Source organism: Paenacidovorax caeni, from assembly GCF_001298675.1.
Taxonomy (GTDB): Bacteria; Pseudomonadota; Gammaproteobacteria; order Burkholderiales; family Burkholderiaceae_C; genus Paenacidovorax; species Paenacidovorax caeni.
On the sequence record NZ_CYIG01000004.1, the window covers coordinates 1 to 56154 of the forward strand.

A 56154-nucleotide genomic window follows, 5' to 3' on the forward strand; every position below is an offset into this window, starting at 1 on the left:
TTTCACGTATGTAGCCAACGGCCTGCGCAGCGGGGCATCGCGGCGCGGATTTGAGCGAGCAAGGCCACGATGTTGGCCGCAGCCATGGGTGTGATGGTTGGCATGCGCAATGCGGTCGCACTGACCCCCACCCCGGCTTGGGTTGCGGGCCGTTTTTGTGTCATCGCGCCGGCCAGGCGCTGCTGGTGTGTTCAGGGTGAGCGCAGTTGGCTCATGGCGTGCGCGAAGGTCTGCGCACTGGGCCAGTTGGAGGCCAGGTACAGGCAGATGCGCCGCGTGTTGCGCGTCACCACTGCCGCCACCTTGAGCAGCTTGATGCGCAGCGTGTCGATCTGCGCCGTGGCCAGCTCTGTGCCCTGCAACGCCAACGCGCGCAGCCTCTCTACCAGCACGTAGCCCAGCGCGGCCAACAGCATGCGCAGTTGGTTGGAGCGCAGCACATGGCAGCTCGTGCGCGTGGCGAACAGCCCTACCTGCGCTTCCTTGATCCGGTTCTCCGCCTCGCCGCGCTGGCAGTACACGCCGTCGTACAGCGCCTGGGGATCACCGGCAAGGTTTGTCACGATGAAGCGCGGGTTGCAGCCTTGCGCGCCCCATTCAAGCCGCGTGATCACGCGCCGCTCGTGCGGCCAGCTCTGTGCGGCGTAGTCGAATTCATCGACCATGCGCTGTTTGGCCCCGCTGCGCTCGTATTCGTCTTTCATTGAGAGTTCGGCAAACGCCACGCGCGCCTGCAGCCGTGCATTGCGCGCCAGACCCACGATGTAGTGCACGCCGGCGCGCTCGCACCAGTTCAGGATGCGTTGGCGGCAGAACCCGGAGTCGGCCCGAAACACGATGCGCACCTGCGGCCAACTCTGGCGCAGTCGGCGCACCAGCAGCTTGAGGATGGCCCCAGCGTGCTGCGCCGCATCGATGTTGCTGGGCCGCAAGTAGGCGCACAGCAGTTGCTGGCCACAGAACACGTACAGGGGCAGGTAGCAGTAGCTGTCGTAGTAACCATGGAAGAAGCGTGCCTCCTGCTGGCCGTGCAACGGGTTGTCGGTGGCATCAAAGTCCAGCACCAACTCTTCGGGCGCGCTCTCGAAGCTGGCGATGAACTGATTGACCAACACCTCGTGCAGCCGCCACGCCGTGGCACGGTCGGCCCATTTCTCCAGTCGGCAAAGCGTGGGCGCGCTGGCAATCTCGTGGTCCACGCCAACAGCCGTCTGCACAGCCACGTCACAGCGCAGAGCACCGTGGTCGTTGAGGTCTTCCCAGCCCAGCGCCAGGCCGTACACCCGCTGGCGCAACATGTCGCGCACGTCGTGCGTGATCAGTAGCGGATTGCGCGGATCGGCGATGCAGCGCGCCGCCGCATCCATCAAGCCCAGCTTGCGATCGACCTGGCCAAGCAACATCACGCCACCATCGCTGGTCATGCTGCCGCCGTCAAAACGCCCCTGCACCACGCGTCGGCCCAACCGGCCAAAGTCCATGCTCCCAACGTCAATTTCTTCGGTACAGTTTGGCTTCGGCATTGCCCGCTCGTTGATCAAGATTCGACACCTGGATTTTCGGGCACACAAGGGCAATGCCGTCCTCGTTTGTGGCTCTACTACGGTGAAATATCCGGGCTAACAGCTCTCAAAATAAGAGCAATCTTTATCGTTCGACACGCCTTTCACGTACTCACCCACACGCTTGGCTTTCGCATTCCGTACAGGCGACTGGATGGCGAGGTTTTTTGTGTCCAGCTGTGGCTTACCGCTACATTTAGCAAAATCGCCCCTCTGCACTCCATGCCACTGCACCCCAGCCACCAACCCGAAGCACGCCTTGCGCTGCCTGCGGTCATTGCCCTGGCGGCCCTCCTGCCGTTGGTCTTGCTGGCTCCTTTGTCCACGCCATTCAGCGGCACGGCCAGCTACCTGCCGCTACACATGGCACTGGAGACTTTGGCCATCGCCGTCACGGCGCTGATTTTTGGCGTGGTGTGGAGCTTGCGCCGTGAACGCATGCCTTACAACGCCCTGTTGTTGGCCTGCGCCTTCCTCGGGGTGGGGTTGCTGGATTTTTCGCACATGCTGTCCTACGCGGGCATGCCGGACTTCGTCACGCCCAGCTCCCCGGAAAAGGCCATCCAATTCTGGTTGAGCGCTCGGCTGCTGGGCGCCCTGGCACTGCTGGCAATCGCCTTGCCCCGGGACACGCGGAACGTGGCATGGCCTGCTTGGGCCGTACTCTCCACGGTGTTGGCCCTTGTGGCGGCGCTGCACGCGCTGTTTTTCATCTACCCGCAGGCGCTGCCGCGCACCTTCGTAACAGGCGAAGGGCTGACCGCATTCAAGATCGGCTTTGAGTACGCGCTGATTGCCCTGAACCTGATCGCCGCCGCGCTCCTCTTCCACCGCATGCGGCAGCCGCGCAGCTTCAACGCAAGTGGCCTGTTCGCCGCGGTCTGCACGATAGCCATGAGCGAGTTCTTCTTCACACGCTACGGCGGTGTCACCGATGCCTACAACCTCGCTGGCCATGTCTACAAGGTGTTGGCGTATGCCTTCCTGTACCGTGCAGTGTTCGTGGAGGCCGTACAGCGGCCCTACACCCTGCTACACGATTCGCGCCGGCAACTGGCTGCGACACTCGACGCGCTTCCCGATCTCCTGCTGGTGATGGATGCGCAGGGCCGCTACCTTGAAGTGCATGCAGCCCGGGCCGACGAGTTGGCCATGCCGACCGCGCAGTTGCGTGGGCGCACCGTGCACGAAACCCTTCCAGCCAAGGCTGCCGACACCGTGCTGGCGGCCATTGCGCAGGCGCACGAACATGGGAGCTCACATGGCAAGGTCATTGAGCTGGCACTCGAAGCAGAGCGAAAGGCATGGTTTGAGCTCTCCGTCGCGCGCAAGGCAGCCCAGCCGGGTGAGGACGAGCATTTCATCATCATCTCGCGCAACATCACGGACCGGCAGGAGACGGAGCAGGCTCTGCGCAAGCTGTCCCTGGTGGTGGAGCAAAGTCCCATCTCGCTGGTCATCACCGACCTACATGCGCGCATCGAGTACGTCAATGCAGCCTTTACCCGTACCAGCGGCTACAGCGCAAACGAAGCGGTGGGACAAAACCCGCGCATCCTGCAGTCGGGCAGGACTCCGGCATCGACCTACCAGGCCATGTGGGCCCAGCTGACCCAAGGCAAGCCCTGGCAGGGTGAGATGATCAACCGCAACAAGGCTGGCCAGGAATACTTCGAATCGGTGCTGATCTACCCGGTGCGCAACAGCGAGGGGCAGGTCACCCACTACCTAGCCCACAAGGAAGACATCACCGAAAAGAAACGCACAGCGGCACGCATCCAGCAGCTTTCGCGGCACGACCAGCTGACAGGGCTACCCAACCGCAGCCTGTTGCACGAACATTTCCGCCACGCCACGGCCAGCGGGCAGACCCTGGCTGCACTGTGGATTGACCTGGACAACTTTAAGGACGTGAACGACTCCCTGGGCCACAGCATAGGCGACATGCTGCTGCTGGAGATGACACGCCGCCTGCGCTCCAGCCTCCAGACCCAGGACATTCTGTCGCGCCACGCTGGCGATGACTTCATTGCCCTGCTGCCGGCCAGCAGCCAGCACGCGGCCGCCGCACTGGCCGAGGAGCTGCTCGCCACCCTGTCGCAGCCCGTACAACTGGCGGGACAGGAAGTCTCATGCACGGCCTCTATCGGCATCGCCCTCTACCCTACGGACGCTGAAGCCTTCGAAGCACTGCTGCACCAAGCCGAGACCGCGATGTACCGCGTCAAAGAAGACGGCCGCAACAGCTACTGCTTCTTCACCGCAGCCATGCAAGAGCGCTCAGCGCGCATCCTGGCCCTGGGCCACGCCCTCAAGCAAGCGCAGCAGCGCGGCGAATTGCATCTGGTGTACCAGCCGCAGATGTCCCTCACGAACGACTCCATCGTCGGCGCCGAGGCATTGCTACGCTGGAACTCACCGCAGTGGGGTGCGGTGTCTCCAGGCGAATTCATCCCCATTGCAGAGTCCAACGGACTCATCGTTGGCATTGGCGAGTGGGTTCTGCGCAGCGTGTTGGCGCAGTTGCGTGCCTGGCTGGACCAGGGCCTGCCGCCCATCACAGTGGCGGTCAACCTCTCCGCCGTGCAATTCAACCAGCCTGACCTGCCCGAGTTCGTCGGCCGTCTGCTCGAAGAAGCGGGCGTGCCACCCTCCTGCCTGGAGCTGGAGCTCACTGAGGCCATGGCCATGAAGAACCCCGAGGCTGCAGCCCAACAAATGCGCGAACTCAACCAACGCGGCATCCGGCTGTCGATTGACGATTTCGGTACAGGCTACTCATCGTTGAGCTATTTGAAGCGCTTTTGCATCCACAAGCTCAAGATCGACCAGTCGTTCGTGCGCGACATCGGCAGCGACGCCGACGACCAGGCCATTGCCACCGCCATCGTCCAGCTGGCACACAGCATGGGCCTGTCCACGATCGCCGAAGGTGTGGAAACGGCCGAGCAACTGGCCTGCCTGCGCTACCGGGGCTGCGACGAGATCCAAGGCTACTATTTCAGCCGACCGCTGCCCCCGGCGCAATTCGAGCAGTTCGTACGCGCAAGGATGGGGGCCCCGGTTCAGGCGTGACGGCGGCGGGGCTATCGGTCTCGACGTCTGCTGAAAAGGTAAAAAAGAAAGGCCTGGAAAATCCAGGCCTTTTTGGTTTGGTGGGTGATACATGGATCGAACATGTGACCCCTGCCGTGTGAAGGCAGTGCTCTACCGCTGAGCTAATCACCCCTGAAGCTGCTTCTTTATCGCAGCAGCTTCATGAAAACGATGGTGGGTGATACATGGATCGAACATGTGACCCCTGCCGTGTGAAGGCAGTGCTCTACCGCTGAGCTAATCACCCATTGTCTTAAACAATTACGTTTGCGACAGCCTCCAATTATGGCACAGCTTTTTCGTTGCTCTCATAAAAGCGCCAAATTGTTTTACCGCCGCTGGCCTTGTCGATCTGCGCCAGCACGTCCTCGTGCGCCGCCTGCTCCTGGGCATTGGCGCGCAGCACTGGTAGCTGGAAGCCGCGCAGATCGATGTGTGCGGCCTGCGGGCCCGGAGTGCTGCTCTCCTGCGCGTCATCCGTCATCAACAGGGCATCCTGCCCGCGCGTGAGGTTGATGTAGACGTCGGCGAGCAGCTCGGCATCGAGCAAGGCACCGTGCAAGGTGCGGCCAGAATTGTCCACGTCCAGGCGGTCGCACAGCGCATCAAGCGAGTTGCGTTTGCCCGGGAACATCTCCTTGGCCATCGCCAGGGTGTCGATGATGCCGCTCACGTAGGTGGTGAACGGTGGCCGCCCGAGTAATTCCAGCTCCTTGTTGATGAAGCCGACGTCGAACGCCGCGTTGTGGATGATGATCTCTGCGCCCTGCATGAAGTCCAGGATCTGGTCGGCTACTTCGGCAAATTTGGGCTTATCGCGCAGAAAGGCGGTGGTCAGCCCGTGCACACGCAGCGCGCCCTCGTCGCTATCGCGCTCCGGGTTGATGTACAGGTGCAGGTGGTTGCCGGTGAGTTTGCGGTTCACCAATTCGACGCAGCCGATTTCAACGATGCGGTCGCCGTTCTCAGCCGACAAGCCGGTAGTTTCCGTGTCGAAGACGATCTGGCGGCTCATAAGCGCCCCCAGGCTTGGCACTGCGCGCCCTCGCCGCCCCCAGCCATGGGGATAAACATTTGCTTGGGATAGCCCGGCGCTGCACGCATCAGTGGTTTTCCTTGGCGTGGTTGATCGAATACTTGGGGATCTCCACGGTCAGATCCTTTTGCGCCACGATAGCTTGGCACGACAGGCGCGACTGCGGCGTCAGGCCCCAGGCGCGGTCAAGCAGGTCTTCCTCCTCCTCCTCGGCCTCGTTGAGCGAGGCCAGCCCTTCACGCACGATGACGTGGCAGGTGGTGCAGGCGCAGCTCATGTCGCACGCATGCTCGATGGAGATGCCGTTGTCGAGCAATGCTTCGCAGATCGAGGTCCCAGCGGGCGCGGTGATCTGCGCGCCTTCGGGGCAATACTCGGCGTGGGGCAGGACTTTGATGGTCGGCATGTGGAGAATTCGGTTCGTTAGAAGGATTGCACGCTCTTGCCAGCCAGCGCGTCGCGGATGCCGCGGTTCATGCGCTGGGCGGCGAAAGGCTCGGTGCCCTTGGCCAGGGCTTCGGTAGCGGCTTCAATGGCGGCGGCGTCCTGCACCTCCAGCACAGCGCGCACGGCCTGCATCAGCGCGTCGATGGCCGCGCGCTCGCTCGGCTCCAGCAGGTCACCATCCGCGTCGAGCGCGCTTTGCGTCGCCAGCAGCATGCGCTGGGCGTCCACTCGGGCCTCCACCACGGCGCGCGCTTGCATGTCGTCCTGCGCGGTGGCAAAGCCCTCCTGCAGCATGCGCGCAATCTGCGCGTCCGACAGGCCGTACGACGGCTTGACGTTGATGTGCGCCTCGACGCCGCTCGTCAGCTCCTTGGCGCCGACCGACAGCAGTCCGTCCGCGTCGATGGTGAAGGTGACGCGGATGCGCGCCGCGCCCGCGGCCATGGGTGGAATACCGCGCAGCTCAAAGCGCGCAAGGCTGCGGCAGTCCTGCACCAGATCGCGTTCGCCCTGCACCACGTGGATGGCCAGCGCAGTCTGGCCGTCCTTGTAGGTGGTGAAGTCCTGCGCGCGTGCGGTGGGAATGGTCTCGTTGCGCGCCACGATACGCTCGACCAGCCCCCCCATGGTCTCGATACCGAGCGACAGAGGAATCACGTCGAGCAGCAGCAAGTCGCCTGCCGCGCTGTTGCCAGCGAGCTGGTTGGCCTGGATGGCAGCACCCAGGGCTACGACCTCATCAGGGTTCAGGTTGGTCAGCGGTGTGCGACCGAAGAACTCGCCCACGGCACGCTGGATCTGCGGCATGCGGGTGGAACCACCTACCATGACCACGCCTTGCACTTCATCCTTGCTCAATTGGGCATCGCGCAGGGCGCGGCGCACCGCCGCCAGCGAGCGCTGGGTGAGCGCCGCAGTCGCTGCCTCGAAATCTGCGCGAGACACGTCAAATTGCACGCTATCGCCCGCCAGGCAAGCGCTGAATGCTACGGTTTCTGCAGTTGTAAGCGCCTCTTTGCAGGTCCGTGCTGCCATGCGTGCGGCGGCCTTGTCGGCCGGCGTGTCGGCGCTGCGGCCCAGGCGCTGCAGCGCCCAGTCGGCCAGTGCAGCGTCGTAGTCGTCGCCCCCCAGGGCGGAGTCGCCGCCGGTGGCGATGACCTCGAACACGCCCTGCGTCAGGCGCAAGATGGAAATGTCGAAGGTGCCGCCACCCAGGTCGTACACCGCGTAGACGCCCTCGGAGGCGTTGTCCAGGCCATAGGCAATGGCGGCGGCCGTGGGTTCATTGATGAGGCGCAGAAGGTGGATACCGGCGAGCCGGGCCGCGTCTTTGGTGGCCTGGCGCTGCGCATCGTCGAAATAGGCTGGCACGGTGATGACCGCGCCGTACAGGTCTGCGTCGAAGCTGTCTTCAGCACGCTGGCGCAGCGTGGCCAGGATCTCGGCGCTCACCTCCACCGGCGACTTCACGCCGTCCGCCGTGGCGAGGCTGACCATGCCGCCCTGCCCGCTTTCCTGCACGAAGTCGTAGGGCAGCTTGTCAGCACCAGCGATGTCGGCCAGGGCACGCCCCATAAAACGCTTGGCGGAGGCCACGGTGTTGCGCGCGTCCTGCGCCTGGGCCAGCACAGCCTCGTAGCCGATCTGGCGACCACCGCCCTGCAGGTAGCGCACCACCGAAGGCAGCAGCAAGCGGCCCTGGGCATCGGGCAGGCATTCGGCTACGCCGCTCTTCACGGCGGCCACCAGGGAATGCGTGGTGCCCAGGTCAATGCCGACCGCGATGCGCCGCTGGTGCGGGTCGGGGGACTGGCCGGGCTCGGAAATCTGCAAAAGCGCCATGGAATCTAGGAAGGGGTGAAAAGATAGGGCAACTTGCTATTGTCCCAGTTGCTCTCGGCGGCGATCGACATCCTGCGCAAATCGCGCAAGGAACATGAGGGCTCTGACCTGCTGGGCGGCACCGGCCCAGTCCTGCTGCTCGTCCAGCAGCGCGCCCACACGCACCAGCGCCGCAGTGCGCGCCTGCTCAACCTCGTCTTCCAGCGCATCAATGGCCGCCGTACCGTCCGCATCCTCCAGCGCTTCGCGCCAGGCCATCTGCTGCATCAAGAAGGTCGCAGGCATGGCCGTGTTGTCCTCGGCGCGGATGGGCGCGCCGTGCAATTCGCACAGGTAGGCCGCGCGCTTGAGCGGGTCCTTGAGGCGCTGATAGGCCTCGTTGATGCGCACCGACCACTGCATGGCCACGCGCTGGGCCGCAGCGCCCTCGGCGGCAAAGCGGTCGGGGTGCGCCTGGCGCTGTAAATCCTTCCAGCGCGCGTCGAGCTGGGCGCGCTCCTGCGCGAAGCGGCGCGGCAGGCCGAAGAGTTCAAAGTCGTCGGATTGCAACTGCATGGTGAAGCTATGCTCTTAAAAAGTGAGCTGCTTGCGCTTTCCCAATAACGTTTTACACATCTTTCGATGCGTAAAACCTTACCAATCAAGCGCTAGCAGCTATCGTTTTTGATGTACCTGCCCACATCCCGACAGAAAAAAACCGCCGGCACGGCATGCGGGCGGTCTGGCGGTTGTGCAGGAGCGCGTCACACGCGAAAGCTCTCCCCGCAGCCGCAGCGGTCACGTTCGTTCGGGTTGTTGAACTTGAAGCCTTCGTTCAATCCCTCGCGCACGAAGTCGAGTTCGGTGCCGTCGATGTAGGCCAGGCTCTTGGGGTCAATCAACACCTTCACCCCATGGTTCTCGAACACGATGTCTTCGGGCGCCGCCTCATCCACGTACTCCAGCTTGTATGCCAGGCCAGAGCAGCCCGTGGTCTTGACGCCCAGGCGCACGCCCAGGCCCTTGCCGCGCCGGCTCAGGTAGCGGTTCACATGCCGGGCAGCAGCTTCCGTCAGCGTGATGGCCATGGCGCTCACGCGGCCTCGGCAGCGGCGGCGCCGTGCTTGGCCTTGTAGTCATTCACCGCAGCCTTGATGGCGTCTTCCGCCAGGATGGAGCAGTGAATCTTCACCGGCGGCAGTGCCAGCTCCTCGGCAATGGCGCTGTTCTTGATCTGGGCCGCCTCGTCCAGCGTCTTGCCCTTGACCCATTCGGTCACGAGCGAAGAGGAGGCAATGGCGGAGCCGCAGCCATAGGTCTTGAAGCGCGCGTCCTCAATGATGCCGGTATCGGGGTTGACCTTGATCTGCAGCTTCATCACGTCGCCGCAGGCCGGGGCGCCCACCATGCCGGTGCCCACGGTGTCGTCGCCTTTTTCAAAAGAGCCCACGTTGCGGGGGTTTTCGTAATGGTCAATCACTTTGTCGGAGTAAGCCATGTCGGTTCCTTTGGATTTTGGTCAGTGCGCTGCCCACTGAATGGTGCTGAGGTCCACACCATCCTGGTACATCTCCCACAGCGGGCTGAGCTCGCGCAGCTTGGCGACGTTTTCGCGGATGGTGGCGACGGCGTAGTCGATCTCTTCCTCGGTCGTGAAACGGCCGATGGTCATGCGCAGGCTGCTGTGCGCCAGCTCGTCGCTGCGGCCCAGGGCGCGTAGCACGTAGCTGGGCTCCAGGCTGGCTGAGGTGCACGCCGACCCGCTGGAGACGGCCAGCCCCTTGATGCCCATGATGAGCGACTCGCCCTCGACGAAGTTGAAGCTCATGTTCAGGTTCTGCGGCACACGGTGCTCCATGCTGCCGTTGATGAACACCTGCTCGATGTCCTTCAGGCCGTCCAGCAAGCGTTGCTGCAGGACGCGGGCCTTGGCGTTCACCTCGTTCATTTCGAGCTTGATGATGCGGAAGGCCTCGCCCATGCCGACGATCTGGTGCGTGGGCAGCGTGCCCGAGCGCATGCCGCGCTCATGGCCGCCGCCATGGATTTGTGCCTCCAGGCGCACACGCGGCTTGCGGCGCACGTACAACGCACCCACACCCTTGGGGCCATAGGTCTTGTGCGCGGTCATGCTCATCAGATCAATGGGCAAGGCCTTCATGTCGATCTCGACGCGGCCCGTTGCCTGTGCGGCATCGACGTGCAACAGAATGCCCTTATCGCGGCAGATGGCACCAATGGCGGGGATATCCTGGATTACGCCGATCTCGTTGTTCACGAACAGCACGCTGACCAGGATGGTATCGGGGCGGATTGCGGCCTTGAACGCGTCAAGGTCGAGCAGGCCGTCCTCCTTCACATCCATGTAGGTCACCTCGAAGCCCTGGCGTTCCAGCTCGCGCATGGTGTCCAGCACGGCCTTGTGCTCGGTCTTGAGCGTGATGAGGTGCTTGCCCTTGCCCTGGTAGAAATGGGCCGCTCCCTTGAGCGCAAGGTTGATCGACTCGGTGGCGCCACTGGTCCACACGATCTCGCGCGGATCGGCGCCGATCAGATCGGCCACCTGGCCGCGGGCCTGCTCAATGGCCTCTTCGGCCTCCCAGCCCCAGGCGTGGCTGCGCGAGGCGGCATTGCCGAAGTGCTCGCGCAACCAGGGGATCATGGCATCGACCACCCGGGGGTCAACCGGGGTGGTGGCGCCGTAGTCAAGGTAAATCGGAAAATGGGGTGTCATATCCATGGCTGGCTCTAGAACGGAATCTGGCTGGCGTACGAGCGCTAAACGGTCACCGCAAAGGCGCCGAGCGCACGAGCCCTGTCGCTCAGGACTTGGCGAACGCGTTGCCCAACGCAAACACGGAATTGGGCGCGTTCACACGGATGGGCTTGACCACTGGCGTGGTGGAAATGGCGCGGCGCACCACCGGCTTGTCCTCGATTTGCACGCCCTTGGCGAGCTGCTCGTCGACAAGCTTTTGCAGCGTGACCGAATCCAGGAACTCGACCATGCGCTGGTTCAGCGCAGACCACAGGTCATGCGTCATGCAGCGGCCGGAGTCGCCAAGGCAGTTTTCCTTACCACCGCACTGGGTGGCGTCGATGGGCTCGTCCACCGAGACGATGATGTCGGCGACGGTGATGTCACCCGCCTTACGGGCGAGCGTGTAGCCGCCCCCCGGGCCGCGCGTGGACTCCACGAGTTCATGGCGACGCAGCTTGCCAAAGAGCTGCTCCAGGTACGACAGCGAGATCTGCTGGCGCTGGCTGATGGCCGCCAGTGTGACGGGGCCGTTGTTCTGGCGCAGGGCCAGATCGATCATGGCGGTGACCGCAAAACGGCCTTTGGTAGTGAGACGCATCGTGGGGCTCCTTTGGTCAGGATGTATTCGTTGCAGGGATGGCCGCGACGTCCGGCAAGGACGCACCCGGCACGCCGGTAGCTCTTGCACCACCCCGGATCAGGAGCGACTCCCTCGCAATAAGCTGATTTGTTGACTGTTTTGTAGGAGTATACCACAAAGCCCTATTGATTTTGTCGGACAAGCACGACAAAGCCCCGACACCCCCTCACCACCTACGCCGGCACATCCCCGCCATGCGCGCCAAAGGCGCGGTCCTTGAGCAGCGCCAACTGGTCGCGCACCCGCGCTGCCTGCTCGAACTCCAGGTTGCGCGCGTGTTCCAGCATCTGTTTTTCCAGCCGCTTGATCTCCTTGGCCATATCCTTCTCCGACATGTCAGCCACCTTGGCGCGCTGCAGTGCGTCCTGCGCCAGACGTTCTGCCTCCTTGCCCGCTTTTTCGCTGTAAACGCCATCAATCAGGTCTTTCACCTGCTTGACAATCGCGCGCGGCTGAATTCCGTGCGCCGCGTTGTGCGCGATCTGCTTGGCACGGCGGCGTTCGGTCTCCCCCATGGCCTTCTTCATCGACTCGGTAATGCGGTCGGCGTACAGAATGGCCTTGCCGTGCAGGTTGCGCGCCGCACGGCCAATGGTCTGAATCAGGCTGCGCTCGGCGCGCAAAAAGCCCTCCTTGTCAGCGTCGAGGATGGCAACGAGCGACACCTCGGGAATGTCGAGCCCCTCGCGCAGCAGGTTGATCCCCACCAGCACATCGAACGCACCCAGGCGCAGGTCGCGGATGATTTCCACACGCTCCACCGTATCCACGTCCGAATGCAGGTAGCGCACCTTCACGCCGTTGTCGGTCAGGTAGTCCGTGAGTTGCTCGGCCATGCGCTTGGTCAGCGTGGTGATGAGTACGCGCTCATTGCGCTCCACGCGGATGCGGATTTCCTGCAGAACGTCATCCACCTGGTGAGTGGCCGGGCGCACTTCAATCTCCGGATCCACCAGGCCGGTCGGCCGCACCACCTGGTCAACGACCTGGCCAGAGTGCTGCTTTTCGTAGTCCGCTGGCGTGGCGGACACGAACACCACCTGGCGCATGCGCTGCTCGAACTCCTCGAACTTCAGCGGCCGGTTGTCCAGCGCCGACGGCAGGCGAAAGCCATACTCCACCAGCGTGGTCTTGCGTGCCCGGTCACCGTTGTACATGGCGTTGAGCTGGCCAATCATCTGGTGGCTCTCGTCCAGAAACATCAACGCGTCCTTGGGCAGGTAATCGATCAGCGTGCTTGGCGGTTCGCCCGGGGCGGCGCCCGAGAGGTGGCGCGTGTAGTTCTCGATGCCCTTGCAGTGCCCCACTTCGCTGAGCATTTCCAGATCAAAGCGCGTGCGCTGCTCCAGGCGCTGGGCTTCGACCAGCTTGCCCTCGGCCACGAAAAACTTCAGGCGCGCCTCCAGCTCCTGCTTGATGGTTTCAACGGCCGCCAGCACCACGTCACGCGGCGTCACATAGTGGCTGCTGGGGTACACAGTGAAGCGCGGGATCTTCTGCTGGATGCGCCCCGTGAGGGGGTCAAACAGTTGCAGGCTATCAACTTCGTCGTCGAACAACTCGATGCGCACCGCCAGCTCGGAATGTTCGGCCGGAAACACGTCAATGGTGTCGCCGCGCACGCGGAACTGGCCGCGGCTGAAATCCTGGTCGTTGCGTTGGTACTGCATGCGGATCAACTGGGCGATCACGTCGCGCTGGTTCAGGCGGTCGCCAGCGCGCAGCGTCATCACCATGCGGTGGTAGCTCTCGGGCTCGCCAATGCCATAGATGGCCGACACGGTGGCCACGATCACCACGTCGCGCCGCTCCAGCAGGCTCTTGGTGCATGACAAGCGCATCTGCTCGATGTGCTCGTTGATCGCGCTGTCCTTCTCGATGAACAGGTCGCGCTGCGGCACGTAGGCCTCGGGCTGGTAATAGTCGTAATAGCTGACGAAGTACTCCACTGCGTTCTTCGGAAAGAACTCGCGGAACTCGCTGTACAGCTGCGCGGCCAGTGTCTTGTTCGGAGCAAAGATGATGGCCGGCCGCCCCAGCCGGGCAATCACATTGGCCATGGTGAAAGTCTTGCCCGAACCCGTCACCCCCAGCAGCGTCTGGAAGGCCTCGCCGTCGCGCACCCCCTCCACCAGCTTGGCGATCGCCTCCGGCTGGTCGCCTGACGGCGGATACGGCTGGAACAGCGCAAAAGGCGAATCCGGAAAGTGCACGTACTGCCCCGCCACAGGCGTGCCATCCGTGGGCTGCGTGACAGGGGGCGTATTCATGGGCAACTCCGTGCAATGGGCAAACGATTGAGTTTACGGGGGCCAAAGGCAGCTTTTCAGGCAGGGGCTATGCACAGTGCCCTGGTGGAGCGCGGGCAAGGCATGCATAAACGACTGGCTGCCTTCATCCCAAAGACCAGGGCAAGGATCAGGCCCGCATGAAACAAGGGCAGCGCTAGAATCTGAGGCTTCGTCTCTAACCGATTGCACACGCATCATGTCCCTTTTCTCCGCCGTCGAAATGGCCCCCCGCGACCCCATCCTGGGGCTCAACGAGCAATTCAACGCTGACACCAACCCCAACAAGGTCAACCTGGGCGTGGGCGTGTATTTCGACGACAACGGCAAGCTGCCCCTGCTGCAATGCGTGCAGGCGGCAGAAAAGGCCATGATGGACAAGCCCGCCGCGCGCGGCTACCTGCCCATTGACGGCATCGTCGCCTATGACAACGCCGTCAAGGCGCTGGTCTTTGGCGCCGACTCCGAGCCCGTTACGTCGGGCCGCGTGGCCACCGTGCAGGCGATCGGCGGCACCGGCGGCCTGAAGATCGGCGCCGACTTCTTGAAAAAGGTCAGCCCCAACGCCAAGGTGCTGATCTCCGACCCGAGCTGGGAAAACCACCGTGCCCTGTTCACCAACGCCGGCTTCACGGTAGACACCTACGCCTACTACGACGCTGCCAAACGCGGTGTGAACTTCGACGGCATGCTGGCCAGCCTGAATGCCGCCGCCCCTGGCACTATCGTCGTGCTGCACGCCTGCTGCCACAACCCCACCGGCTACGACATCACCCCCGCGCAGTGGGACCAGGTCATCGCCACCGTCAAGGCCAAGGGCCTGACCGCCTTCCTCGACATGGCGTACCAGGGCTTCGGCCACGGCATCGCCGAGGACGGCGCCGTGATCCAGAAGTTCGTCGCCGCCGGCCTGAATTTCTTCGTCTCCACCTCGTTCTCCAAGAGCTTCAGCCTGTATGGTGAGCGCGTCGGCGGCCTGTCGGTGCTGTGCACCGACAAGGAAGAAGCCGGCCGCGTGCTGAGCCAGCTCAAGATCGTCATCCGCACCAACTACTCCAACCCGCCCACGCACGGCGGCGCCGTGGTGGCCGCAGTGCTGAGCAACCCCGAGCTGCGCGCACTGTGGGAAAAGGAACTGGGCGAGATGCGCGTGCGCATCAAGGCCATGCGCCAGAAGCTGGTCGACGGCCTCAAGGCTGCCGGCGTGCAGCAGGACATGAGCTTCATGACGCAGCAGATCGGCATGTTCAGCTACTCTGGCCTGAGCAAGGAACAAATGGTGCGCCTGCGCAGCGAGTTCGGCGTGTACGGCACGGACACCGGCCGCATCTGCGTGGCTGCGCTCAACAGCAAGAACATCGACTACGTCTGCCAAGCCATCGCCAAGGTTATCTAACGGCACACTTTGGCGGCGCAGCGCCGCCTAACCCAAACGCCCCGAAAGCCGATTGATCCGGCTCCTTCGGGGCGTTTGTCGTTTTCATCCCCCAAACTGCACGCCCAGCCTCAACCGCAAGGCACTGCCCAACGCCAGTGCAGTGGCAAAACCGCGGCCATCGCCACAGGCCAGGGCGGTTAGAAGGGTCATGGGGCCGCCCCTTCCCACAGCATCGAACGCATAGAAAGCGACGCTGCCTGGAACCCCGTATTGAAGAAGCGCGGCACATCGCCCGTCTGCACCGCGCCGGCCGCGTACAGCAGCGGCAAGAAATGGTCGTGCGTGGGATGCGCCAGTTGGGCCACCGTGCCCCACTGGGCAAAACCTGCGAGCGCGTCCAACTGCCCGCTCTTGACCAGATCGGCCACGCGCGCGTCAAACCCGCTGGCCCAGGTATAGGCGGCGTTGATGCCTGTTCCCATGCGCATCGCCGCCAGGTTGTGCACCACGTTGCCGCTGGCCACGATGAGCACGCCGCGCTTGCGCAGAGGCGCCAGCTGCCGCCCCAGCGTCAGGTGCTCAACGGGCGGGCGCGCGTAGTCCATGCTGAGCTGCACCACCGGAATGTCCGCCGCCGGGAACATGGGCTTGAGCACGCTCCAGGCGCCATGGTCAAGGCCCCACTCGTTCTCATCCCCGCCCTCGTCCACGCCCAGCGGCTTGCCCGTGGCGGGCGAGCGCAGTTGCGCCGCCAGCGCCCGCGCCACGGCGGGCGCGCCCGGCGCGGGGTACTGCTGCTCGAACAGGATGCGCGGAAAGCCGCTGAAATCGTGCAGCGTGCGCGGCCGCGCCATGCCCGTGAGCCACCAGCCGCCGCGCGTGAGCCAGTGCGCCGAGATGCATAGGATGAGCTGCGGCCGCACCGGCCGCGCCAGCAGCTCGCGCCCCAGGTCGCGCCAGGTGTGGTGCCAGGCGTTTTCCTCGATCGCGTTCATCGGGCTGCCATGGCCCACAAACAATACCGGCAGGCGCGGCGAGGGTTGCAGGGCCAGCAGCGGCGCGGCATCGGGCGGTGAATTCATCGAAACTCCGGCACAAGGGCAGCAAAAAGAGCGGCAGCAGCATACCGCCACAGGCCGCCATTTTGTTTGTATAACCGCCTGTCTCCTTTTTGACCTACCGCCATGTCACTCCAGCCCCTCCAGCCCCTTGCCCAGACCCGCATTCTCAGCCTGGCCCTCAACCTGCCAGGCCCGGCCGCCTTGCTGCGCTGCCGCGACATGGGCGCCGAGTGCACCAAGCTGGAGCCCCCCGCACCCGCCGGCCACGCCAGCGCCGACCCCATGGCGGTGTACTGCGCACCGGCCTACGTCCAGATGCACGAGGGCGTGCGCGTACTACAGGCCCACCTGAAGACCCCCGAAGGCCAGGCAGCCCTGCACACCGAGCTGGAGCGCAGCGACGTGCTCATCACCTCCTTCCGCCCCTCGGCCCTGGCCAAGCTCGGCCTGGGCTGGGATGCGCTGCAGGCGCGCTACCCGCGCCTGTCGCTGGTGCGCATCGTCGGCGCTGCGGGCGCGCGCGCCGAAGAGGCCGGGCATGACCTGACCTACCAGGCCGAGGCAGGGCTGGTAAGCAGCACCGCCATGCCGCCCTCGCTCTACGCCGACATGGGCGGCGCCCTGGTGGCCAGCGAAGCCGTGCTGCAAGCCCTGCTGGCGCGCGCCCGCAGTGGGCGCGGCGTGTGCATCGAGGTGCCGCTGGCCGATGCCGCGCAGTGGCTCGCCCTGCCCCGCCACTGGGGCCTGACCGCTCCCGGGGGCGACACCGGCGGCGCCCATGCAGGCTACCGCGTCTACCCCTGCGCCGATGGCCTGGTGGCCCTGGCCGCACTGGAGCCCCACTTTGCCGCGCGCCTGTGCGAGGCCGCCGGCCTGCCGCCCGATGCCGACCCGCGCGCCGCCGCCACGCACGAAGGCGTGGCGCGCTTCGTCCAGGGGCAAAGCCGCGCGGCGCTCGACGCACTGGCCCAGGCACGCGACATTCCGCTGTACACGCTGAACGGCGGCGCATGACGGCGCAAGGCACTGTGCGCAGCTGGAACACCGAAAAAGGGTTTGGCTTCATCCAGAGCGCCCACAGCAACAACGTGTTTTTTCATGTGCGCGACTTTCGCGGCGCCGGTGCACCTGCCGTGGGCATGGCCGTGGTGTACGAGGAAATTCAGGTCGGCGGCAAAGGCCCACGCGCCATGCAGGTGCGTTCCGCCACAGCGCCAGCACCCGCCGCGCCACGGCCCCGGCAGCCCGCCAGGCCCCAGCGCCGCGACATGCAGGCCCCCGCCGGCAGCAGTCTGGCCGTGACGCTGATGCTGCTGTGGCTCGGCCTGCTGGCCTGGGGCGCTGCCACCCGCGCGCTGCCGCCGTGGGTGCTGGGCGCCCTGGGCCTGCTCAACGCGGCCACGTGCCTGGCCTACGCACTGGACAAGGACGCCGCGCGGAAAGGCCGCTGGCGCACCAGCGAAAAGCACCTGCACCTGCTCGCCGTGCTGGGCGGCTGGCCTGCGGCGTGGTGGGCGCAACAATGGCTGCGCCACAAATCGTCGAAGGCGGAATTCCGCGCGGTGTACTGGGCCACGCTGCTGCTGAACTGCGCGGCGCTGGCGGTGCTAGTATGGCGGCCCGCCTGGGCACGGCCGTTTTTACTCTCTTTTCAATAGCTCGCACCGCTTCATTGGCAAGGAACAGGGCCTGAAAAGTACCTGAAACGCTGATGCACCAAGCGCTGCCAGCGCTCGTACCATCAAGACCTCTGCCCCGCCCTTTGCGGGGTAGCCCCCTGCCACGAGGTGTCCAACCCATGCGATTACAGAAACTCTCCCCTCTTTTCGTTCTGCTTCTGGCCGCCTGCGGCGGCGGTGGCGGCGGTGACAACGGCACGCCCGCCAGCGAAAGCCGTGTGCTGCTGGAGCGGGTGGCCGGTTCAATGGACGACAGGTCAGGCACCACGGCCACCGATCCAGTACGCGGCTGCGTTGACGGCCCGGCCACGGACATCCTCCTCGGCTGGGGCCGTGCCCTGGCTATCGCGGCGAACGGGCAGACGCTGTACCTCGATGAGCGCGGCATGTGCGATGGGCGCTATCGCATCCGCCAGCTCGACCTGGCCACCGGCAAAGTCACGACGCTGGCCACCAGCGCCGAGCGGCCCGCGCCGGACGCGCCCGTGCCGGTGCAGTTGACGGGCTTTCTCACCCCCTCCGCGCTGGCGCAGGCGCCGGACGGCACGCTGCTGATTGCCGACAGCGAAGTCTTCGACGGCAGCCTGACCCTTTCCTCGCGCACGCGGCCCGGGCTGGGCAATGGCGTGTGGGCGCTGGCGCCTGACGGGGCGCTGCGCCAGGTGGCCGGGTTCGCCCAGCCTACGGGCACGCCCATGGCCGATGGCACGGGGGCGGGCGCGGTCTTCGAGTCGATTACCGCCCTCTGCGCCGACGCCCAGGGCGGCTTCTACGTCGAAGACCTGGGCCGCGTGCGCAGGCTGACCGCCGATGGCACGGTGCAGACGCTGGCCGACACCCAGGGCCAGCGCTTCCATGGCCTGTATTGCGGCCCGGCAGGCCAGGCCCTGACGAGCACGCGCCAGGCAGACGGCACCTACCGGCTGGTGGCGCTGCCCTCGGGGCTGACGCTCGGCGCCTGGGACGCGGCGAGCGCCCCCTATGCCCCGGCGAGCGCGCAGACGGCATGGGCCTGGGCGCCCGGGGCGTTGTTCCTGGCCGATCTGGAAAGCGGCAAGGGCCTGCCGGGCACGCGCGTCCCGCTCAATGCCTCGGGCCAATTGCAGATCGCGGGCCAGGCATACACCCCCGACCGCGAGGCGCTACGGGCGGCCAGCGGCGAAGTGGCCTATCTGCGTACCACCTACGGCATCGTGCGCATGACGTACCGGTGAAGCCAGCGCTATCGAATCGGTAGCTTCTGGCGCTTGCTGGAGCTGTGTTTGCGGCGCATTTGATCGGGAAATCGAAGCACGGAAAGCGCCAGCAGCTACTGAAAGAATAGCGCCAGTTCATGAAGCTGCTCGCGGCATGCGTCCCCGGTCCAGCTACCGCCCCTTCTTCCGTGGCTTGGCCGCGCCCGTCGCACGCGGCGGCAGGCCGGTGTGCTGCGTGAGCACCTGCCCGGGCCGCGGGTCGGCGCGGCGAAAGCGCACGTCGCCCTGCGGCTCCTGCACCTCCCGCGCTTCCTGCGTGCGGCGGCGCAGCGCCACGGCCTTGCCGTCCTTGTTCACGGTGTAGCCGAGTCCGCCGCCTTTGCCCTTGGGCGCAGCACCGGCCTTGGCTGCTGCGCCAGACGTGCCGCAGCCAGTCATGGGCTGGAAGGTCGGGATCAGGTGGTGCTTGCCATTGCCAATGAGGTCAGCGCGGCCCATGGCCTTGAGCGCCTCGCGCAGCAGCGGCCAATTGGCCGGGTCGTGGTAGCGCAGGAAGGCCTTGTGCAGGCGGCGGCGCTTCTCGCCGCGCACGATGTCCACGCGCTCGCCGCGTTCGTCGCGGTGCACGCCCTTGAGCGGGTTGTAGCCCGAGTGGTACATGGCCGTGGCCGTGGCCATGGGGCTGGGGTAGAAGGTTTGCACCTGGTCAGCGCGAAAGCCGTTCTTCTTCAGCCAGACGGCGAGGTTCATCATGTCCTCGTCGCTGGTACCAGGGTGCGCAGCAATGAAGTACGGGATCAGGTACTGCTTCTTACCCGCCTCCTCGGTGAACTTCTCGAACAGCACCTTGAAGCGGTCGTAGTTGCCGATGCCCGGCTTCATCATCTTCGACAGCGGCCCGGCCTCGGTGTGCTCGGGGGCGATCTTCAGGTAGCCGCCCACGTGGTGCTGCACCAGCTCCTTGATGTAGGCGGGCGAGCGCAGCGCCAGGTCGTAGCGCAGGCCGGAGCCAATGAGGATTTTCTTGATGCCGCGCAGCGCCCGGCCGCGGCGGTAGATGCGGATCAGCGGGTCGTGGTTGGTCGTCAGGTTCTGGCAGATGCCGGGGAAGACGCAACTGGGCTTGCGGCAGGCGGCCTCGATCTCAGGGCTGCGGCAGCCCAGGCGGTACATGTTGGCCGTGGGGCCGCCGAGGTCGGAGATAGTGCCGGTGAAGCCCTGCACCTTGTCGCGCACATCCTCGATCTCGCGCAGGATGGAGTCTTCCGAGCGGCTCTGGATGATGCGTCCCTCGTGCTCGGTGATGGAGCAGAAGGTGCAGCCGCCAAAGCAGCCGCGCATGATGTTGATGGAGAAGCGGATCATCTCCCACGCCGGGATCTTGGTTGCGCCGTCGTGGCGGCCGTACTCGTCGGCATAGCGCGGGTGCGGGCTGCGTGCGTAGGGCAGATCGAAAACCAGGTCCATCTCGGCCGTGGTCAGCGGGATCGGCGGCGGGTTCAGCCACACGTCGCGTGCCGTGGCGCCCTCGCCATGGGCCTGTACCAGGGCGCGGGCGTTACCGGGGTTGGTCTCCAGATGCAGCACGCGGTTGGCGTGGGCGTAGAGCACCGGGTCGCTCTTGACCTGCTCGTAACTGGGCAGGCGCACCACGGTTTTGTCGCGCGGCGGCAGGTTGCGGCGCGCAGCCAGAGCCGGGTTGGGTACGAACTGCACTGGCTGGGCCACCGGTTTGGCATCTTTTTGGCCTCCAGCGCTTGCCTGACAAGCGCTGGCAGCTCCTGAATCAGGAGCATCCCCCTGGGCGCAGCTGCTGCCCTGGGCCGAGGCTTGCTCGCTGGTGGTCTGGTAGGGGTTGATGAGCGCGTCGATGCGGCCCGGCGTATCGACGGTACTGGAGTCAATCTCGAACCAGCCATGGCTGGTTTCGTCGCCCGGACGGCGCACGAAGGCGGTGCCACGCACGTCGGTGATGCGCTCCACGGGCTCGCGCGCGGCCAGGCGGTGCGCCACCTCAACCAGGGCGCGCTCGGCATTGCCGTAGAGCAGCAGGTCGCACTTGCTGTCCACCACGATGGAGCGGCGCACCTTGTCGCTCCAGTAGTCATAGTGGGCGATGCGGCGCAGCGAGCCCTCGATGCCACCGAGCACGATCGGTACATCCTTGTAGGCCTCGCGGCAGCGTTGGCTGTAAACGATGGCAGCCCGGTCGGGGCGTCGGTTGCCCTCGGCACCGGGGGTATAGGCATCGTCGCTGCGGATCTTGCGGTCGGCGGTGTACCGGTTGATCATGGAATCCATGTTGCCCGCCGTCACGCCCCAGAACAGGTTCGGCCGGCCCAGGGCCTTGAACGGCTCGCTGCTGTGCCAGTCGGGCTGGGCAATGATGCCCACGCGAAAGCCCTGCGCCTCCAGCACGCGGCCGATCACGGCCATGCCGAAGCTGGGATGGTCCACGTAGGCGTCGCCGGTCACCAGAACCACGTCGCAGCTGTCCCAGCCAAGCTGCTGCATCTCCTCGCGGCTCATGGGCAGGAATGGTGCCGTGCCAAAGCGCTTGGCCCAATAGGGGCGGTAGCTGCCCAGCGGCTTGGCGTCGCGCGGGAAAAAGGAAACGTCTACGGGGGCGTTCATGGCTGGCTTCAAGGGAGGCGTGGGCGGGCGCGCCAGTGTAGTGGGCCGGGCCTTGGCGGGGCTGGCCTGGGGTTTCTCCTTGATCCAGCGCGAAAAGGAGCCCCCATGGAAAACGGTAGACTTGCGGTCTTCGCTCAGGCGGGCCAAAAAACCAAGAGTTTTTGTGCCAGCGCCTTTTTGTTCATCCAGGTACCAGGAGACACCATGAATACCCCCTTTCGCATGAAGACCGTGGCAGCAGCCCTTGGAATGGCCGGCGCGCTGTTCGCCGCAGGCGCACATGCCCAGATCAAGATCGCCGTGGTCGGCCCCGGCACGGGCCCCGTCACCCAGTACGGCGACATGGTCAAGGAAGGTGTCAATACCGCAGTTGAAATGGCCAACGCCGCTGGCGGCATCAATGGCAAGAAGATCGAGATCGTGGCCGTGGACGATGCTTGCGAACCCAAGCAAGGTCCTGTGGCTGCCAACCGCGTCATCAACGACAAGATCCACTACGTGGTCGGCCCCGTGTGCTCGGGCGCCAGCATTGCCGCCGCCCCGATCTACAACAACGAGGGCGTGGTCGTCGTGACCCCCTCGGCCACCTCGCCCGCACTGACCGAGGGCAAGAACTACCACTTCATCTTCCGCACCATTGGCCGCGACGACCAGCAAGGCCCTGCCGCCGCCAAGTTCATTGCCGAACATGTCAAGCCCAAGAAGGTTGCCGTGCTGCACGACAAGCAGTCCTATGGCCAGGGCATCGCCTCCTCGGTGCGCGACGACCTGAAGAAGGCCGGCGTGGCCGTGGCGCTGTTTGAGGGCATCAACGCCGGCGACAGCGACTACTCTGCCGTCATCACCAAGCTCAAGAGCGCAGGCGTGGACTTCGTGTACTACGGTGGCTACCACCCCGAAATGGGCCTGCTGCTGCGCCAGGCCTCTGAGCAGGGCCTGAAAGTGCGCATGATGGGCCCCGAGGGCGTGGGCAACCCCGAGGTGAACGCCATCGCCGGCCCCGCCGTGGAAGGCATGCTGCTGACGCTGCCCGCAGACTTCGCGTCCAACCCCAAGAACGCCGCCATCGTGAAGGCCTTCAAGGACAAGAAGCGCGATGCCGCCGGTGCCTTCCAGCTGTCGTCGTACGCCGCAGCGCAGGTCATCATCGACAGCATCAAGGCGGTGGGCGACGATCCCGCCAAGGTGGCCGACCATATGCACAAGGCCACGTTCGAGACGCCCATTGGCCCCGTGAGCTGGAACAAGGGCGGCGACCTGAAGTCCTTCGACTTCCAGGTCTTCCAGTGGCACAAGGACGGCACCAAGTCGGTCGCCAAGTAAGCGCATAGAACGTGTTTGCGACCTTTTCATGGTGCCCGCAAGGCAGCAAAGCGCCACAACCTAGGCGCGCGCCGCTGGTCATGCTGGCGGCCTGGCCAAGGTGCGCAACGACGGGTGCGACGCTTTGCTGCCTTGCCCGGAGGGTTGCCCCGCAAAGGCGGCATTTGCGGCGTTGCAAATGCCGCCTTTGCGGGGCAACGGGCACTATGAAAAGGTCGTAAACACGTTCTTTTCCCCGCCCCGACACCCACCCCACAAGGGACAGCGGTGGTCGGGGCTTCGTATTTTCCGGGGTATCACCCCTTCTTCGTTTTCTTCTCTTTATCGAGAGGCCCAGGATGTCTGAACTCCTGCCGCAGCTGGTACAGCAGCTCTTCAACGGCCTGTCGCTCGGAGCGATCTATGCGCTGATTGCCATCGGCTACACCATGGTGTACGGCATCATCGGCATGATCAACTTCGCGCACGGCGAAATCTACATGATCGGTGCCTATGCGGGCTTGGTTACGCTCGCAGCCATCGGTACGCAAAGCGGCCTGCCGGTGGCCGTGGTGATTGGACTCATGCTGCTCATGGCCGTGCTCGTCACGGGCGTATATGGCTTCGTGGTCGAACAGGTGGCCTACAAGCCCGTGCGCAACGGTCCGCGCCTGGTGGCGCTGATCTCGGCCATTGGCATGTCGATCTTCCTGCAGAACTGGGTGGCCCTGGGCCAGGGCGCGCGCGACATGGCCGTGCCCTCGCTGCTGCCCGGCGCACTGCGCTTTGGCACAGAAGGCGGCTTTGAGATTTTCGTGCCCTACACCCGCGTGCTCATCATCGCCGTGACGGTGGTGCTGATGATTGCTTTGACGCTGTACATCAAGCACTCGCGCATGGGCCGTGCCTCGCGCGCCTGCTCGCAAGACATGCACATGGCCAGCCTGCTGGGCATCGACACCAACCGCGTGATCTCGTTCACGTTCATCCTGGGCGCCATGCTGGCCGCTGTGGGGGGCGTGCTGATTGCGCTGGCCGTGGGCAAGCTCAATCCGTTCATCGGCTTCATTGTCGGCGTCAAGGCGTTCACGGCAGCGGTGCTGGGCGGCATTGGTAGCATCCCCGGCGCCATGCTGGGCGGCGTGCTGCTGGGAGTCGCCGAAACGTTCGCCGCAGCCTACATCTCGTCGGAATACAAGGACATCGTGGCCTTTGGCCTGCTGGTGCTGATCCTGCTGTTCCGCCCCACTGGCCTGCTGGGCAAACCTGAGGTGGAGAAAGTCTGATGAGCGCCGCCATGCAATCCTCCGGACGCCCCACCTGGCGCCAGAACCTCGCCCACGCGCTTACCGCCACGGTGCTTACCGCCGTGGTGGTCACGCCCATCTTCGGCCTGCACCTGGAGCGTGCCGGCATGCGCACCGTGATCCAGCAGAACTGGAGCAGCGTGGCCTGGGCCTGCCTGCTGGTCTTCGTGGTGCAGATGCTGCGTCCCCTGCTGCCGCGCAGCAGCGTACGCCTGCCGCGCTTTCAGCTCCCTGCCCTTCCCGCGCGCCAGCGCGGCATCTGGATCGCCGCCGCGCTGCTGCTGGCCGTGGCCTGGCCTTTCTTTGCCGGGCGCAACGCCGTGGACATCGCCACGCTTGCCATGATCTACGTCATGCTCGGTTTGGGGCTGAACGTCGTTGTGGGCTTCGCCGGCCTGCTCGACCTGGGCTTCGTCGGGTTCTACGCCGTCGGTGCCTACACCTATGCGCTGCTGTTCCACTGGGCTGGCTGGAGCTTCTGGGAAGCCCTGCCCCTGGCTGGTGCTGCGGCTGCGCTATTCGGCTTCGTGCTCGGCTTTCCGGTGCTGCGCCTGCGCGGCGACTACCTGGCCATCGTGACACTTGGCTTCGGCGAAATTATCCGCCTGCTGCTTGTCAACCTCACCGACTGGACCGGCGGTCCGGACGGCATCTCCAGCATCCCCAAGCCCTCGGTCTTCGGTCTGGAGCTGGCACGCAGCCCCAGTGTGGAAGGCGGCACCACGTTCCACCAGTTCTTCGGGCTGGAGTTCAACTCGATGCACATGGTGATCTTCCTGTACCTGATGGCGCTCACGCTGGCCGTGGCAACGCTGTGGATTTCCAACCGGCTGATCCGCATGCCCATCGGCCGCGCCTGGGAGGCGCTGCGCGAAGACGAAATCGCCTGCCGTTCGCTCGGCCTGAACCCGATGAAGATCAAGCTCTCGGCCTTCACGCTGGGCGCGATGTTCGCAGGCTTCGGCGGTGCCTTCTTCGCTGCACGCCAGGGCATCGTCAACCCCGAGTCGTTCACCTTCATCGAGTCGGCGCTGATCCTGGCCATCGTGGTGCTAGGCGGCATGGGCTCGCAATTGGGCGTGATCCTGGCCGCCATCCTGCTCACCGTGCTGCCAGAGCTAGCACGTGAGTTCGCCGAGTACCGCATGCTGATCTTCGGCCTGGTGATGATCCTCATGATGGTGTGGCGCCCGCAGGGCCTGCTGCCCATGCAACGCCACCATGTGGAGGTGAAGTGATGGCCAGCAACAGCTTTTTGCAAGTCGACAGCCTGAGCATGCGCTTTGGTGGCCTGCTGGCCGTCGATGGCGTGGCGTTCGAGGTGAAAGACCGCGAGATCTTCGCCATCATTGGCCCCAACGGTGCAGGCAAGACCACGGTGTTCAACTGCATCAGTGGCTTCTACCGCCCCAGCACCGGACGCATCAGCCTGCAGGGCCAGAATCTGGCCGGTCTGGGCAGCCACACGGTGGCACAGCACGGGCTGGTGCGCACGTTCCAGAACGTGCGCCTGTTCAAGCACATGACGGCGCTGGAGAACCTGCTGGTAGCCCAGCACCGTCATTTGCGCACCGGCATGCTGCCCGGCCTGTTCAAGACCCGCAGCTACCGCGAAAGCGAGCAGAAGGCCCTGGACAACGCGCTGCACTGGCTCGATTACATGGGCCTGCGCGAGTTCGCCAACCGTGAAGCCGGCAACCTGGCTTACGGGCACCAGCGGCGCCTGGAAATTGCGCGCTGCATGGTCACGCAGCCGCGCGTACTCATGCTCGACGAGCCCGCCGCCGGCCTGAACCCCCAGGAGAAAAAAGACCTGCAGGGCCTGATCGAGCAACTGCGCCAGCAGTACGGCGTGGCCGTGCTACTGATCGAGCACGACATGAGCCTGGTGATGGGCGTGTCCGAGCGCATCCTGGTGATGGAGCATGGCCGCCCCATCGCACTGGGAACGCCCGACGCGATCCGTAACGACGAGCGCGTGATCAAGGCCTACCTGGGAGAAGAATGATGCAAGCCATGCTGGAGCTGAAAGGAATCAGCACCCACTACGGCGCAATCTGCGCCGTCAACAACGTGAGCCTGCACGTCGACCAGGGCGAGATCGTCTCGCTCATCGGCTCCAACGGCGCGGGGAAAACCTCGCTCCTGATGACCGTGTGCGGCAATCCACGCGCCAGCGGGGGCAACGTGCTGTTCGAGGGCCAGGACATCACCAACGAGCCCTCGCACCTCATCATGCGCAAAGGCATCGCCATCTCGCCCGAAGGGCGGCGCGTCTTTCCGGCACTCACGGTGGTCGAGAACCTGCAAATGGGTGGCTTCTTCCTCTCCAAGGAAGAAATCGCCGCGGGCATGGAGCACGTGTTCACGCTCTTTCCGCGCCTGCGCGACCGGGCAGACCAACGTGCCGGCACCATGTCGGGCGGGGAGCAGCAAATGCTGGCCATTGGCCGCGCATTGATGAGCAAGCCGCGCCTGCTGCTGCTGGACGAGCCGACGCTGGGCCTGGCGCCACTGATCATCGCGCAGATCTTTGAAATCATCCAAGCCATCCGCGCTGCGGGCGTGACGGTGTTCCTGGTGGAGCAGAACGCCAATCGCGCGCTGCAGATTGCCGACCGCGGTTACGTGCTGGAAAACGGCAGGCTCGTTCTCGAAGATACCGGAGCCAACCTGCTCAAGAACGACGACGTGCGCAAGGCTTACCTCGGTCATTGATGGCCCAGACCCTGGCCGCACCCGCGCACAGCGAGCTGATCATCAAGAAAAGCCGCTTCATCGGCTGTGTACAGCCGATGTCCGACCGTGCCAGCGCCCAGGCTGTGGTCGATGCGCTGTGGCAGCAGCACCCGGGGGCGGCGCATGTTTGCTGGGCACTGCTCGCGGGCGGGCAGTCCGCCGCCGTCGACGACGGTGAGCCCAGCGGCACCGCGGGCCGCCCCATGCTTGACGTGCTGCGCCACCAGGAGCTGGAGGGCGTGCTGGCCACCGTGGTGCGCTATTTCGGTGGTGTCAAACTCGGTGCAGGCGGCCTCGTGCGCGCCTACACCGACTGCGTGGCCCAGGCACTGCTTGCAGCCCCCAAGGTCACGCTGCAGCGCATGGCCACGCTGCGCTGCGAAGTGCCCTACGCCCTGGAAGGCCTGCTGCGCCGCGAGATCGCCGCGGCCAAGGCGGAACTGCTCAGCGTAGAACACGGCACGGCGCTGGTCGCGCTGCAGTGGCGCCTGCCCGAGCCGGACGCTCCCGCGCTGGTGCAGCGCATCAACGATGGCTGCCAGGGGCGTGTGGGCTGGAGCGATCCACGCTAACAACGCTCAAGAACCCAGCGTATCCGCCGATAATCAAGAAAGCCCCTTTAGGAGACCACCATGGACGTCAGCCTTTCCAATAGCATCATGCACACCGCCACAGCGATGAAGAACGCCGAAACCGCCAACGCGGTGCAAGTGAATGTGCTGAAAAAATCCATGGACATGCAGGAAAATGCAGCGGCCCAGTTGCTCCAAGCCCTGCCCCAACCGCAGCAACTCGCCGCATCGGGCACCCTGGGCACACAGGTCAACACTTACGCCTGACAGTGCCTGTGCCATAAAGCAAACAGCCCGCAGATGCGGGCTGTTTGCTTTAGTAGGTCGAGCAGACGCGATTACAGCTTGCGGCGCATCGCCAGATAGCGTGCCTCGTTGGTCACGTTGGACGCTGCGGCGAACTTGCTGCCCAGCAGGGGCTCCAGCCTGCTGGCGCGCTCGGCCGGAGCTGGGTGGGTGCTGAAGAGCATCTGGTAGGCGGCATCGCTGCCCGAGCCGCTGGCCGCATACATGCGCAGCACCTTTGGCAGGCCGTTGGCCTGGTACCCTGCGCGCGCTGCGTACAACAGCCCTTGCCTGTCGGCATCGAACTCATCGGACTGGTCCAGCCCCTTGGCGTACAGATTGCGCACCGCGTTGACCATCGCCGCCGTCATGGCGCCGCCGTTGCGCGTCTGCGTCTGCACAATCCCGCCAGCGATCTGCGCGAAGCCGCCCTTCTTCAGCGCGCTCAGGTAATGGCCGCGCACCACATGGGCCACCTCATGGGCCAGCACGCCGGCCAGCTCGGCCTCGTTGTTCAGCTTGCGCAGCAGCCCCACGGTGACGAACACGTAGCCACCCGGCGTGGCGTAGGCATTCACGGCATCCGAGTCAATCACACCGAAACGCCAGGCGAACTGAATGTCGCGCCCATCCTTGTCCTTGGGCGGCTCGGCCTGCAGCGCGACCCACCAGCCCACTTGGTTCACGTACCGCTGCACCGCATCGTTGCGCAGCAGAGGACGTGCGCCCAGCAGCACCGAGGAGAACTCCTGCCCTAGTGCGCGCTGCTCCTGCGGCGAATAGTCCTTGAACACAGCCGACGCACCGCTGACCACGTCCTGGATGCCATTGGCCATGCCGGCCGAATTGTTGCCGCCGCCCATGGCTCCCCCCAGGGCTGCCGCCAGGCCGCCGGCACCGCCGCCAACGTTGGGCACGGTCTCGCAGCCTGCGAGAAAGAAAGCCGCTGCCAGTGCGGCAGCGCCGAGTTTCCAGCGTCGCGTGTTCATTGCTCAGCTCCTGTGTAGGCGGGAATCGGCTGTGCCTTGAGCTTGCCGCTCTGGGCGAACTGCTGGGCCTGGGCCGCGTTGATGGCGAAGCCCTCCATACGGCTGACCTCGGCAGGCGCGGGCTGGGCATTGGCCAACTGCTCCTGCGTCAGGCCACGCGTGCCGGTCGTAGCCGTAGGGGTGTTGCTGCTGGCGCTGAAGACGCCCGAAATCCCCGTCAGCGGGTTGCCCCCCGCCGCAGGCGCGGCGGCGGCGGCCGAACGCACATGGGTGGAGCGCACCCAGCCCTCGCTGTCCATGAAGCGCACGCGCAGCCAGCCGCCCTGCCGCTGCAACTGCTCCACCTGCGCGCCGACCGGCAGCGCGGCCAGCGACTTGGCATTGAGCACCGGACTGGCGCGCAGCTCGGTGGCCGTGGACACCTGCAGCGACTGGGCCTGGGCCCAGCCTCCCAGGGCCAGAACGGTGGCGGCGGCAAGCCGCCGGACGGTGGAAATTTTCATAGGGACCTCTCTTTGCTGTGGTTTTCAATACAGCGGCTCATGCAGACTCTACGCTGCTGCGCCTGGGGCGCGGCTCAAACAGCCGCACCGCCTGCTCCCGGCCCTTGACCTCAAAGGCCCCCCGGTCGATGAATTCGAACGCTTCGCCGCATTGTGCCCGCGTCGCTTCGGAAACGAGCACCGTGGCAACCCCCTTGGTGCAGCCTTCGATGCGACTCGCCAGGTTCACGGTGTCACCGATGGCCGTGTAGTCCAGACGGCGCTGCGTACCCAGAAAACCGACCACCGCCGGGCCGGTGTGCACGCCGATGCCGATGGCGAAGCGCACCGCAGGATCCTCGCGTGCCAGGTCGCTGGCAAAGCGCTCCAACGCCTCGGCCATGGCCAGCGCAGCCTGCACAGCCAGCACGGCGTGCTGCGGCTGTGCCATGGGCGCCCCCCAGAAGGCCATGATGGCGTCACCGATGAATTTATCCAGCGTACCCTGGTGGCGGAAGATCACCTCGACCTGCATCTCGAAATAGCGGTTCAGCAGCGCCACGATTTCCTCGGGGCGGCGGTGCTCCGACAGGCTGGTGAAGCCCCGGATGTCAGAGAACAGCACCGTCACCTCGCGGCTCGCCGATACCTGGGCCTGGGCCACCTGGGCGGGCTCCGAGAGTGCCGACGCGATGCGCGGATCAACAAAGCGCGCGAACATATCCTGCACATGGCGGCGCTGCGCCATTTCCAGCCGCGCCGACAACAGGCCAAACGCCAGCAACGCCACGCCCCCCAGCACCAGGGCCGACACGGGAATCCAGTACACCTGCCCCCACAGCGCCGCCAGCGCTCCGGCCAGGGCTAGCAGCACCACCAACGCGAACCCGGCCATGGTGACCGCCTGTGGCAAGCGTGCGGCGAACGCCAGGCCCAGCGCCGCAATCAGGCCCAACGCCAGCGCCGGGCTGGCCCAGGCTGGCGCTGGCCGCAGCCAGTCACCCTGGGCCAGGTTGGCCACGCCTGTGGCCAGCACGAAGGGCCCGGGGGTGGTCGTGGCCACCGGCGTAGGCACGAAATCGTGCAGGCCGCTGGCAGTGGCGCCGATGATGATGACCTTGCCGCGCGCATCGAAGGGCAATTGCCCATCCCCCGTCTGCGTCGCCAGGTAGGCCTGGGCGTAGGGAATGCGTGTGAACTCGCGCCCATACCAGTGCAGGCGAAAGCGCGGCTGCGGTGGCTGCGGCAGGCCCAGGTCGTGCGCCACGCGGCCCAGCAGGTGGGGAATCCACCAGCCTTGCACGTCGCGGCCCAGCTCGGTACTGCGGCCGATGCCGTCGTCGTCTTTAATGAAGTTGATGTAGCCGGTGCGCCAAACCTCGGGCGGCAGCGCCGTGGGACCGTCGATGCCGTAGCGCGCATCGGGCTGCGCGCCCGGCCCAGGGCGGATGCCCATGGCCGGGGGGGCCAGCGCCAGCGGCGCCTGCTGGGCCGAATCCTCCAGCAGCACCATGGGCACGTAGGCGCGCTCGAACGCCAGGGCTTCGGCCAGCGCGGCATCATTCTCCGGACGGAAGCGGTCGGGCGGCGAGAGAATCAGGTCAAGCAGGATGGCGCGCGGCTGCTGGCGCGCCAGCGCGGTGATCAGCTCGGCATGGATCACGCGCGGCCAGGCCCAGGCGCCGGCCAGTTCGAACATCTGCGGGTCCTTGAGCGAGGGCTGGTCGATGTCGATGATGACCACGTCCTGCGGCGGCACCCTGCCCTGCGCATGCCAGCGCAGCAGCACGTCGCCGAAGCGGTTGTCCAGCGCCTCCAGCAGGTGCAGGCCCTGCAGTTCGGCCAGCGCCAGGGCGGCCAGCAGCAGCCCCAGCGCGGCATGGAGCGCGCGACGCCCCCAACGCTGGCGCAGTTGCTGTAAAGAAATGTGCACGGTGCGAGTATGGCGGCAGGCGCACACTGGCGTCAACGCGTTTTTGCTCTCCTATTCATAGCTGGTAGCGCTTGGCTGCAAAGGTCTGGCGCCTTTTTTGACTCTGAATTCCCAGCGATGCTGGCGTCAATGCGCCGCTGTCTTGGAGAACAGCTGGATCACCGCCACCCCGGCCACGATGAGGCCGATGCCCAGCAGCGCCGCCAGATCGAGCTTCTGGCCGTGCAGGAGCCAGCCCAGGGCCGAGATGAGGACGATGCCCAGCCCGGACCACACGGCGTACACCACGCCCGTGGGCAGGCTTTTCATGACCAGCGACAGCATGTAGAACGCCAGGCCGTAGCCCAGCACGCACACCGCACTGGGCAGCCAGCGTGTGAAGCCGTCCGAGGCCTTGAGCGCCGTGGTGGCGACGACCTCGGCCACGATGGCAATGCCCAGCAGGGCCGTGGGGTGCAATGTCATGGGTTTACTCCTGGGGGTCGGCAGGCGCCAGCAGCGCTGGCAGGCATTGCGCCGCCGTGCCGCGCAGCACGGCATGGGCGGCATCGTCGAGTTCGCTGGGCGCGGGGTTGAGCACGGCAACCTGCGCCCCGGCTTCCCGCGCCAAACGGGCCAGCCCTGCGGCGGGGTAAACAGCACCTGCCGTCCCCACCACCAGCATCAGGTCACAGGCGCGCGCGGCCTGCTGCGCCGCCTCCAGCACCGCCAGCGGCAAGGCTTCGCCGAACCAGACCACGCCGGGGCGCAGCAGGTTGCCACAGGTGCTGCAGTACGGCGGCTCGCCAGCCGCGGAATCTTCCAGGTGGCAGCAGGGGCGCGGCGGGTTGAGCCAGCGGTCGGCCAGGAGGTCGCCGTGCAGGCACAGCACATCTGGGCTGCCGGCCTGCTGGTGCAGGCCGTCCACGTTCTGGGTGATGAGCGTCAGCCGCCCGGGATGGCGCTGCGCGAAATGCGCCAGCGCCACGTGTCCGGCATTCGGCGCCACACCGCGCAGCAGCGCGCGGCGGTGCGCATACCAGCGCCAGACCAAGCCGGGCTGGGCGCGGTAGCCCGCCTCGGTGGCCATGTCCTCGGGACGGTACTGCGCCCAGTAGCCGGTTTGCGCATCGCGGAAGGTGGGCACGCCCGACTCGGCGCTCATGCCCGCGCCCGTGAGCACGGCAATGCGCCGGGCCGTCTGCAGCCAGGCGCGCACCCGCGCCACGCCCACGGTCTTAGCCCCCGCGCTGGCGCAGCGCTTCGTACAGGCACACGGCGCTGGCCACGGAGACGTTCAGGCTCTCCACCGCACCCTGCATGGGAATGCCGACCAGCTCGTCGCAGGTCTTGCGCGTGAGCTGGCGCATGCCCGGGCCCTCGGCGCCCAGCACCAGGGCCACGGGGCCTTTCAGGTCCACCTGGTACAGGGTCTTGTCCGCATCGCCGCTGGTGCCGATGACCCAGATGTTGCGCTCCTTCAGTTCGGTCAGCGTGCGCGCCAGGTTGGTCACCATGAAGTACGGCACCGTCTCGGCCGCGCCACTGGCGACCTTGGCCACCGTGGCGTTGATGCCAACGGCATGGTCCTTGGGCGCAATCACGGCGTGCGCGCCCGCGCCGTCGGCCACGCGCAGGCAGGCGCCGAGGTTGTGCGGGTCGGTCACGCCGTCGAGTACCAGCAACAACGGGTTGACCACGCCGTCGGCTTCGAGCTGGTCGAGCAGCTCGTCCAGCGAGCGCTGCTGCACCACCGCCTCCACGCGCGCCGCCACGCCCTGGTGGCCGTGGCTGCCGGCCAGCTTCGACAGGCGCAGGCCGTCGGCCTCGATCAGGCGTACCCCGGCCTCTTTGGCGCGCTCGATGAACTGGCGCATGCGCGCGTCGCGGCGCGTGGGCTCGTAATAGATTTCAATGACGGATTGGGGCGCCGTCTTCAGGCGCACGCCCACGGCGTGAAAGCCGAACAGGACTTTGGGGGTGGAGGCAGACATGGGCGCGATTATCCGGCGCCGCAGGCCAGGCAGGCTGGCCTGCCTCTCTCACCCCTGCGGAAAAACCCTGGCAGTGGCACAAAATCACCGCGCCCATGCCAAACGCCACCGGGCCACAGAAGGGCTGCGGCGGTGGCGAAAGGGCACAAGCCCAGCGTCTTCAAGCGCCGCGCAGCGCCCGCGCGTGGTGCGCCACATGCTCACCGATGAAGCTGGCGATGAAGTAGTAGCTGTGGTCGTAGCCCGGCCACAGGCGCAGCGTCAGCGGGTGGCCGGCCTGGCTGCAGGCGGCGCGCAGCAGCTCGGGCTGCAGTTGCGGCAGGAATTCATCGTCCTCGCCCTGGTCCACGAGCAGCGGCAGGCGCTCGCGCGCCGTGGCGACCAGCGCGACCGCATCGTGTGCGGCCCAGGCGGCGCGATCGTCGCCCAGGTACGCAGCAAACACTTTCTGCCCCCACGGCACCTGCGAGGGTGCCACGATGGGCGCAAAGGCCGACACGCTGGCGTAGCGCCCCGGGTGGCGCAGCGCCAGTGTCAGCGCGCCGTGCCCGCCCATGCTGTGGCCGAAGATGGCTCTTTTTTCCGTGGCGGGAAAGTGCTGCTCCACCAGCGCGGGCAGCTCGTTCACCACGTAGTCCTCCATGCGGAAGTGCGGCGCCCAGGGGGCCTGCGTGGCGTTGAGGTAGAAGCCCGCGCCCTGCCCCAGGTCGTAGCCCGGGTCGTCGGCCACCGCGGCGCCACGCGGGCTGGTGTCCGGCGCCACCAGGATCAGCCCGTGCTGCGCCGCGTGCTGCTGCGCGCCGGCCTTGGTGATGAAGTTCTGCTCGGTGCAGGTCAGGCCCGAGAGCCAGTACAGCACCGGGCAGCGCTCGCCCGCCAGGGCTGCGGGCGGCAGGTACACGCCCAGCCGCATTTCGCAGCCCAGCGCGCTGCTGGTGTGTTTCCACACTTCCTGGCGGCCGCCGAAGCTGGCATGGTGTTCGATGCGTTCCATCGCTGATTTGCTCCTGATTGAATAGCTGCCAGCGCCTTCTAGATAAGCGCTGGAGCCGTTTCTGCTTGAAATCCAGGCGGCGATCAGGCGTAGTGCACCACGCTGCGGATCGACTTGCCTTCGTGCATCAGGTCGAAGGCTTTGTTAATGTCCTGCAGGCCCATGGTGTGGGTCACGAAGGGTTCGAGCTGGATACGCCCAGCCATGGCGTCTTCCACCATGCCTGGCAGTTGCGAGCGCCCCTTGACGCCGCCAAACGCGGAGCCCAGCCACTTGCGGCCCGTCACCAGCTGGAACGGGCGCGTGGAAATCTCCTGCCCCGCGCCCGCCACGCCGATGATGACGCTCTGGCCCCAGCCACGGTGCGCGCACTCCAGCGCGGCGCGCATCACGTTGACATTGCCAATGCACTCGAACGAGTGATCGACGCCCCAGCCCGTCATCTCCACAATCACCTGCTGGATCGGCTTGTCAAAGTCCTTGGGGTTCACGCAGTCGGTCGCGCCGAAGGTGCGCGCCAGGTCGAACTTGCCCGGATTGGTGTCGATGGCAATGATGCGCCCGGCCTTGGCCAGCTTGGCGCCCTGGATTACCGCCAGGCCGATGCCCCCCAGACCGAACACGGCCACCGTATCGCCCTCCTGCACCTTGGCGGTGTTTTTCACCGCGCCCAGGCCTGTGGTCACGCCGCAGCCCAGCAGGCACACCTGCTCGGGGTTGGCGTTGGGGTTGACCTTGGCCAGCGACACCTCGGCCACCACGGTGTATTCGCTGAAGGTGCTGCAGCCCATGTAGTGGTAGATGGGCTGGCCGTTGTAGCTAAAGCGCGTGGTGCCGTCAGGCATCACACCTTTGCCTTGCGTGGCGCGCACGGCCACGCACAGGTTGGTTTTGCCGCTCTTGCAAAACAGGCACTCGCCGCACTCGGCGGTGTACAGCGGAATGACGTGGTCGCCGGGCTTGACGCTGGTCACGCCCTCGCCCACCTCCACGACGATGCCCGCGCCCTCGTGGCCCAGCACGGCGGGGAAGATGCCCTCGGGATCATCGCCGCTCAGGGTGAAGGCGTCGGTGTGGCACACGCCGGTGTGGGTAATGCGCACCAGCACCTCGCCCTTTTGCGGCGGTGCCACGTCGATCTCGACGATTTGCAGCGGTTCTCCGGCCTTGAAGGCGACGGCGGCACGGGATTTCATGGGCGGATCTCCTGAAAAAGTTACTTGAGGAAGGAGCGCGCCAGGCGCGAGAGACGGTCGAGTTCGTCCGGTGCCCCGGCCTGGCCGAAGGTCTCGCGCAGGTGGCTTTCGAACACCTCGGCCATCAGGCTGGTGGCGGCGCCGCGCAGTGCGGCCAACTGCTGCAGCAACGCGCCGCACTCGGTGCCGGCCTGCACCGCGCGCTCCAGCGCGGCGGCCTGCCCCTGGATGCGGCGCAGACGCGCGACAACGCGCTTCTTTTCTTCGACGGAATGGGGCATGGCAGGCGCTCCGGTATCCCCTGCACGGGATACCCAGGGGGAGTATAGATGCTCTAGCGCTTTTTAATCAAGCGCAAGAGTTATGGTACCCGGGGGGAGTATCAAGCAGCAGCGCGTGTTTCATCGCGCGCAACGCGCCCTGCCTCGATGGTGATGCAGCGCTCGCACTGCGCGGCGATGGCGCGGTCGTGCGTCACCAGCACCAGCGTCGTGCCACGCTCGCGGTTCAGGTCGAACATCAGCCGCATCACGGCCTCGCCAGTGGCAAAGTCGAGGCTGCCCGTGGGTTCGTCGGCCAGCAGCAGCGCGGGCTGCACGACGAAGGCGCGCGCCAGCGCCACGCGCTGCTGCTCGCCGCCCGACAGCACCTTGGGGTAGTGCCCCAGGCGCTGGCCCAGGCCCACGCGGCCCAGCATCTCGGTAGCCTGCTTGCGGGCGTCGCGCTGCCCGGCGAGCTCCAGCGGCAGCATCACGTTCTCCAGCGCCGTGAGGTTGCCCATGAGCTGAAAGCTCTGGAACACGAAGCCGACCTGGCGCGCACGCAAGGCGGCGCGCGCGTCTTCATCCAGCGCGAACAGGTCCTGCCCGTTCAGCCGCACGGTACCGCGCGTGGGCGTATCTAGCCCGGCGATGATGGACAGCAGCGTGCTCTTGCCCGAACCCGATGCGCCGACGATAGCGGCGGTTTCCCGTGCCGCCAGCCGGAAATCGATATCCCGCAGAATGTCGAGCGTGCCGGTGGAGTCCGACACCGACTTGAAAACATGCTCGACCGCGACCAGCGGCGGGGAAGTGAAATCAGACATGAAAGGCCTAACGTGGTGATGGGAACGGTGGATCGGCGTGACTTTATCCTGAGCCTGGCGGCCATCACCGCCGGGGGACATGCCGCTGCCCAAAGCGCACCCGGCACCACCATCCTGGTGCTGGGCGACTCGATGAGCGCCGAGTACGGGCTGGCGCGCGGCACCGGCTGGGTCGCGCTGCTGGCGCAGCGGCTGGCGCAGCAGAAAATTGCGGCCGAGGTGGTCAACGCCAGCATCAGCGGCGACACCACGGCCGGCGGGCGCGCGCGCCTGCCCGCGCTGCTGGCGCAGCACCGGCCCTCCGTTGTGGTGATCGAACTCGGCGGCAACGACGCACTGCGCGGCCTGCCGCTGCAATCCACCGAGGCCAACCTGACCGCCATGGCCCAGGCCGCGCGAAAGGCCGGGGCGCGCGTGCTGCTGGTAGGCATGCAGGTGCCGCCAAACTATGGCGCTGACTACACGCGCCGCTTCGCCGCGCTGTTCCACACCGTGGCCCAGGCGCAAAAGGCGGCGCTGGTGCCTTTTCTGCTGCAAGGCGTGGCCGACGGGCCGGAGCCGACCAAGCTGTTCCAGGCCGACCGCATTCACCCCACGGCGCAGGCGCAGCCGACGATGCTGGAGAACGTCTGGCCGGCCTTGAAGAAATTACTCTGACGGTACGGGCTCCTGGGGCTCCAGCGCCGCGCGGTAGGCGTGCCAGCTCGCGTGGCCCAGCAGCGGCCCCGTCACCAGCAGGCCCGCGCCCCAGGGCCACAGCGACAACCCCACCAAGAGCGTGATGAGCGCGCCCCACCAGAGCATGACGCCGGGGTTTTCCACCACCACGCGCATGCTGGTGATGGCGGCGGTCATGGCGTCGGTGTCCCGGTCCAGGATCATCGGGATCGATACCACCGTGCTGGCAAACACCAGCGCCGCGAACACGCCCCCCACCAGGGTGTAGACCGCCACGAACTCCCAGTTTTCAGGGTTGAACACCGCCTGCATGACGCCGGTGGTGGAAGGCAGCCCGGTATTGAAGAACACCGCGAACACCACCAAAGAGGCACGCCCCCACAACAACTCGAGCACGATCAACACCAGCACCAGCATGCCCATGCTGCCCATGTGGCTGCGCCAGCACACCAGCGACTGGCCCAGGTGCGCCGCCTGGCCCGCTTCGTGGCGGCGGCTGGCGTCATACAGGCCCAAGGCCAGGAAAGGCCCCAGCAGCAGGCAGCCACTGGCCAGCGACATGGTGTATTCGGGCTGGGTGCGGAACACCCAGCCCAGCACAGCAGCCATGAGCCAAAAGCCTGCGCCGTAGAACAGCCCCACGGCAGGGGCTCGGGCCAGGTCACGCAGGCCCAGGGTAAGCCAGCGCAGCGGCGCCCCCAGGCCCAGGGGACGCAGCACCACTTGCGAGCTCCGTGGTGCGGGAGGTTGTGCGGTAGGGGCGGTCATGGCGGAAACCGGCGGCGCGGCAGCTGTGGCGACATACCCACCTTAGCCGCGTTGCGTATTGATAGCCATCAAGGAAACTACCACCCTACCCCCTTCGGGTCGGGCCGCCCCCTCGGATTCAGAACGCTGCTGCCAGCGCCTGAGCGAGGTCGCGGCGCAAATCCTCCTGCGCTTCCAGACCAATGGAAAAACGCACGACCGTGCCCGCGCGCAGGTGCGGCGTGGGCCGCTGGCGCATGCTGGCCAACTCGTAAGGCATCACCAGGCTGATGGGTCCGCCCCAGCTGTAGCCAATCTTGAACAACTGCAGGCTGTCGCAAAAACGGTCCACCTGTGCCTGCGAATGGCGGGCGTCGATAACCACGCTGAACAAGCCTGCCGCAGCGTCGGCCTGGCCGCACAGCGCCTGCCAATGGGCATGCCCAGGCGCCCCCGGCAACGCCGGGTGCAGCACCTGCGCCACGGCGGCCTGCGTAGCCAGCCAGCGCGCCAGTTCGCGTGCGACCTGGTCGTGCGCACGGTAGCGCAGCGCCATGCTGGGCAGCGCGCGCAGCACGGCCTCGACGTCGTTGGCACCCACGCCCAGGCCCAGGCGCATGTGGGTGAGTTTGATTTTCAGGTGCAGCGCCTCATCGCGCGTGACGATGCTGCCCATGAGCACGTCGCCGCCGCCACTCGGATATTTGGTAAGCGCGTGCGCCGATACGTCCACGCCCAGGCTACCGTCGCCACACAGGTCAAAGGGGGCAAAAGCCAGGCCCGCGCCCCAGGTGTTGTCCAGCGCCGTGCACACGCCGCGCGCGCGGCAGATGCGCACCAGCTCGGGCAGATCAGGAAACTCCAGCGTGACCGAGCCCGGCGCCTCCAGCCATACCAGGCGGGTGGCGGGCGTGATCTTGGCGGCCAGATCCTGCGGGTCCATGGCGTCGTACAGCACGTGGCGGATGCCGTAATGCGCCAGCTCCACCTCGGCCAGCGCCTTGTTCGGGCCGTAGGCGTTGTCGGGAATCAGCACCTCATCACCCGTGCGCAGCAGCGCCAGCGCCACGGTCGCCAGGGCAGCCAGGCCGCTGGGCACCAGCAGGCACTGCCGCCCGCCCTCCAAGGTGGCCAAACGTTCTTCTAGCAGGTAAGTGGTGGGGGTGCCGTGCAGGCCGTAGGTGTAGCCTGTTTTGTCCTTCCACTCGCGCTCGCGCATGGCGGCGACATTGGGAAAAATGACGGTGGACGCCTTGAAAACCCCGGGCTGGGGCGCCACGAAGCCTTCGGGTGGCTGGTAGGGGTGGTGGACGATGCGGGTACGAATGTCGGGCGTGGAATCGTTCATGCCCGCATCGTAGCGCGCCCGCCAGGGCGGGCGCGCAGCGGCGGCATCAGCCCGCGTGCACGGTGAGCTGGTTGTTCACCCCGCCCACGCCCTTCACGCCCTTGGCAATGCCGGTGGCGCGCTCCTTGGCCTGGGCCGTCGGCGCGGGGCCGCTGAGGGTGACCACGCCGCCCTTGGTGTCCACGTTGATTTTCAACGCGCTCAGCTCGGGATCCTTGGCCAGGCCTGCGGCCACTTGGGCAGTGATTGCGGCGTCATCCGCCACGCCCAGCGCCTTGCCGGCGGCTTCCTTGGCCGCATCGCCAGCGTCCTTCAGGGCAGCCTCGGCCTTGGCAGCGCCATCTTCCACCTTGGCCGAGGTGGTCTCCATGGCCTGCTCGGTCTTGCGCTGCGCGTCCTCGGCCACTTGCTCCGCCTTGCGCTGGGCATCCGCAGCGGCTTGCTCCGTCTTGGCAACGGCAGCATCGAGCTTCTGGCCGACGGTCTGCTCCTCGTCTTTCTTGCCACAGGCGGCCAAGCCCAGGGCCAGGGCACTGATGGCCAGGAAGCTCACCATGCGTTGGGTCGGTTGGCGGTAATTCATGTGCGTTACTCCTTGGTGCTGGTTGCAATGGAAATCAATGGTTCGCACTGTACGGCCCCGTGCGGCTGCGGGCGGTCGGACGCCGCCGAATCGACTGTAGGACGGCGCCGCATCGCCCCGCGCAGGCGATCGCGGCAAAGGCCCCGACAATCGCGGCATGGCGCATGCATCGCTGACCCGCTGGTTTCCTTTCCTGGCTTGGCCTCGGCCCAGCCGCGCCCTGCTGCGGGGCGAGTTCTGGGCCGGCATCACCGTGGGGCTGATGCTGGTGCCACAGGGGGTGGCCTACGCGCAGCTCGCGGGTATGCCGCTGGTGACGGGTATCTACGCCTCGCTCGTGCCCACGCTGGTGGCCGTGCTGTGGAGTTCCTCCACACGCCTGGGCGTAGGGCCAACGGCGCTGAGCAGCCTGCTCATCGGCACCTCGCTCGCCGGTCTGGCTGCACCCGGCAGCGCGCACTGGGTGGCACTGGCGGTGTGGATCGCGCTGCTGTCCGGCCTGCTGCAGCTGGTGTTGGGCGCAGTGCGTTTCGGCTGGCTGCTGAACCTGGTGACATCGCCGGTGCTCACTGGTTTCACGCAGGCGGCGGCGCTGCTCATTCTGGCCTCGCAGCTGCCGGCGCTGCTCGGGCTGCGCACCACCTGGCATGCGCTGGCCGCGAACCCGTCGCTGCACCACTTCGACCCACTGGCGGCTGGCCTTGGCTTGGGCTGTCTGGCGCTGTTGTGGGGCGCGCGGCGCCTGCGCCCGGACTTTCCCAGCGCACTCGTGGTGCTGGCGCTGGCGGGCGTACTGGCCTGGGCCACGGGCTTCGCCGACCGCGGCGGTGCGGTGGTGGGCACGCTGCCCGCGGGGCTGCCAGCACTGTATTGGCCTGGCTGGCTGAGCTGGGACGAACTTGGCAGCCTGGTCATGCCGGTGCTCGTCATCACGCTGGTGAGCTTTTTGGAAACCGCCTCCAGCGCCAAGGTGGACCACCAGCGCAGCGGCACGCGCTGGAACGAGAACCAGGACCTGATCGGCCACGGCTTGGCCAAGATGAGTTCTGGCCTGTGCGGCAGCTTCGCCACCAGTGCCTCGTTCTCGCGCTCGGCCATCAACCTCTACGCGGGCGCGCAAAGCGGCTGGGCCACGCTGTTTTCCTGTGCCCTGGTGCTGGTCACGTTGCTGTGGCTCACGCCGCTGCTGTACTACGTGCCCCAGTCCGCCCTGGCGGCCCTGGTGATCGTGGCCGTGGCCGGGCTGCTGCAGCCCGGCGCGCTGCTGCGGCTGTGGCGTGTCTCGCGTGTCGAAGCCGTCATCGGTGGCGTCACGTTCGCCCTCACATTAGCCACGGCGCCGCGCCTGTACTGGGGCGTGCTGGCCGGGCTGGTGATGAACCTGAGCCATTTCCTGTACCAGCGCCTGCACCCGCGCATCATCGAGGTGGGCCTGCACCCCGACGGCAGCCTGCGCGACCGCCACCTGTGGCAATTGCCACCGCTGGCGCCGCACTTGTTGGCACTGCGCATGGACGCGGAGTTGGACTTCGCCTCGGCCAGCAGCCTGGAGCGCCACGTGGCTGATCACCTTGCCGCGCACCCCGACGTGCGTCACCTGTGCCTGTTCGCCCAGCCAATCAACCGCATCGACATCACAGGGGTGGAGGTGTTCGTGCGCCTGCGCAGCCTGCTGCGTGCACGTGCCGGCACGCTGCACGTCAGCGGACTGAAGTTGCCGGCACAGCAAACGCTGGAACGCGCTGGCGCGCTTGCCCCAGGGCCTGACCTGGCGCTGTACCGCGCCGACCCCCAAGCCATCGCCGCACTACAGGCTGGTGCCGAGCCCGGGATGCCAGCGCAAGGCTGCTAAACTCAAGTTTCGTACTTTTGTTGCACTTTGTGACCCCACCTGCAGTCCGCCCCCATGTGTTCTTGCACGACCTGCGCCTTGCCACGGCCCATGCCTTGGTAGCGCAGGCGGGTGGCGACATGCCCGCACTGCCCAGCGAGCCCCCGACGCAGTACCTTCAGGCCCTGATAGACGGGCTATGTGAGCTATCCCTCAAGGATCCACTGACCGGGCTGGCCAACCGCCGCTATCTTTACGCCACGCTGGACCGCGAGATCGACCGCGTGACCCGCGCCGGCGATTCCGCCCTGCTGCTGATGCTGGACATCGACCACTTCAAGCAGATCAACGACGCCCATGGCCACCTGGCGGGCGACCTGGTGCTGCAGTCGGTGGCGCGCACGCTCAACGCCTGCGTGCGGCCCATGGACACCATCGCGCGCTACGGTGGCGAGGAATTCGCCATCGTGCTGCCTTCGTGCCAGGCCAATTTCGCCCGCGTGGTGGGCGAGCGTGTACGCCGCGCCATTGAGTCGACGCCCATTCGCATCTCCCCCATCGAGCAGGTGCATATCACCGTCAGCATCGGTGGTGCCTTCGCGCTGCAGTGGATCCGCAGCACCAAGCAGCTGTGGGTGGAGCGCGCGGACCAACAACTGTACGTAGCCAAGCAGGCCGGGCGCAACCGCATGAGCATCGAGGATCAGCCCGACAGCACCGTGAGCGCCGAAGAGAAGAATATGCTGTTCGCCCCCGTTTTCACCCCTTCAGGCTGGGGCGAACTGCCCCCGCTTGACCCCGCAGGTAGCGTCAAATGAAAGCGACCGAGATGAGCGACGCACCATCCACCCCCACCACCCAATCCGCGCAAGAGCCCTTGGCCCTTGGCACGGCGGCTGGCGCGCATGTCATTGCCGTCACCAGCGGCAAAGGCGGCGTTGGCAAGACCTTCATTTCCGCCAACCTCGCGGCGGCGCTGACGCGCCATGGCCTCAAGGTGCTGGTGCTTGACGCCGACCTGGGCCTGGCCAACCTCGACGTGGTGCTGAATCTGCACCCCAAGATCACGCTGCACGACGTGTTCACCGGCCGCGCCTCGCTGGAGGAAGCCGTGATTGAGGCGCCTGGCGGCTTCTCCGTGCTGCTGGCAGGCTCGGGCATGGTCGAGTACTCGCGCCTCACGCCCGAGGTGCGCAACCAGTTCATCAACGTACTGCAGACGCTCACGCCGCGCTTCGACGTGGTGCTGCTCGACACCGGCGCGGGTATTTCCGACGTGGTGCTCTTCTCCGTATCGCTGGCGGCCGAGGTGCTGATCGTGGCCACGCCCGAGCCCACCTCGCTGACCGACGCCTACGCGGCCATCAAGGTGCTGGCCACGCAGCAAAAGCGCCAGCACCTGCGCCTGGTGGTCAACCAGGCCGCGCGCGCCGGCGATGGTCGCGCCATCACCAGCCAGCTGCAGCAGGTGCTCAACCGCTTCGTCACCACCGACTCGGGCCGCCCGGTACGGCTGCTGCACCTGGGCGACATTCCTGCCGACAACGCCGTGCGCGAGGCCGTGATGCGCCGCCAGCTGCTGCTGCAGGGTGCGCCGGGCAGCCCGGCTTCGCTGGCTGTGGCACAGTTGGCCAACAAGATTCAGGCTACGCTGCTGAGCTGAATTCACTCTCAAAAAAATAGCTGCCAGCGCTTGATAGACAAGGGCTGGCAGCTATTTTTATGCCGAAAATTTGCACTCAAGGCTTGAAGCGCTGCGGAGGTAAGGCAATCCACTCCGTCTCGCCCGGCACCTGGCCCATCGCCTGGGCCTCCCAGTCCTGCGCTGCCTGCACGATGCGCTCCTTGCGGCTGGAGACGAAGTTCCACCAGATGTGGCGCGGCCCATCCAGCGGCGCGCCACCCACCACCACCCAGCGCGCGGGCGTCTGTGCCCGCACCTGCACGCCCTGCCCCACAGGCAGCACGCCCATGGTGCGCGCAGGAAGCGTCTGCGCTGCGCCATCGTCCAACTGCAGCTCCAGGTCGGCGTCAACGCAGTACAGAGCCATTTCAGGCGCCAGCGCGGGCAGCACCAAGGCTTCCCCCGCGGGCATGCGCACGTCCAGGTACAGCGTCGGGGCCATGGTCTGCACGGGCGAGCGCTGGCCCCAGGCCGTGCCCACCAGCACGCGCACCTGCGCTGCGCCCAGATGCAGCTCGGGAATGGCCTCGGCGGGCGTGTGCACGAACGCCGGCGCTGCCTCCTCATGCGCGCGCGGCAGCGCCACCCACAGTTGCAGGCCATGGTTGACATAGCTGCGCTGCGCCAAGGCGGGTGGACGGCGCTCTGAATGCACGATGCCGCGCCCGGCCGTCATCCAATTGACCGCCCCCGGCGTGATTTCCTGCAGCGAGCCCAGGCTGTCACGGTGCAGGATGGCCCCCTCGAACAAATACGTCACGGTGGCCAGACCGATGTGCGGGTGCGGCCGCACATCGTGCTGGTCCTGCGGCTGCACCGTGACCGGACCAAAATGGTCGAAGAACACGAACGGCCCCACCGACTGGCGCGGCACAGAGGGCAGCAGGCGGCGCACCGTAAAGCCGCCACCCAGATCCTTGACATGGCCGCCAAGCTGCAGCACGGCGCTCATGGCAGGCGCTGCACCGTGGTGCTGATCTCGGTCGTCACCTGGGTCATGAGTTTGTGCACCGGGCACTTCTGCGCCACCGCCTCCAGCTCGGCCAGCTGCGCATCGCTCAGATCTCCGCTGACCTCCAGCCGCGTTGCCAGGCGGTAGGTCCCGCTGCGCTCGGCCGAGGCATCACGCTCCACCACGGTGTGTACATCTTCCACCGGCAGCCCCTTTCGGCGCGCGTACCACAGCAGCGTCAGCGCCTTGCAGGCGCCCAGGGCCGCGTCGTACAGGTCATGCGGGTTGGGGCCGCTGTCGTCGCCGCCCTCGGCGGCCGTGCCGTCCACGCGCAAGGCATGGCTGCGGATGGTCAGCGTCTGGGCCATGGGGGTGGCACCGATGCGGCGCAATTCAATGGTCATGGGAAGTCCTCCGGCAAAAGCAGCGGCACCCGGCTGCCGCTTGCGCACACTGTAGCCGCCGCCTGCGCACAGCCAGGCAGCAGGGGCAATGCCCCAGGCCCGCGCAGCCACTCCCTGATGCAACTGCGGCCCGGTTGGCCGCGGCGCGTGTAGAGTGGCAGATTGCAAAGCATCCCTTTATGTGCCCGACGAAAGGCCTGGAATGACAACAACCGCTTCCCGCTCACCCTCCCCACAGCGCCCGCCAGCGCGCCGCTTCGCCATCATCGGTGCCGGCATGGCCGGCGTGGCCTGCGCGCGTACGCTCATGCAGGCAGGGCATTCCGTCAGCGTGTTCGAGCGCCAGGAACGCCCCGGTGGCCGCATGGCGACGCAGGAAACCCCGTTCGGCAGCTTCGACGCCGGCGCGCAGTTCTTCACCGTGCGCGACGCCCGCTTTGAACGCGCACTGCAGACCGTGAATGGCCTGTGCCGCCCCTGGAGCGCCACCAGCCTGCGCGTGCTCGACGCTACGGGGCAAATGGTGGCGGCGGCCCCCGCGCCCGAGCCACATTGGGTGGCACAGCCAGGCATGCAATCGCTTTTGACCACTTGGGCCGAGCCCATCGCACAGGCGGGCTGCCTGCACACCGACACCCAGGCTGTGCGCCTGGAGCGCGACCGCCTGCACCCACAAGGCTGGCAGTTGGCCTGCGAAGCCAGCGACGGCAGCACCGCCGTGTACGCAGGCTTCGACGCCGTGCTGCTGGCCCTGCCCGCCCCCAAGGCCCATGCCCTGCTGCAATCCAGCGGCATCGACAGCCCCCTGCAGGCGCCGCTGCACAGCGTGACCATTGACCCGTGCTGGACCCTGATGCTGGCCTTTCCCCAAGCCGTGCAGCCCGGCCTGACCACCCTGGGCCCGCAGTGGAACGCCGCGCGCAGCACGCACCACCGCATCGGCTGGCTGGCGCGTGAATCAAGCAAGCCCGGGCGTGGCCAGGTCGAGCGCTGGACCGTGCAGGCCAGCCCAGAGTGGTCGCAAGAGCACTTCGACGACACCCCGCAGCGCGTGCAAGCCAAGCTGCAGCGGGCGTTTTCCGAGGTCACCGGCATCCATGCCGAGCCGGCGTGGAGCGACGTGCGCCGCTGGCGCCACGCCCGCACCCTGGCCCCGCTGGGCCGCAGCTACCTGTGGGACGGTGATGCCGCTCTGGGCGCCTGCGGCGACTGGTGCCTGGGCCAGCGCGTCGAAGATGCCTTCATCTCAGGGCTGGAGCTGGCCCTGGCGGTGGCTTGACGGCACACGGCGGCTACACCGGCCGCTTCGCTCCCTCGCCCACCGGGCCGCTGCATGCGGGCTCTCTGGTCGCCGCGCTGGCCAGCTGGCTGGACGCGCGCGCGCACGGCGGCCGTTGGCTGGTGCGCATTGAGGATGTGGACACACCGCGTTGCGTGCCAGGCGCGGGCGAACACATCCTGGCGCAACTGGCCACCTGCGGTCTGCACCCCGACGCCCCGCCCCTATGGCAGTCCCAGCGCGGCACGCAGTACCAGACGGCGCTGGCACGGCTGCAGGCGGCGGGCTGGGCCTACCCCTGCGCCTGCACGCGCAAAGAGATCGAGGCGGCCTGGGCGGCGCAGGGCCTGGTGCATGAACGCCACGTGGAACGCCCCTACCCCGGCACCTGCCGCACAGGGCTGCGCGGGCGCAGCGCGCGCGCCTGGCGCTTCCATACAGCCGCTTATCAGAAAAAAGTGGCTCAAACCCTTACAAAGCAAGCGCAAGCAGCTCCTTTTTACATAGCGGATGACCACCTGCACTGGCATGACCGCCGGCTTGGTGCGCAGCAACAGAACGTTGCGCACAGCGTGGGCGACTTCGTGCTGCGCCGCGCTGACGGCCTCTGGGCCTACCAGTTGGCGGTGGTGGTGGACGATGCGCAGCAGGGCGTCACCCACGTCGTGCGCGGCGAAGACCTGGCGGACAACACCCCGCGCCAGATGCTGCTGCAGCACGCCTTGGACCTGCCCACGCCGCGCTACCTGCACACCCCGCTGGTGCGCACGGCGGATGGCGAAAAACTCTCCAAGCAGCACGGTGCCCCGGCGCTGGCGCTGCACGCACCGCAAGCCCCCCTCGCGGCCCTCAAAGCCGCCGCCCAAGCGCTGGGGCTGGCGCCGCTGCCCTCTGAGGCCGCAAACCTGAACGATGCGCTCGCACACTGGATTCGTGTGTGGGCAGATATTTACAATCGCACCCCGTGACTCCATCGTTTGCTTCCCAGGCCGCTTGCGGCACCACGCCCCCCCAGGACGCTGCGCCTGCGGGCCAGGCCCCCGCGGGCATCCCCTACCCGAAGGCCATCAAGAGCTTTGTGCGCCGCGCTGGCCGCACCACTGCAGCCCAGGCGAAGGCCTTTGCCGACCAGGGGCCGCGCTTCCTGCTGCCCTACAGCGCTGCGCCGCTCGACGCCGCCACCGCATTCGGACGTGAGGCACCGCTGATCCTGGAGATCGGCTTCGGCATGGGCGAGGCCACGGCGCACATCGCGCGCGTGCGCCCTGGTGACAACTTCCTGTGTTGCGAGGTACACGAGCCCGGCGTAGGCGCGCTGCTCAAGCGCATCGGCGAGCACGGCATCGAGAACATCCGCATCCTGCAGCACGACGCCGTGGAGGTGCTCGACCACATGCTGCCCCCCGGCAGCCTGGATGGCGTGCACATCTTCTTTCCCGACCCCTGGCACAAAAAGAAACACAACAAGCGCCGCCTGATCCAGCCGCCACTGGTGGCCAAGCTGGCGGCACGGCTCAAGCCCGGCGGCTACCTGCACTGCGCCACCGACTGGCAGCCCTATGCCGAGCAAATGCTCGAAGTGCTAGGCGGCGAGCCCCTGCTGGCCAACACGGCCGATGGCTACGCGCCACAGCCTGCCTACCGCCCCCTGACCAAGTTCGAGAACCGCGGCCTGCGGCTCGGCCATGGCGTGTGGGATCTGGTCTTCATGCGCCGCGACCTCGAAGACAGCATTCCGCCCCCGGAGCCGACAGCACGATGAGAAAACCCATTCTCCAGAACCTGGTGGAAATGACGGGCCTGCGCGACCACCTGCGGCTTGAGTTGTCCGTGCTGTCTACGCTGCAGGCACTGACGGGCATTGTCGACATCCGGGCGCTGGAGCTGTTCACGCGCGAAGGGCAGACCTTCGTGCGGCCGCGCACCTGGCTGGAGCAGGGACAGCTGCTTTCCAGCGACGCCGAAGCCGCCCAAGATCCGCGCCGTGAGCCACTGGAGCGCCGCCCCGACCTGCAAGCATGCATTGCCTCGCAAAGTGCCAGCGTGGTGCATGTGCCACGGCGGGGGCGCTACGTGCTGTGGCTACCGGTGTGGATGAACGACAAGGTCAGCACCTGCCTGGAGATCACCCAGTCGCGCGCTTTCTCCCAGCACCGCCTGGATGTGATCCTGGGCATTTTTCAGGTCTACAAGAACTACCAAAGCCTGCTGGACTACAGCGAGCGCGATGCGCTCACCGGTCTCTTCAACCGCAAGACCTTCGACGAGCAGTTCGCCCGCCACGCAGCCTCTGCCGCGCTGGCGCAGGGCACAGAGCCCGGCACTCCGTGCGCCGACGAACAGCATGGGCCACGCCAGCAGTGGCTGGCCGTCGTCGATATCGACCACTTCAAGCAAGTCAATGACCGCTTTGGCCACCTGTACGGCGACGAAGTGCTGATCCTCATGGCCAACCTGCTGCGCAGCTCGTTCCGCAGCCACGACCGTATCTTTCGTTTCGGCGGCGAGGAATTTGTGGTGCTGCTACGCAACGCCACCCTGGAAACGGCACGCAAGGCTTTCGAGCGCTTTCGCGAAACCGTGCAGACGCACACCTTTCCGCAGGTGGGCCACGTGTCGGTGAGCATTGGCTTCGTCGGCACCTCCACCGGTTCGCCGGTGGAAATCCTCGGCCAGGCGGACCAGGCGCTGTACTTCGCCAAGGAGCATGGCCGCAACCAGGTGCACTACTACGACGACCTGGTGGCAGCCGGCCAGCTGCAAACCAAGATGGCCCACGACGACGTCGAGCTTTTCTAGGCAAATAGGCCCCAAACCCTTACCTAAAAAGCGCTAGCAGCTCTCATTTCAGGAGCGCACATATAAAAAAGCCCACCCCGGCAAGGGGCGGGCTCGCGGGCACAGCGGGCTGGCTTTACACGCGCTCAGCCACCCAGCCCTGCACCGCCGCCAGCGCCTGCGGCAGCGCGGCGGCGTTGGTGCCGCCCGCCATGGCCATGTCCGGCTTGCCACCGCCCTTGCCTCCCACCTGGCTGGCGACGAAGTTCACCAGCTCGCCGGCCTTGATGCGGCCCACGGCGTCAGGCGTGACGCCTGCAGCCAGCTGCACCTTGTCGCCTTCGACGGCGGCCAGCACGATGGCGGCGCTCTTGAGCTTGTCCTTGAGCTTGTCCATGGTGTCGCGCAGCGTCTTGGCGTCAGCGCCCTCCAGGCGCGCGGCCAGCACTTTCAGGCCCTTGACCACCACGGCCTGGCCCGCCAGCTCATCCCCCTGGCTCGAAGCAAGCTTGCCCTTGAGCGCAGCCAGTTCTTTTTCCAGGGCCTTGATCTGGTCAAGCGCACCGCCAATACGCACCGTGAGTTCGGCTGCGGGGCTCTTGAGAACACCAGCGGCTTGGTTCACGGTGTCTTCGAGCTGCTGCAGGTAGGCCAACGCATTGGCGCCAGTCACAGCCTCGATGCGGCGCACGCCAGCCGCCACCCCCGACTCGCCCACAACCTTGAACAGGCCGATATCGCCTGTGCGCTGCACATGCGTGCCGCCGCACAGCTCGCGGCTGCTGCCGATGTCGAGCACGCGCACGGTTTCGCCGTACTTCTCGCCAAACAGCATCAGGGCGCCGGTCTTTTGCGCCGACTCGATGTCCATCACACGGGCATCGGTGGCTGTGTTGGCCAGAATCTCCGCGTTCACACGGGCTTCGATCTCCCGGATTTGCGCGTCCGTCACCGGTGCGTTGTGCGCAAAGTCAAAGCGCGTGCGCTCGGCATTCACCAGTGAGCCTTTTTGCTGCACGTGCGCGCCCAGCACCTCGCGCAAAGCCTTGTGCATGATGTGCGTGACCGAGTGGTTGCGCATGGTCGCGGCGCGCAGCGCGGTATCCACCTGTGCCTGCACGGCGTCGCCCACATTGAGCGTACCGCTGGTGAGCACGCCGTGGTGGCCGAACACGTCGGCCTTGATCTTCTGTGTATCGGCGACGGCAAAACATGCCGAGCCAGCGCTGATCTCGCCCTGGTCACCCACCTGGCCGCCACTTTCGGCATAGAACGGCGTACGGTCGAGTACCACCACGCCGCTCTGGCCTTCCTTCAGCGCAGCCACGCTGGTGCCGTCGACGTAGAGCGCCACGATCTTCGCGGCTTCGGCCAAGTGTTCGTAGCCTGTAAAGGCATTGGCGTCACCGCTGTACTCCAGCGCACGGTCCATCTTGAACTTGCCGGCGGCACGGGCCTTGTTCTTTTGCGCGTCCATGGCGGCATTGAAGCCCGCCTCATCGACGCTGACGCCACGCTCGCGGCACACGTCGTTGGTCAGGTCAAGCGGGAAGCCGTAGGTGTCGTGCAGTTTGAAGGCCACGTCGCCCGCCAGCACCTTCTCGCCGCCGGCAAGCGCCGCGTCCAGGATTTCCATGCCATGGGCCAGCGTCTCGAAGAAACGCTCTTCTTCCACCCGCAGCACCTCGGTGATGCGTGCTTCCTGCGCGCGCAGCTGGGGGTAGGCGTCGCCCATCTGCTGCACCAAATCGTGCACCAGCTTGTGGAAGAACGGCGTCTTGCGGCCCAGCTTGTAACCATGGCGAATCGCGCGGCGCACGATGCGGCGCTGCACGTAGCCACGGCCTTCGTTGCTGGGAATCACGCCATCGCTCACGAGGAACGAGGTGGCGCGGATGTGGTCGGCAATCACCTTCAAGGAGGGGTTGCCCAGGTCGTCCACGCCAGTTTCGCGCGCCGCGGCCTTGATCAGCGCGTCGAACAGGTCAATCTCGTAGTTGCTGTGCACGTGCTGCAGGATGGCAGCCAAGCGCTCCAGGCCCATGCCGGTGTCCACGCAGGGAGCGGGCAGCGGGGTGACCGAGCCATCCTCCTTCATGTCGAACTGCATGAACACGTTGTTCCAGATCTCGATGAAACGGTCGCCGTCCTCGTCGGGGCTGCCCGGGGGGCCGCCGGGGATCTCGGGGCCGTGGTCGTAGAAGATTTCCGAGCAGGGGCCGCAAGGACCGGTGTCGGCCATCATCCAGAAGTTGTCGCTCTTGTAGCGCCCGCCCTTGTTGTCGCCGATACGGATGACACGCTCGGGCGGCAGGCCAATTTCCTTGGTCCAGATGTCGTAGGCCTCATCGTCCTCTTCATAGACCGTGGCCAGCAGGCGCTCCTTGGGCAGCTTGTAGACCTCGGTCAGCAGCTCCCAGGCCCACTTGAGCGACTCGCGCTTGAAATAGTCGCCAAACGACCAGTTGCCCAGCATCTCAAAGAAGGTGTGGTGACGCGCGGTGTAGCCCACGTTTTCCAGGTCGTTGTGCTTGCCGCCCGCGCGCAGACAGGCCTGCACGGACGTGGCGCGGTTGTAGGGGCGCTTGTCGGTGCCCAGGAACACGTCCTTGAACTGCACCATGCCCGAGTTGGTAAACATCAGCGTCGGATCATTGCCCGGCACCAGCGGGCTCGACGCCACCACGGCATGGCCTTTGGCGGCAAAGAAGTCCAGGAAGGTCTTGCGGATGTCGGCAACGGAGAAAGTGGGTGTGCTCATGGTGTGTGCGTTGGTGAGGTCGCGCAGGGCGAACCCGCCATTATAGGTTTCGCCCCTCGCACGCATGCAGGCGCAACATGGGCGACAACGCGCGCATGCCAGTGGGCCCCGCCTTGCCGTATCCTGCGCGTTTTCCACCTCACTGCCGCCGCACCATGCAACCGTCTGCCTCGCCGCTCTCATTGTTGAAAGACCCCAGCCTGCTCAAGACCGATGGCCTCATCAACGGGCAATGGGTTGCAGGCAGCAGCCGCTTCGCCGTCCACGACCCTGCCACAGGGCAGCGATTGGCCGATGTGGCGAATCTCGGCCCGCAGGAGACCGAAGCGGCCATCGCCGCCGCCAACGCCGCGTGGCCTGCCTGGCGCGCCAAGACCGTCAAGGAGCGCAGCGCCATCTTGCGCAAGTGGTACGACCTGCTCATGGCGAACCAGGACGTCCTGGCCCGGCTCATGACCGCCGAACAGGGCAAGCCCCTGCCCGAGGCCCAAGGCGAAGTGGCCTACGGCGCCAGCTTCGTCGAATGGTTCGCCGAGCAGGCCAAGCGCATCGACGGTGAAACCCTGCCCACCTTCGACAACAACAAGCGGCTGCTGGTGCTGCAACAGCCCATTGGCGTGTGCGCAGCCATCACGCCGTGGAACTTCCCCCTGGCCATGATCACCCGCAAGGTGGCCCCAGCGCTTGCGGCAGGCTGCCCCGTGGTCATCAAACCTGCCGAGCTGACCCCGCTCACCGCCCTGGCCGCCGCCGAGCTGGCGCAGCGCGCCGGCATGCCCCCTGGGGTGCTCAACGTCGTCACGGCAGACAGCGCGCAGTCTGTGGCTGTGGGTAAGGCACTGTGCGCCAGCGACGTGGTGCGCCACCTGTCGTTCACAGGCTCGACCGAGGTGGGACGCATCCTGATGGCCCAGTGCGCACCAACGGTGAAAAAGCTCTCCCTGGAACTGGGCGGCAATGCCCCGTTCATCGTGTTCGACGATGCCGACATCGACAGCGCCGTGGAAGGCGCTTTCGCCAGCAAGTACCGCAACGCGGGCCAGACTTGCGTGTGTTCCAACCGTTTTTACGTGCAGGCGGGCGTGTACGAGGAATTCGTGGCCCGCTTCGCCGCCAAGGTACGCACTGCCAAGGTGGGCAATGGCTTCGAGCCCGGGGTGAACCAAGGCCCGCTGATCGAAGAAGCGGCGCTGGACAAGGTGCAACGCCACCTTGATGACGCCGTGGCCAAAGGCGGCCGAGTGGTCGCGGGTGGCCAGCGCCTGTCCGGCTTGGGCAGCGGCCAGTTTTTTGAACCCACCGTAGTGGCCGATGCCACGCCCGCCATGCTGTGCGCGCGCGAGGAAACCTTTGGCCCGTTTGCGCCCATCTTCCGTTTCGAGACCGAGCAAGAGGCAGTGGACGCCGCCAATGCCACCGAGTTTGGCCTGGCCAGCTACTTTTACAGCCGCGACATCGGGCGCATCTTCCGTGTGGGCGAAGCGCTGGAATACGGCATGGTGGGTGTGAACACCGGCATCATCTCCACCGAGCACGTACCCTTTGGCGGCGTCAAGCAGTCGGGCCTGGGACGCGAGGGCTCACACCACGGCATCACCGAGTACTTGGAGACTAAATACCTGTGCGTGGGTGATATCGCAAAATAATCAGTCCCTGCGGAAAAATGCCGCAGCCCATACCAAGAAAAAGCCCACGCCGTCTTTCGACAGGTGGGCTTTTGCCCTTACGGGACAGTGAAGTGGCGTCGCCTGCCTGGACAGTTTTGCCCCGAGAGATAAAAAGACCAAGCGCGATTTGAAGAGATGCAGAGTTTTCCGCGACAGCGGACGGCACTTACGACGAATCGGCAGACGGCCATGGTCTTTTCCTCACGCCGCACAACCGAGCAACCCATACCACCTTGGCCTTGAACCCGGAGCTGCGGGAGCGGCGCGTATGCCATCAACGCGCCTGCGGGGCCACTTATCCAACGCCCTGCCCCACCACGCCGATGTGGCCAGGCCCCAGGCCCAACAAGCAGGCGCCGACCGCGTGCACTGCAGCAGGGCTGGCGCTCCTGGGACTTAAAAACGCCCCACCAGCGAAACGCCCAGCAGCGGCGCCGCTTTGAAGCTTTGCTTCTCCACCAAGTCGCCTGAGGCATTTTCCAGGCGCAGCTTGCCTCCCACGACAGCACCGCCATACACATGCAGGGCCATCTGGGGACTGAATTGGCGCGTTACCCGCAAAAACAGCGGTACACCGGTTTCCTCACCCACCCCGCCGCGTGCCAGCGGACGGTCGGCCAAGCGAAAACGCACGCTGCGGTACGAGAATCCGCCCCCTAGCGTCCAGCCACCATCCAAGCGGTAGTCCAATTCCAGGCCTGCCGGGCCAGTCGGGCCGCTGGGCAGCGGGTTGACCAGGCGCCAGCGCTCGTTCAAGCGCCAGTCCACCACCACAAAGGGAAAGGCGCTGGTTTTTTCAATTTGCCTGTACACACCAACGCCAACACCCAGGCGATTGCCGCCCTCGAACTGTTTGACACCCGAGAGCATGGCGCCCCACACGCGGGAATCGCTGCTGCTGGCGCCTTTTTCGCCAAACCAGTCGACCGAAGGCGCCACGCTCATGCTCCAGCCATCCGACACGGCCCACGACACTGGTACCGAAATGCCGTAGCGACGCACCGTACCCCACGGCGCCTGCGTGCCAAAGGCGCCTGCGTTGTCGAAGGAATAGTCGTACTGGTCATAGTTCAGCGTGACCCCCACACGGCTACCGGCCCCCATGGCGTAAAACGCCCCGCCGCGCACAATCGCGCCGCTGACTTTGAAGCGCCCGCCATCATCAATATCGCTGTAGCCCTGGTGCACCGGGCTGACTGACACAAAGGGCTGCCAGGCGCTGTCCTGCGCATGGGCACTGGCTGCCAAAGTCAACATAGCACCCACGATGGGAGCGCTGGAAAGGCGAAGAAAAGGCATAGTGAAAAAAGTTGAGTGAAGGAGAAGCGCCGTACTGGCTTGACCTGCCCGGTCTTTCCGAGCCTTGCATTCCTGCGCGGCAGACCAGATGGGGCGTTGAATGATATTGCGGCTTGAGCGCTTGCGGGGTTCGGTCATTGAGCGCCATAGCAGCGCCGTACGGGATAGCGTCAAAGAATGCCGCCAGTTTGGCGGGTATGTGATGCCGCACCTTAGAACGGTGTGAGACAAGAAAAAACCCGCACTCCATACGGAACATGCGGGTTTTGAGAGGCTGCGGAAGGCAAATTTGGAGCGGGTGAAGGGAATCGAACCCTCGTATGAAGCTTGGGAAGCTGCCGTTCTACCATTGAACTACACCCGCAGTAGGGTTGCATTATAGGTGCGGCGCACCACCCCGACATCGATATGCCGAAACCTGCCGAAGCAGCATCGCGCGGAATCAGGCCATGCAGGCGCGCAGCGTCTTGGCTGCGGCGACCATCTCGCTCAACGCAGGAATCACCTCCGCCCACTGGCGCGTCTTGAGGCCACAGTCTGGGTTGATCCACAGGCGTGCAGCAGGTATGCGCTCGGCCGCCTTCTGCATGAGCTGCACGATGCGCTCCTGCGTCGGGATGTTGGGCGAATGGATGTCGTACACGCCGGGGCCGATCTCGTTGGGGTACTGAAAGCTATCGAAGGCGTCGAGCAGCTCCATGTCAGAGCGCGAGGTCTCGATGGTGATCACGTCTGCATCCATCCCGGCGATCGACGCGATGATGTCGTTGAACTCCGAGTAGCACATATGGGTGTGGATTTGCGTCTCGTCGCGCACGCCATTGGCGGTGATGCGGAAACTCTCCACGGCCCAGTCCAGGTACTCGGGCCATTGCGCCTTGCGCAGCGGCAGGCCCTCGCGCAGCGCGGCCTCGTCGATCTGAATGACGTGCACACCGGCCCTTTCCAGGTCCAGCACTTCCTCGCGGATGGCCAGCGCCAATTGTTTGCACGACGCCGAGCGCGGCTGGTCGTCACGCACAAAAGACCAGTTGAGAAGGGTCACCGGGCCGGTGAGCATGCCCTTCACGGGCTTAGCCGTGAGCGATTGTGCGTAGGTGATCCATTCCACCGTCATCGGTTGAGGACGGCTAATGTCACCGAACAGGATCGGCGGCTTCACGCAGCGCGAGCCATAGGACTGCACCCAGCCGAACTGGCTGAACGCATAGCCGTCGAGCTGCTCGCCGAAGTATTCGACCATGTCGTTGCGCTCGGCCTCACCGTGCACCAGCACGTCCAGCCCCAGCGCTTCCTGCTCGCGCACGCAGCGCGCGATTTCGGCACGCATCGCCGCCTGGTAGCCGGGGTAGTCCAGGCGACCGGCCTTGAATTCGCTGCGCGCATGGCGGATTTCGGCCGTCTGCGGGAAGGAGCCAATGGTCGTGGTGGGATAGGCGGGCAGCTTCAGGAGCGCCGCTTGCTTGGCCGCGCGCTGGGCGTAGGCACTCTCGCGCCGGCCCAGGCCGGCAGCGCTACGCGCCACCGCCGCCTGCACCGCTGGGTTGTGCACGCGCGGCGAGGCGCGGCGCGCGGCCAGCGCGGCGGCATTGGCGGCCAGCTCGGCCTTGACCGCGTCGCGCCCGTCACGCAGCGCCTTGCCGAGCACGCGCAGTTCGTCGAGTTTTTGCAGCGCGAAGGCGAGC

General features: G+C 66.0%; 51 protein-coding genes and 3 tRNA genes (1 of these 54 only partly in view). 21 read left to right on the plus strand and 33 right to left on the minus strand.

The window, feature by feature from the left end:
- Window positions 1-191: 191 nt before the first annotated feature.
- The gene (locus BN2503_RS02160) at window positions 192-1523 is read right to left on the minus strand and encodes an IS1380 family transposase (RefSeq protein ID WP_054255006.1); all 1332 of its coding nucleotides are present in this window, start codon (window positions 1521-1523) and stop codon (window positions 192-194) included.
- 261 nt (window positions 1524-1784) lie between these two features.
- On the opposite strand from BN2503_RS02160, the gene BN2503_RS02165 reads away from it, so the two are divergent.
- Window positions 1785-4637, plus strand: a complete 2853-nt coding sequence (locus BN2503_RS02165; protein WP_054255007.1) for a bifunctional diguanylate cyclase/phosphodiesterase — start codon at window positions 1785-1787, stop codon at window positions 4635-4637.
- Between the two features lie 78 nt (window positions 4638-4715).
- On the opposite strand, the gene BN2503_RS02170 is transcribed toward BN2503_RS02165, so the two are convergent.
- From BN2503_RS02170 to uvrB, 11 genes are all read right to left on the minus strand, one after another.
- Window positions 4716-4790: transfer RNA gene (locus BN2503_RS02170), tRNA-Val, on the minus strand.
- 40 nt (window positions 4791-4830) lie between these two features.
- Window positions 4831-4905: transfer RNA gene (locus BN2503_RS02175), tRNA-Val, on the minus strand.
- Window positions 4906-4941: 36 nt separating this feature from the next.
- Window positions 4942-5673, minus strand: coding sequence for a DNA polymerase III subunit epsilon (dnaQ, locus tag BN2503_RS02180; RefSeq protein WP_054255008.1), 732 nt, complete (start codon window positions 5671-5673; stop codon window positions 4942-4944).
- Window positions 5674-5761: 88 nt separating this feature from the next.
- Window positions 5762-6100 carry an ISC system 2Fe-2S type ferredoxin gene (gene fdx / locus BN2503_RS02185; RefSeq protein WP_054255009.1) on the minus strand — a complete coding sequence of 113 codons (339 nt, stop codon included), beginning with the start codon at window positions 6098-6100 and terminating at the stop codon, window positions 5762-5764.
- Window positions 6101-6117: 17 nt separating this feature from the next.
- A complete protein-coding gene (gene hscA / locus BN2503_RS02190; RefSeq protein ID WP_054255010.1) occupies window positions 6118-7983 on the minus strand; it encodes a Fe-S protein assembly chaperone HscA in 1866 nt (621 codons plus the stop codon).
- A 36-nt stretch (window positions 7984-8019) separates the two neighbouring features.
- Window positions 8020-8538 carry a Fe-S protein assembly co-chaperone HscB gene (gene hscB, locus BN2503_RS02195; RefSeq protein WP_054255011.1) on the minus strand — a complete coding sequence of 173 codons (519 nt, stop codon included), beginning with the start codon at window positions 8536-8538 and terminating at the stop codon, window positions 8020-8022.
- A 188-nt stretch (window positions 8539-8726) separates the two neighbouring features.
- Entirely contained in the window at window positions 8727-9050 is a 324-nt protein-coding gene (iscA, locus tag BN2503_RS02200) for an iron-sulfur cluster assembly protein IscA (RefSeq protein ID WP_054255012.1), read from the minus strand.
- Window positions 9051-9055: 5 nt separating this feature from the next.
- Entirely contained in the window at window positions 9056-9460 is a 405-nt protein-coding gene (iscU, locus tag BN2503_RS02205; protein ID WP_054255013.1) for a Fe-S cluster assembly scaffold IscU, read from the minus strand.
- 21 nt (window positions 9461-9481) lie between these two features.
- Window positions 9482-10702, minus strand: coding sequence for an IscS subfamily cysteine desulfurase (locus tag BN2503_RS02210; RefSeq protein ID WP_054255014.1), 1221 nt, complete (start codon window positions 10700-10702; stop codon window positions 9482-9484).
- 82 nt (window positions 10703-10784) lie between these two features.
- Window positions 10785-11321: a Fe-S cluster assembly transcriptional regulator IscR gene (gene iscR, locus BN2503_RS02215; RefSeq protein WP_054255015.1), complete on the minus strand. Its 537-nt coding sequence runs from the start codon at window positions 11319-11321 to the stop codon at window positions 10785-10787.
- Window positions 11322-11536: 215 nt separating this feature from the next.
- A complete protein-coding gene (uvrB, locus tag BN2503_RS02220) occupies window positions 11537-13633 on the minus strand; it encodes an excinuclease ABC subunit UvrB (protein WP_054255016.1) in 2097 nt (698 codons plus the stop codon).
- A 217-nt stretch (window positions 13634-13850) separates the two neighbouring features.
- On the opposite strand from uvrB, the gene BN2503_RS02225 reads away from it, so the two are divergent.
- Window positions 13851-15047 (plus strand): amino acid aminotransferase, encoded by a 1197-nt coding sequence (locus BN2503_RS02225; protein WP_054255017.1) that lies wholly within the window; start codon window positions 13851-13853, stop codon window positions 15045-15047.
- A gap of 188 nt (window positions 15048-15235) precedes the next feature.
- On the opposite strand, the gene ygiD is transcribed toward BN2503_RS02225, so the two are convergent.
- Complete coding sequence (gene ygiD / locus BN2503_RS02230) at window positions 15236-16111, minus strand: 4,5-DOPA-extradiol-dioxygenase (RefSeq protein WP_054255018.1); 876 nt, start codon at window positions 16109-16111, stop codon at window positions 15236-15238.
- Between the two features lie 102 nt (window positions 16112-16213).
- Between ygiD and BN2503_RS02235 the strand changes: the two genes are divergently transcribed.
- The 3 genes from BN2503_RS02235 (at window position 16214) to BN2503_RS02245 (ending at window position 18983) form a co-directional block, all read left to right on the plus strand.
- Window positions 16214-17104: a CoA transferase gene (locus BN2503_RS02235; protein WP_054255019.1), complete on the plus strand. Its 891-nt coding sequence runs from the start codon at window positions 16214-16216 to the stop codon at window positions 17102-17104.
- A complete protein-coding gene (locus tag BN2503_RS02240) occupies window positions 17101-17748 on the plus strand; it encodes a cold shock and DUF1294 domain-containing protein (protein WP_054255020.1) in 648 nt (215 codons plus the stop codon). The genes BN2503_RS02235 and BN2503_RS02240 overlap by 4 nt, the downstream gene beginning before the upstream one ends.
- 140 nt (window positions 17749-17888) lie before the next feature.
- Window positions 17889-18983: an NHL repeat-containing protein gene (locus BN2503_RS02245; RefSeq protein ID WP_054255021.1), complete on the plus strand. Its 1095-nt coding sequence runs from the start codon at window positions 17889-17891 to the stop codon at window positions 18981-18983.
- 153 nt (window positions 18984-19136) lie between these two features.
- On the opposite strand, the gene BN2503_RS02250 is transcribed toward BN2503_RS02245, so the two are convergent.
- Window positions 19137-21599 (minus strand): YgiQ family radical SAM protein, encoded by a 2463-nt coding sequence (locus BN2503_RS02250; RefSeq protein ID WP_054255101.1) that lies wholly within the window; start codon window positions 21597-21599, stop codon window positions 19137-19139.
- A gap of 204 nt (window positions 21600-21803) precedes the next feature.
- On the opposite strand from BN2503_RS02250, the gene BN2503_RS02255 reads away from it, so the two are divergent.
- The 7 genes from BN2503_RS02255 (at window position 21804) to BN2503_RS02285 (ending at window position 27786) form a co-directional block, all read left to right on the plus strand.
- Window positions 21804-22922 carry a branched-chain amino acid ABC transporter substrate-binding protein gene (locus BN2503_RS02255; RefSeq protein WP_054255022.1) on the plus strand — a complete coding sequence of 373 codons (1119 nt, stop codon included), beginning with the start codon at window positions 21804-21806 and terminating at the stop codon, window positions 22920-22922.
- Window positions 22923-23260: 338 nt separating this feature from the next.
- On the plus strand, window positions 23261-24187 hold the full coding sequence (gene livH / locus BN2503_RS02260; RefSeq protein ID WP_054255023.1) for a high-affinity branched-chain amino acid ABC transporter permease LivH: 927 nt from the start codon (window positions 23261-23263) through the stop codon (window positions 24185-24187).
- 11 nt (window positions 24188-24198) lie between these two features.
- A complete protein-coding gene (locus BN2503_RS02265; RefSeq protein WP_175537928.1) occupies window positions 24199-25446 on the plus strand; it encodes a high-affinity branched-chain amino acid ABC transporter permease LivM in 1248 nt (415 codons plus the stop codon).
- Window positions 25446-26216 (plus strand): high-affinity branched-chain amino acid ABC transporter ATP-binding protein LivG, encoded by a 771-nt coding sequence (livG, locus tag BN2503_RS02270; RefSeq protein ID WP_054255025.1) that lies wholly within the window; start codon window positions 25446-25448, stop codon window positions 26214-26216. Before BN2503_RS02265 ends, livG begins: the two co-directional genes overlap by 1 nt.
- A complete protein-coding gene (locus tag BN2503_RS02275; RefSeq protein ID WP_175537929.1) occupies window positions 26216-26926 on the plus strand; it encodes an ABC transporter ATP-binding protein in 711 nt (236 codons plus the stop codon). The genes livG and BN2503_RS02275 overlap by 1 nt, the downstream gene beginning before the upstream one ends.
- Window positions 26926-27519 carry an IMPACT family protein gene (locus BN2503_RS02280; protein WP_054255026.1) on the plus strand — a complete coding sequence of 198 codons (594 nt, stop codon included), beginning with the start codon at window positions 26926-26928 and terminating at the stop codon, window positions 27517-27519. Before BN2503_RS02275 ends, BN2503_RS02280 begins: the two co-directional genes overlap by 1 nt.
- Window positions 27520-27579: 60 nt before the next feature.
- Window positions 27580-27786, plus strand: a complete 207-nt coding sequence (locus tag BN2503_RS02285; RefSeq protein ID WP_054255027.1) for a YjfB family protein — start codon at window positions 27580-27582, stop codon at window positions 27784-27786.
- 71 nt (window positions 27787-27857) lie between these two features.
- On the opposite strand, the gene BN2503_RS02290 is transcribed toward BN2503_RS02285, so the two are convergent.
- The 10 genes from BN2503_RS02290 to BN2503_RS02335 all read right to left on the minus strand — a co-directional run bounded on the left by BN2503_RS02290 (window position 27858) and on the right by BN2503_RS02335 (window position 36458).
- Window positions 27858-28793: a M48 family metalloprotease gene (locus tag BN2503_RS02290; RefSeq protein WP_054255028.1), complete on the minus strand. Its 936-nt coding sequence runs from the start codon at window positions 28791-28793 to the stop codon at window positions 27858-27860.
- Window positions 28790-29296 carry an SH3 domain-containing protein gene (locus tag BN2503_RS02295; protein ID WP_054255029.1) on the minus strand — a complete coding sequence of 169 codons (507 nt, stop codon included), beginning with the start codon at window positions 29294-29296 and terminating at the stop codon, window positions 28790-28792. Before BN2503_RS02295 ends, BN2503_RS02290 begins: the two co-directional genes overlap by 4 nt.
- 37 nt (window positions 29297-29333) lie before the next feature.
- Window positions 29334-31208: an adenylate/guanylate cyclase domain-containing protein gene (locus BN2503_RS02300; RefSeq protein WP_054255030.1), complete on the minus strand. Its 1875-nt coding sequence runs from the start codon at window positions 31206-31208 to the stop codon at window positions 29334-29336.
- Between the two features lie 126 nt (window positions 31209-31334).
- Window positions 31335-31673, minus strand: coding sequence for a DMT family transporter (locus tag BN2503_RS02305; RefSeq protein WP_054255031.1), 339 nt, complete (start codon window positions 31671-31673; stop codon window positions 31335-31337).
- A 4-nt stretch (window positions 31674-31677) separates the two neighbouring features.
- Window positions 31678-32415, minus strand: coding sequence for an SIR2 family NAD-dependent protein deacylase (locus BN2503_RS02310; protein ID WP_233494987.1), 738 nt, complete (start codon window positions 32413-32415; stop codon window positions 31678-31680).
- A gap of 10 nt (window positions 32416-32425) precedes the next feature.
- Entirely contained in the window at window positions 32426-33181 is a 756-nt protein-coding gene (gene rlmB, locus BN2503_RS02315) for a 23S rRNA (guanosine(2251)-2'-O)-methyltransferase RlmB (RefSeq protein WP_054255033.1), read from the minus strand.
- 160 nt (window positions 33182-33341) lie between these two features.
- Complete coding sequence (gene fghA, locus BN2503_RS02320; RefSeq protein WP_054255034.1) at window positions 33342-34175, minus strand: S-formylglutathione hydrolase; 834 nt, start codon at window positions 34173-34175, stop codon at window positions 33342-33344.
- An 83-nt stretch (window positions 34176-34258) separates the two neighbouring features.
- Window positions 34259-35371, minus strand: coding sequence for an S-(hydroxymethyl)glutathione dehydrogenase/class III alcohol dehydrogenase (locus BN2503_RS02325; protein ID WP_054255035.1), 1113 nt, complete (start codon window positions 35369-35371; stop codon window positions 34259-34261).
- Window positions 35372-35391: 20 nt separating this feature from the next.
- Window positions 35392-35652, minus strand: coding sequence for a metal/formaldehyde-sensitive transcriptional repressor (locus BN2503_RS02330; protein ID WP_054255036.1), 261 nt, complete (start codon window positions 35650-35652; stop codon window positions 35392-35394).
- Between the two features lie 101 nt (window positions 35653-35753).
- Window positions 35754-36458 carry an ABC transporter ATP-binding protein gene (locus BN2503_RS02335; protein WP_054255037.1) on the minus strand — a complete coding sequence of 235 codons (705 nt, stop codon included), beginning with the start codon at window positions 36456-36458 and terminating at the stop codon, window positions 35754-35756.
- 18 nt (window positions 36459-36476) lie between these two features.
- Between BN2503_RS02335 and BN2503_RS02340 the strand changes: the two genes are divergently transcribed.
- Window positions 36477-37115: an arylesterase gene (locus BN2503_RS02340; RefSeq protein WP_082366473.1), complete on the plus strand. Its 639-nt coding sequence runs from the start codon at window positions 36477-36479 to the stop codon at window positions 37113-37115.
- Here the strand turns inward: BN2503_RS02340 and BN2503_RS02345 are convergent.
- From BN2503_RS02345 to BN2503_RS02355, 3 genes are all read right to left on the minus strand, one after another.
- Entirely contained in the window at window positions 37107-37904 is a 798-nt protein-coding gene (locus BN2503_RS02345) for a DUF2189 domain-containing protein (protein WP_054255038.1), read from the minus strand. The two genes, BN2503_RS02340 and BN2503_RS02345, sit on opposite strands and share 9 nt — an antisense overlap.
- 118 nt (window positions 37905-38022) lie before the next feature.
- Window positions 38023-39231 (minus strand): PLP-dependent transferase, encoded by a 1209-nt coding sequence (locus BN2503_RS02350; RefSeq protein ID WP_054255039.1) that lies wholly within the window; start codon window positions 39229-39231, stop codon window positions 38023-38025.
- Window positions 39232-39277: 46 nt separating this feature from the next.
- Window positions 39278-39814, minus strand: coding sequence for a BON domain-containing protein (locus BN2503_RS02355; protein WP_054255040.1), 537 nt, complete (start codon window positions 39812-39814; stop codon window positions 39278-39280).
- Between the two features lie 157 nt (window positions 39815-39971).
- On the opposite strand from BN2503_RS02355, the gene BN2503_RS02360 reads away from it, so the two are divergent.
- From BN2503_RS02360 to BN2503_RS02370, 3 genes are read left to right on the plus strand one after another with little or no spacing between them, the layout of a single operon-like run.
- On the plus strand, window positions 39972-41666 hold the full coding sequence (locus BN2503_RS02360; RefSeq protein ID WP_054255041.1) for a SulP family inorganic anion transporter: 1695 nt from the start codon (window positions 39972-39974) through the stop codon (window positions 41664-41666).
- Between the two features lie 56 nt (window positions 41667-41722).
- Window positions 41723-42463 carry a GGDEF domain-containing protein gene (locus tag BN2503_RS02365; RefSeq protein ID WP_054255042.1) on the plus strand — a complete coding sequence of 247 codons (741 nt, stop codon included), beginning with the start codon at window positions 41723-41725 and terminating at the stop codon, window positions 42461-42463.
- A gap of 11 nt (window positions 42464-42474) precedes the next feature.
- Entirely contained in the window at window positions 42475-43308 is an 834-nt protein-coding gene (locus BN2503_RS02370) for a MinD/ParA family protein (protein ID WP_054255104.1), read from the plus strand.
- A 76-nt stretch (window positions 43309-43384) separates the two neighbouring features.
- Here the strand turns inward: BN2503_RS02370 and BN2503_RS02375 are convergent, their stop codons facing one another.
- Together BN2503_RS02375 and BN2503_RS02380 are read right to left on the minus strand one after the other, a co-directional pair.
- A complete protein-coding gene (locus BN2503_RS02375; RefSeq protein ID WP_054255043.1) occupies window positions 43385-44281 on the minus strand; it encodes a pirin family protein in 897 nt (298 codons plus the stop codon).
- Window positions 44278-44685, minus strand: coding sequence for an OsmC family protein (locus BN2503_RS02380; protein WP_054255044.1), 408 nt, complete (start codon window positions 44683-44685; stop codon window positions 44278-44280). The genes BN2503_RS02375 and BN2503_RS02380 overlap by 4 nt, the downstream gene beginning before the upstream one ends.
- 202 nt (window positions 44686-44887) lie before the next feature.
- On the opposite strand from BN2503_RS02380, the gene BN2503_RS02385 reads away from it, so the two are divergent.
- Genes BN2503_RS02385 through BN2503_RS02400 form a run of 4 tightly spaced genes read left to right on the plus strand, consistent with a single transcriptional unit; the run spans window position 44888 to window position 48763 of the window.
- The gene (locus tag BN2503_RS02385) at window positions 44888-45964 is read left to right on the plus strand and encodes an NAD(P)/FAD-dependent oxidoreductase (protein WP_233494988.1); all 1077 of its coding nucleotides are present in this window, start codon (window positions 44888-44890) and stop codon (window positions 45962-45964) included.
- Window positions 45961-46932, plus strand: coding sequence for a tRNA glutamyl-Q(34) synthetase GluQRS (gene gluQRS, locus BN2503_RS02390; protein ID WP_054255045.1), 972 nt, complete (start codon window positions 45961-45963; stop codon window positions 46930-46932). The genes BN2503_RS02385 and gluQRS overlap by 4 nt, the downstream gene beginning before the upstream one ends.
- A complete protein-coding gene (gene trmB, locus BN2503_RS02395) occupies window positions 46929-47726 on the plus strand; it encodes a tRNA (guanosine(46)-N7)-methyltransferase TrmB (protein ID WP_233494989.1) in 798 nt (265 codons plus the stop codon). Before gluQRS ends, trmB begins: the two co-directional genes overlap by 4 nt.
- Entirely contained in the window at window positions 47723-48763 is a 1041-nt protein-coding gene (locus BN2503_RS02400; RefSeq protein ID WP_054255047.1) for a GGDEF domain-containing protein, read from the plus strand. The genes trmB and BN2503_RS02400 overlap by 4 nt, the downstream gene beginning before the upstream one ends.
- A gap of 115 nt (window positions 48764-48878) precedes the next feature.
- Here BN2503_RS02400 and alaS read toward each other — a convergent pair whose 3' ends face one another.
- Window positions 48879-51503, minus strand: a complete 2625-nt coding sequence (alaS, locus tag BN2503_RS02405; RefSeq protein ID WP_054255106.1) for an alanine--tRNA ligase — start codon at window positions 51501-51503, stop codon at window positions 48879-48881.
- A 155-nt stretch (window positions 51504-51658) separates the two neighbouring features.
- Here alaS and BN2503_RS02410 point away from each other — a divergent pair, with 155 nt between their 5' ends.
- Window positions 51659-53149: an NAD-dependent succinate-semialdehyde dehydrogenase gene (locus BN2503_RS02410; protein ID WP_054255048.1), complete on the plus strand. Its 1491-nt coding sequence runs from the start codon at window positions 51659-51661 to the stop codon at window positions 53147-53149.
- Between the two features lie 417 nt (window positions 53150-53566).
- Here BN2503_RS02410 and BN2503_RS02415 read toward each other — a convergent pair whose 3' ends face one another.
- From BN2503_RS02415 to metE, 3 genes are all read right to left on the minus strand, one after another.
- Window positions 53567-54427 (minus strand): TonB-dependent receptor, encoded by an 861-nt coding sequence (locus BN2503_RS02415; protein ID WP_054255049.1) that lies wholly within the window; start codon window positions 54425-54427, stop codon window positions 53567-53569.
- A gap of 332 nt (window positions 54428-54759) precedes the next feature.
- Window positions 54760-54833, minus strand: a tRNA-Gly gene (locus BN2503_RS02420).
- Window positions 54834-54911: 78 nt separating this feature from the next.
- Window positions 54912-56154: the 3' portion of a 5-methyltetrahydropteroyltriglutamate--homocysteine S-methyltransferase gene (metE, locus tag BN2503_RS02425; protein ID WP_054255107.1), read on the minus strand. The gene runs 1052 nt beyond the window's last position; the window shows 1243 of its 2295 coding nt (coding positions 1053-2295); its start codon lies off the right edge, out of view; it ends in the stop codon at window positions 54912-54914.

Excerpts from the sequence above, each read along its gene's own strand:
- BN2503_RS02250 (WP_054255101.1), bottom strand. The coding sequence starts at position 21,599 with ATGAACGCCCCCGTAGACGTTTCCTTTTTCCCGCGCGACGCCAAGCCG.
- BN2503_RS02325 (WP_054255035.1), bottom strand. The coding sequence starts at position 35,371 with ATGAAATCCCGTGCCGCCGTCGCCTTCAAGGCCGGAGAACCGCTGCAA.
- BN2503_RS02255 (WP_054255022.1), top strand. The coding sequence starts at position 21,804 with ATGAATACCCCCTTTCGCATGAAGACCGTGGCAGCAGCCCTTGGAATG.
- BN2503_RS02245 (WP_054255021.1), top strand. The coding sequence starts at position 17,889 with ATGCGATTACAGAAACTCTCCCCTCTTTTCGTTCTGCTTCTGGCCGCC.
- BN2503_RS02350 (WP_054255039.1), bottom strand. The coding sequence starts at position 39,231 with ATGAACGATTCCACGCCCGACATTCGTACCCGCATCGTCCACCACCCC.
- rlmB (WP_054255033.1), bottom strand. The coding sequence starts at position 33,181 with ATGTCTGCCTCCACCCCCAAAGTCCTGTTCGGCTTTCACGCCGTGGGC.
- BN2503_RS02240 (WP_054255020.1), top strand. The coding sequence starts at position 17,101 with ATGACGGCGCAAGGCACTGTGCGCAGCTGGAACACCGAAAAAGGGTTT.
- BN2503_RS02235 (WP_054255019.1), top strand. The coding sequence starts at position 16,214 with ATGTCACTCCAGCCCCTCCAGCCCCTTGCCCAGACCCGCATTCTCAGC.
- BN2503_RS02410 (WP_054255048.1), top strand. The coding sequence starts at position 51,659 with ATGCAACCGTCTGCCTCGCCGCTCTCATTGTTGAAAGACCCCAGCCTG.
- livH (WP_054255023.1), top strand. The coding sequence starts at position 23,261 with ATGTCTGAACTCCTGCCGCAGCTGGTACAGCAGCTCTTCAACGGCCTG.
- dnaQ (WP_054255008.1), bottom strand. The coding sequence starts at position 5,673 with ATGAGCCGCCAGATCGTCTTCGACACGGAAACTACCGGCTTGTCGGCT.
- BN2503_RS02285 (WP_054255027.1), top strand. The coding sequence starts at position 27,580 with ATGGACGTCAGCCTTTCCAATAGCATCATGCACACCGCCACAGCGATG.
- BN2503_RS02370 (WP_054255104.1), top strand. The coding sequence starts at position 42,475 with ATGAGCGACGCACCATCCACCCCCACCACCCAATCCGCGCAAGAGCCC.
- uvrB (WP_054255016.1), bottom strand. The coding sequence starts at position 13,633 with ATGAATACGCCCCCTGTCACGCAGCCCACGGATGGCACGCCTGTGGCG.
- hscA (WP_054255010.1), bottom strand. The coding sequence starts at position 7,983 with ATGGCGCTTTTGCAGATTTCCGAGCCCGGCCAGTCCCCCGACCCGCAC.
- fdx (WP_054255009.1), bottom strand. The coding sequence starts at position 6,100 with ATGCCGACCATCAAAGTCCTGCCCCACGCCGAGTATTGCCCCGAAGGC.
- fghA (WP_054255034.1), bottom strand. The coding sequence starts at position 34,175 with ATGGAACGCATCGAACACCATGCCAGCTTCGGCGGCCGCCAGGAAGTG.
- BN2503_RS02385 (WP_233494988.1), top strand. The coding sequence starts at position 44,888 with ATGACAACAACCGCTTCCCGCTCACCCTCCCCACAGCGCCCGCCAGCG.
- BN2503_RS02295 (WP_054255029.1), bottom strand. The coding sequence starts at position 29,296 with ATGAAAATTTCCACCGTCCGGCGGCTTGCCGCCGCCACCGTTCTGGCC.
- alaS (WP_054255106.1), bottom strand. The coding sequence starts at position 51,503 with ATGAGCACACCCACTTTCTCCGTTGCCGACATCCGCAAGACCTTCCTG.
- livG (WP_054255025.1), top strand. The coding sequence starts at position 25,446 with ATGGCCAGCAACAGCTTTTTGCAAGTCGACAGCCTGAGCATGCGCTTT.
- BN2503_RS02345 (WP_054255038.1), bottom strand. The coding sequence starts at position 37,904 with ATGACCGCCCCTACCGCACAACCTCCCGCACCACGGAGCTCGCAAGTG.
- iscU (WP_054255013.1), bottom strand. The coding sequence starts at position 9,460 with ATGGCTTACTCCGACAAAGTGATTGACCATTACGAAAACCCCCGCAAC.
- BN2503_RS02265 (WP_175537928.1), top strand. The coding sequence starts at position 24,199 with ATGCAATCCTCCGGACGCCCCACCTGGCGCCAGAACCTCGCCCACGCG.
- BN2503_RS02335 (WP_054255037.1), bottom strand. The coding sequence starts at position 36,458 with ATGTCTGATTTCACTTCCCCGCCGCTGGTCGCGGTCGAGCATGTTTTC.
- BN2503_RS02330 (WP_054255036.1), bottom strand. The coding sequence starts at position 35,652 with ATGCCCCATTCCGTCGAAGAAAAGAAGCGCGTTGTCGCGCGTCTGCGC.
- BN2503_RS02415 (WP_054255049.1), bottom strand. The coding sequence starts at position 54,427 with ATGTTGACTTTGGCAGCCAGTGCCCATGCGCAGGACAGCGCCTGGCAG.
- BN2503_RS02165 (WP_054255007.1), top strand. The coding sequence starts at position 1,785 with ATGCCACTGCACCCCAGCCACCAACCCGAAGCACGCCTTGCGCTGCCT.
- BN2503_RS02280 (WP_054255026.1), top strand. The coding sequence starts at position 26,926 with ATGGCCCAGACCCTGGCCGCACCCGCGCACAGCGAGCTGATCATCAAG.
- BN2503_RS02355 (WP_054255040.1), bottom strand. The coding sequence starts at position 39,814 with ATGAATTACCGCCAACCGACCCAACGCATGGTGAGCTTCCTGGCCATC.
- hscB (WP_054255011.1), bottom strand. The coding sequence starts at position 8,538 with ATGCAGTTGCAATCCGACGACTTTGAACTCTTCGGCCTGCCGCGCCGC.
- BN2503_RS02275 (WP_175537929.1), top strand. The coding sequence starts at position 26,216 with ATGCAAGCCATGCTGGAGCTGAAAGGAATCAGCACCCACTACGGCGCA.
- ygiD (WP_054255018.1), bottom strand. The coding sequence starts at position 16,111 with ATGAATTCACCGCCCGATGCCGCGCCGCTGCTGGCCCTGCAACCCTCG.
- iscA (WP_054255012.1), bottom strand. The coding sequence starts at position 9,050 with ATGGCCATCACGCTGACGGAAGCTGCTGCCCGGCATGTGAACCGCTAC.
- BN2503_RS02290 (WP_054255028.1), bottom strand. The coding sequence starts at position 28,793 with ATGAACACGCGACGCTGGAAACTCGGCGCTGCCGCACTGGCAGCGGCT.
- iscR (WP_054255015.1), bottom strand. The coding sequence starts at position 11,321 with ATGCGTCTCACTACCAAAGGCCGTTTTGCGGTCACCGCCATGATCGAT.
- BN2503_RS02225 (WP_054255017.1), top strand. The coding sequence starts at position 13,851 with ATGTCCCTTTTCTCCGCCGTCGAAATGGCCCCCCGCGACCCCATCCTG.
- BN2503_RS02400 (WP_054255047.1), top strand. The coding sequence starts at position 47,723 with ATGAGAAAACCCATTCTCCAGAACCTGGTGGAAATGACGGGCCTGCGC.
- BN2503_RS02375 (WP_054255043.1), bottom strand. The coding sequence starts at position 44,281 with ATGAGCGCCGTGCTGCAGCTTGGCGGCCATGTCAAGGATCTGGGTGGC.
- BN2503_RS02360 (WP_054255041.1), top strand. The coding sequence starts at position 39,972 with ATGGCGCATGCATCGCTGACCCGCTGGTTTCCTTTCCTGGCTTGGCCT.
- BN2503_RS02210 (WP_054255014.1), bottom strand. The coding sequence starts at position 10,702 with ATGGATATGACACCCCATTTTCCGATTTACCTTGACTACGGCGCCACC.
- BN2503_RS02380 (WP_054255044.1), bottom strand. The coding sequence starts at position 44,685 with ATGACCATTGAATTGCGCCGCATCGGTGCCACCCCCATGGCCCAGACG.
- BN2503_RS02340 (WP_082366473.1), top strand. The coding sequence starts at position 36,477 with ATGGGAACGGTGGATCGGCGTGACTTTATCCTGAGCCTGGCGGCCATC.
- BN2503_RS02160 (WP_054255006.1), bottom strand. The coding sequence starts at position 1,523 with ATGCCGAAGCCAAACTGTACCGAAGAAATTGACGTTGGGAGCATGGAC.
- BN2503_RS02305 (WP_054255031.1), bottom strand. The coding sequence starts at position 31,673 with ATGACATTGCACCCCACGGCCCTGCTGGGCATTGCCATCGTGGCCGAG.